At 41.8% G+C, this 57,671-nt stretch carries 46 protein-coding genes and 1 pseudogene (1 of these 47 running past the window's edge); 25 read left to right on the top strand and 22 right to left on the bottom strand.

The window, feature by feature from the left end:
- On the top strand, positions 1–1,067 hold the 3' portion of the coding sequence (locus tag ACM0OT_RS02110; RefSeq protein ID WP_414562325.1) for an Ig-like domain-containing protein. The gene continues 433 nt to the left of window position 1, outside the view; only the last 1,067 of its 1,500 coding nucleotides appear in the window; its start codon lies off the left edge, out of view; its stop codon occupies positions 1,065–1,067.
- 441 nt (positions 1,068–1,508) lie between these two features.
- Entirely contained in the window at positions 1,509–3,092 is a 1,584-nt protein-coding gene (locus tag ACM0OT_RS02105) for a hypothetical protein (protein WP_414562323.1), read from the top strand.
- Positions 3,093–3,143: 51 nt separating this feature from the next.
- Here ACM0OT_RS02105 and ACM0OT_RS02100 read toward each other — a convergent pair whose 3' ends face one another.
- Positions 3,144–5,261, bottom strand: coding sequence for an NAD(P)/FAD-dependent oxidoreductase (locus ACM0OT_RS02100; RefSeq protein ID WP_414562841.1), 2,118 nt, complete (start codon positions 5,259–5,261; stop codon positions 3,144–3,146).
- Positions 5,262–5,425: 164 nt separating this feature from the next.
- On the opposite strand from ACM0OT_RS02100, the gene ACM0OT_RS02095 reads away from it, so the two are divergent.
- Positions 5,426–5,659, top strand: coding sequence for a hypothetical protein (locus ACM0OT_RS02095; RefSeq protein ID WP_414544211.1), 234 nt, complete (start codon positions 5,426–5,428; stop codon positions 5,657–5,659).
- A 116-nt stretch (positions 5,660–5,775) separates the two neighbouring features.
- On the opposite strand, the gene cimA is transcribed toward ACM0OT_RS02095, so the two are convergent.
- Entirely contained in the window at positions 5,776–7,410 is a 1,635-nt protein-coding gene (gene cimA, locus ACM0OT_RS02090; protein WP_414562321.1) for a citramalate synthase, read from the bottom strand.
- Between the two features lie 75 nt (positions 7,411–7,485).
- Between cimA and ACM0OT_RS02085 the strand changes: the two genes are divergently transcribed.
- The 5 genes from ACM0OT_RS02085 (at position 7,486) to ACM0OT_RS02065 (ending at position 13,140) form a co-directional block, all read left to right on the top strand.
- Positions 7,486–7,824, top strand: a complete 339-nt coding sequence (locus ACM0OT_RS02085) for a 2Fe-2S iron-sulfur cluster-binding protein (protein ID WP_414562319.1) — start codon at positions 7,486–7,488, stop codon at positions 7,822–7,824.
- Positions 7,825–7,847: 23 nt separating this feature from the next.
- The gene (locus tag ACM0OT_RS02080; protein ID WP_414562318.1) at positions 7,848–8,237 is read left to right on the top strand and encodes a hypothetical protein; all 390 of its coding nucleotides are present in this window, start codon (positions 7,848–7,850) and stop codon (positions 8,235–8,237) included.
- Between the two features lie 90 nt (positions 8,238–8,327).
- Positions 8,328–10,310: a glycine oxidase ThiO gene (gene thiO / locus ACM0OT_RS02075; RefSeq protein WP_414562317.1), complete on the top strand. Its 1,983-nt coding sequence runs from the start codon at positions 8,328–8,330 to the stop codon at positions 10,308–10,310.
- A gap of 189 nt (positions 10,311–10,499) precedes the next feature.
- Positions 10,500–10,679 carry a photosystem II assembly protein Psb34 gene (psb34, locus tag ACM0OT_RS02070; RefSeq protein WP_414544216.1) on the top strand — a complete coding sequence of 60 codons (180 nt, stop codon included), beginning with the start codon at positions 10,500–10,502 and terminating at the stop codon, positions 10,677–10,679.
- 247 nt (positions 10,680–10,926) lie between these two features.
- A complete protein-coding gene (locus tag ACM0OT_RS02065) occupies positions 10,927–13,140 on the top strand; it encodes a tetratricopeptide repeat protein (RefSeq protein WP_414562315.1) in 2,214 nt (737 codons plus the stop codon).
- Between the two features lie 39 nt (positions 13,141–13,179).
- Here ACM0OT_RS02065 and dacB read toward each other — a convergent pair whose 3' ends face one another.
- A complete protein-coding gene (gene dacB / locus ACM0OT_RS02060) occupies positions 13,180–14,649 on the bottom strand; it encodes a D-alanyl-D-alanine carboxypeptidase/D-alanyl-D-alanine-endopeptidase (protein ID WP_414562314.1) in 1,470 nt (489 codons plus the stop codon).
- A 155-nt stretch (positions 14,650–14,804) separates the two neighbouring features.
- Between dacB and cobJ the strand changes: the two genes are divergently transcribed.
- Positions 14,805–16,529: a precorrin-3B C(17)-methyltransferase gene (gene cobJ, locus ACM0OT_RS02055; protein WP_414562312.1), complete on the top strand. Its 1,725-nt coding sequence runs from the start codon at positions 14,805–14,807 to the stop codon at positions 16,527–16,529.
- A gap of 40 nt (positions 16,530–16,569) precedes the next feature.
- Here cobJ and ACM0OT_RS02050 read toward each other — a convergent pair whose 3' ends face one another.
- Positions 16,570–17,640, bottom strand: coding sequence for a response regulator (locus tag ACM0OT_RS02050; protein ID WP_414562310.1), 1,071 nt, complete (start codon positions 17,638–17,640; stop codon positions 16,570–16,572).
- Between the two features lie 1,124 nt (positions 17,641–18,764).
- On the opposite strand from ACM0OT_RS02050, the gene ACM0OT_RS02045 reads away from it, so the two are divergent.
- Positions 18,765–19,439, top strand: coding sequence for a Uma2 family endonuclease (locus tag ACM0OT_RS02045; protein WP_414562308.1), 675 nt, complete (start codon positions 18,765–18,767; stop codon positions 19,437–19,439).
- Positions 19,433–20,371, top strand: a complete 939-nt coding sequence (locus ACM0OT_RS02040) for an RluA family pseudouridine synthase (protein ID WP_414562839.1) — start codon at positions 19,433–19,435, stop codon at positions 20,369–20,371. Before ACM0OT_RS02045 ends, ACM0OT_RS02040 begins: the two co-directional genes overlap by 7 nt.
- 95 nt (positions 20,372–20,466) lie before the next feature.
- Here ACM0OT_RS02040 and tatC read toward each other — a convergent pair whose 3' ends face one another.
- The 4 genes from tatC to ACM0OT_RS02020 all read right to left on the bottom strand — a co-directional run bounded on the left by tatC (position 20,467) and on the right by ACM0OT_RS02020 (position 24,266).
- Positions 20,467–21,261, bottom strand: a complete 795-nt coding sequence (tatC, locus tag ACM0OT_RS02035; protein ID WP_414546002.1) for a twin-arginine translocase subunit TatC — start codon at positions 21,259–21,261, stop codon at positions 20,467–20,469.
- A 111-nt stretch (positions 21,262–21,372) separates the two neighbouring features.
- Positions 21,373–21,984: a 2OG-Fe(II) oxygenase gene (locus ACM0OT_RS02030; protein ID WP_414546001.1), complete on the bottom strand. Its 612-nt coding sequence runs from the start codon at positions 21,982–21,984 to the stop codon at positions 21,373–21,375.
- Positions 21,985–22,032: 48 nt separating this feature from the next.
- A complete protein-coding gene (locus tag ACM0OT_RS02025; protein WP_414562306.1) occupies positions 22,033–22,896 on the bottom strand; it encodes a fructosamine kinase family protein in 864 nt (287 codons plus the stop codon).
- A 98-nt stretch (positions 22,897–22,994) separates the two neighbouring features.
- Positions 22,995–24,266: a M16 family metallopeptidase gene (locus ACM0OT_RS02020; protein ID WP_414562304.1), complete on the bottom strand. Its 1,272-nt coding sequence runs from the start codon at positions 24,264–24,266 to the stop codon at positions 22,995–22,997.
- 946 nt (positions 24,267–25,212) lie between these two features.
- Here ACM0OT_RS02020 and ACM0OT_RS02015 point away from each other — a divergent pair.
- From ACM0OT_RS02015 to ACM0OT_RS02005, 3 genes are all read left to right on the top strand, one after another.
- Positions 25,213–25,881 carry a hypothetical protein gene (locus ACM0OT_RS02015; RefSeq protein ID WP_414562302.1) on the top strand — a complete coding sequence of 223 codons (669 nt, stop codon included), beginning with the start codon at positions 25,213–25,215 and terminating at the stop codon, positions 25,879–25,881.
- A gap of 177 nt (positions 25,882–26,058) precedes the next feature.
- The gene (gene crtD, locus ACM0OT_RS02010) at positions 26,059–27,588 is read left to right on the top strand and encodes a C-3',4' desaturase CrtD (RefSeq protein WP_414562300.1); all 1,530 of its coding nucleotides are present in this window, start codon (positions 26,059–26,061) and stop codon (positions 27,586–27,588) included.
- 126 nt (positions 27,589–27,714) lie between these two features.
- Positions 27,715–28,083: a Dethiobiotin synthetase gene (locus ACM0OT_RS02005; RefSeq protein ID WP_414562298.1), complete on the top strand. Its 369-nt coding sequence runs from the start codon at positions 27,715–27,717 to the stop codon at positions 28,081–28,083.
- 60 nt (positions 28,084–28,143) lie between these two features.
- On the opposite strand, the gene ACM0OT_RS02000 is transcribed toward ACM0OT_RS02005, so the two are convergent.
- Positions 28,144–28,755, bottom strand: a complete 612-nt coding sequence (locus tag ACM0OT_RS02000) for a hypothetical protein (protein WP_414562296.1) — start codon at positions 28,753–28,755, stop codon at positions 28,144–28,146.
- A 482-nt stretch (positions 28,756–29,237) separates the two neighbouring features.
- Here ACM0OT_RS02000 and ACM0OT_RS01995 point away from each other — a divergent pair, with 482 nt between their 5' ends.
- The 5 genes from ACM0OT_RS01995 to ACM0OT_RS01975 all read left to right on the top strand — a co-directional run bounded on the left by ACM0OT_RS01995 (position 29,238) and on the right by ACM0OT_RS01975 (position 38,135).
- Positions 29,238–30,005 carry a DUF2993 domain-containing protein gene (locus ACM0OT_RS01995; RefSeq protein ID WP_414562295.1) on the top strand — a complete coding sequence of 256 codons (768 nt, stop codon included), beginning with the start codon at positions 29,238–29,240 and terminating at the stop codon, positions 30,003–30,005.
- 62 nt (positions 30,006–30,067) lie between these two features.
- Positions 30,068–31,777 carry a beta-carotene ketolase CrtO gene (gene crtO, locus ACM0OT_RS01990; RefSeq protein ID WP_414562293.1) on the top strand — a complete coding sequence of 570 codons (1,710 nt, stop codon included), beginning with the start codon at positions 30,068–30,070 and terminating at the stop codon, positions 31,775–31,777.
- A gap of 388 nt (positions 31,778–32,165) precedes the next feature.
- The gene (locus ACM0OT_RS01985) at positions 32,166–32,366 is read left to right on the top strand and encodes a hypothetical protein (protein ID WP_414562291.1); all 201 of its coding nucleotides are present in this window, start codon (positions 32,166–32,168) and stop codon (positions 32,364–32,366) included.
- A gap of 575 nt (positions 32,367–32,941) precedes the next feature.
- Positions 32,942–33,769, top strand: a complete 828-nt coding sequence (locus tag ACM0OT_RS01980) for a carbohydrate ABC transporter permease (protein WP_414562289.1) — start codon at positions 32,942–32,944, stop codon at positions 33,767–33,769.
- Between the two features lie 145 nt (positions 33,770–33,914).
- On the top strand, positions 33,915–38,135 hold the full coding sequence (locus ACM0OT_RS01975; RefSeq protein ID WP_414562287.1) for a chemotaxis protein CheB: 4,221 nt from the start codon (positions 33,915–33,917) through the stop codon (positions 38,133–38,135).
- A 43-nt stretch (positions 38,136–38,178) separates the two neighbouring features.
- On the opposite strand, the gene ACM0OT_RS01970 is transcribed toward ACM0OT_RS01975, so the two are convergent.
- The 12 genes from ACM0OT_RS01970 to rppA form a co-directional block, all read right to left on the bottom strand.
- The gene (locus ACM0OT_RS01970; protein ID WP_414562285.1) at positions 38,179–38,694 is read right to left on the bottom strand and encodes a Fur family transcriptional regulator; all 516 of its coding nucleotides are present in this window, start codon (positions 38,692–38,694) and stop codon (positions 38,179–38,181) included.
- Between the two features lie 320 nt (positions 38,695–39,014).
- Positions 39,015–40,376: a metallophosphoesterase family protein gene (locus ACM0OT_RS01965; RefSeq protein ID WP_414562283.1), complete on the bottom strand. Its 1,362-nt coding sequence runs from the start codon at positions 40,374–40,376 to the stop codon at positions 39,015–39,017.
- Positions 40,377–40,390: 14 nt separating this feature from the next.
- Complete coding sequence (locus ACM0OT_RS01960; RefSeq protein WP_414562282.1) at positions 40,391–40,930, bottom strand: fibronectin type III domain-containing protein; 540 nt, start codon at positions 40,928–40,930, stop codon at positions 40,391–40,393.
- A gap of 130 nt (positions 40,931–41,060) precedes the next feature.
- Positions 41,061–42,464 (bottom strand): glycoside hydrolase 100 family protein, encoded by a 1,404-nt coding sequence (locus ACM0OT_RS01955; RefSeq protein ID WP_414562280.1) that lies wholly within the window; start codon positions 42,462–42,464, stop codon positions 41,061–41,063.
- Positions 42,465–42,560: 96 nt separating this feature from the next.
- Positions 42,561–43,850, bottom strand: coding sequence for a phospholipase D-like domain-containing protein (locus tag ACM0OT_RS01950; protein ID WP_414562278.1), 1,290 nt, complete (start codon positions 43,848–43,850; stop codon positions 42,561–42,563).
- A 100-nt stretch (positions 43,851–43,950) separates the two neighbouring features.
- Positions 43,951–44,760, bottom strand: a complete 810-nt coding sequence (locus tag ACM0OT_RS01945; protein WP_414562276.1) for a glucose 1-dehydrogenase — start codon at positions 44,758–44,760, stop codon at positions 43,951–43,953.
- Positions 44,761–44,855: 95 nt separating this feature from the next.
- The gene (locus ACM0OT_RS01940; RefSeq protein ID WP_414562274.1) at positions 44,856–45,497 is read right to left on the bottom strand and encodes an SAM-dependent methyltransferase; all 642 of its coding nucleotides are present in this window, start codon (positions 45,495–45,497) and stop codon (positions 44,856–44,858) included.
- Positions 45,498–45,584: 87 nt separating this feature from the next.
- Positions 45,585–46,940 carry an APC family permease gene (locus ACM0OT_RS01935; protein WP_414562273.1) on the bottom strand — a complete coding sequence of 452 codons (1,356 nt, stop codon included), beginning with the start codon at positions 46,938–46,940 and terminating at the stop codon, positions 45,585–45,587.
- An 81-nt stretch (positions 46,941–47,021) separates the two neighbouring features.
- Positions 47,022–47,204, bottom strand: a complete 183-nt coding sequence (locus tag ACM0OT_RS01930; RefSeq protein WP_414562272.1) for a hypothetical protein — start codon at positions 47,202–47,204, stop codon at positions 47,022–47,024.
- A 365-nt stretch (positions 47,205–47,569) separates the two neighbouring features.
- Positions 47,570–48,937, bottom strand: coding sequence for a magnesium transporter (mgtE, locus tag ACM0OT_RS01925; protein ID WP_414562270.1), 1,368 nt, complete (start codon positions 48,935–48,937; stop codon positions 47,570–47,572).
- A gap of 178 nt (positions 48,938–49,115) precedes the next feature.
- Positions 49,116–50,399 carry a sensor histidine kinase gene (locus ACM0OT_RS01920; RefSeq protein ID WP_414562269.1) on the bottom strand — a complete coding sequence of 428 codons (1,284 nt, stop codon included), beginning with the start codon at positions 50,397–50,399 and terminating at the stop codon, positions 49,116–49,118.
- 57 nt (positions 50,400–50,456) lie between these two features.
- Positions 50,457–51,131 carry a two-component system response regulator RppA gene (gene rppA / locus ACM0OT_RS01915; RefSeq protein WP_414545627.1) on the bottom strand — a complete coding sequence of 225 codons (675 nt, stop codon included), beginning with the start codon at positions 51,129–51,131 and terminating at the stop codon, positions 50,457–50,459.
- A gap of 329 nt (positions 51,132–51,460) precedes the next feature.
- On the opposite strand from rppA, the gene ACM0OT_RS01910 reads away from it, so the two are divergent.
- Positions 51,461–51,844, top strand: a complete 384-nt coding sequence (locus tag ACM0OT_RS01910) for a hypothetical protein (protein WP_414562268.1) — start codon at positions 51,461–51,463, stop codon at positions 51,842–51,844.
- A gap of 6 nt (positions 51,845–51,850) precedes the next feature.
- Here the strand turns inward: ACM0OT_RS01910 and ACM0OT_RS01905 are convergent, their stop codons facing one another.
- Positions 51,851–52,279, bottom strand: coding sequence for a hypothetical protein (locus tag ACM0OT_RS01905; RefSeq protein ID WP_414562266.1), 429 nt, complete (start codon positions 52,277–52,279; stop codon positions 51,851–51,853).
- A 197-nt stretch (positions 52,280–52,476) separates the two neighbouring features.
- On the opposite strand from ACM0OT_RS01905, the gene ACM0OT_RS01900 reads away from it, so the two are divergent.
- The 5 genes and pseudogenes from ACM0OT_RS01900 to ACM0OT_RS01880 all read left to right on the top strand — a co-directional run.
- Positions 52,477–53,448, top strand: a complete 972-nt coding sequence (locus ACM0OT_RS01900; protein WP_414562264.1) for a CobW family GTP-binding protein — start codon at positions 52,477–52,479, stop codon at positions 53,446–53,448.
- A 137-nt stretch (positions 53,449–53,585) separates the two neighbouring features.
- The gene (locus ACM0OT_RS01895) at positions 53,586–54,647 is read left to right on the top strand and encodes a WD40 repeat domain-containing protein (RefSeq protein ID WP_414562262.1); all 1,062 of its coding nucleotides are present in this window, start codon (positions 53,586–53,588) and stop codon (positions 54,645–54,647) included.
- 108 nt (positions 54,648–54,755) lie between these two features.
- Positions 54,756–55,028, top strand: a complete 273-nt coding sequence (locus ACM0OT_RS01890) for a hypothetical protein (protein ID WP_414562261.1) — start codon at positions 54,756–54,758, stop codon at positions 55,026–55,028.
- A 243-nt stretch (positions 55,029–55,271) separates the two neighbouring features.
- The gene (locus ACM0OT_RS01885; protein ID WP_414562836.1) at positions 55,272–56,261 is read left to right on the top strand and encodes a metal ABC transporter solute-binding protein, Zn/Mn family; all 990 of its coding nucleotides are present in this window, start codon (positions 55,272–55,274) and stop codon (positions 56,259–56,261) included.
- 394 nt (positions 56,262–56,655) lie between these two features.
- Positions 56,656–57,639: pseudogene (locus tag ACM0OT_RS01880) on the top strand (RNA-guided endonuclease InsQ/TnpB family protein); the annotation flags it as partial.
- Between the last annotated feature and the right edge of the window lie 32 nt (positions 57,640–57,671).

Genomic DNA, 57,671 nt, shown 5'->3' with positions numbered 1-57,671 from the left:
CCGATGCCGAAAACCGTGGACAGTTAGTTCTCTACAACCTCACAGAAGAAAACAAAAAGGTCATCACCCCCAAAGACCTGATTGTCATGGACTTTAAACCATTTCCTAATGGGGAAAAAATTTTATTTTCGGCTCGTACTTCTAATAATCAAGATTTACTATCGGCGCAGTTATATACAGTGACAACAGGTATTGCCGCCCAACCCGAAACACCAGCCGAACCAGCAGGTAAAATTGACTTAATTTTAGATAACAAAAACTATCAAAACCTCAAATTTGATTTATCGCCAGATGGGGAAACAATTGTAGTTCAGCGAGGGAATAGAAAAAATCCCGGCGATTTTGGCTTATGGTTTATGCCCACCACTAGCAACAATTCTCGAGAAAGACCTACCCCGCAACAGCTAAAAAGCCAACCAGGGGGAGACTTCATGATTACCCCTGATAGTAAAGCCGTAGCAGTAGCCCAAGGTCAAGGAGCTGCCATCCTCCCACTACAAAAGGATGCTGACGAACCTCTAGATTTTCTCCCGCAATTTGGACTAGTGCAGGCTTTCTCTAAAGATGGCTCCCAAGCCGCAATGGTGAAATTTAATACAGATTACACCAGAGATTTATTTTTGGTGACCAACCAAGGCGTTCAGAAACCCCTATTAAAAACCACAGGCTCAATTCTCAACTGTCAATTTGATCCGGCTTCACCAACACTGTATTGCTTACTGACACAGCTCATCCCCACAGAAGAATATGTAGAACAGCCCTATTTAGTAGCAATAGATGTCAACACTGGAGAACAAAAACCACTGCTGTTACTACCAATTGACCAGCGAAATGTGCAAATGAGTTTAGCACCAGATGGTTTGGGTTTGTTATTTGACCAAGTGGTACCACAAACAAATCCCGATATACCCTTAACTACAGACCAATTAAAAACCGAAGATGGAGAGGCGATCGCCACTAGTAGCTTATGGTTAATGCCTTTATTACCCATCACCGATGACACCTCCAGCGCCATCAAACCAGAAAAACTGCCGTTAGTTGGTTTCCATCCCCGTTGGTTACCTTGACAACAGGGTGTAGAGAAAATACATTTTCCTGATTAACTGAATTAAATATTAACTATCTGGAAAAGTCTAGGATTTGCTAAATTAGATACATTGCTATTATTGCTTTAGCATGTGAATTTATCTCAGGAAGCTACTACCAACTAACTGTTTAACAAAGCCGAGCCAGATAAAAAACTTTCTTGGCATCTGTAGAAAAATCCGTACATTGGTAGCATTTGAACTATAACCCCCCATTATTCCTCAGGTTGACGGCGGATAAGCTCATAATGTTATAACGGCATCAGGCCTCAATCAAAAAAGAGGAGAATTAAGCTGATGATTGACTACCTCATGCAGGGAGAGAGTTTAACTTGGCTTATAGAATAAACCCTGATCTGACGCAATTGATAAGTATTACTAACCTAGCACTGCTGAACATTCTAAGTGGGTGGGTCAAGAGTGATGAATGAATCTGACACCTCAAACAACCGGGCTGTAATGGAATCCCTAAATTCTGATAATTCGCTACAACCGGAGCAGCCTAGCTGTCCCTTTTACTCAGTTGTGCCTCCTGACAACATGGTAAACAATCAATTGCCACTCCTCCAGCTGGCAGCAGAGCAATCACCAGATACACAAAATTCTCATTCGCCAAAAGATACGACTCAGCAGGATTGGGTTGTGGAACCTAATAAAGAACAACAAATACTTATTGATACTGAATTTCAGAAATTACTGACATTAAACGAAGAATTGCGTGCTGCGAATAATGAGTTGTATGAGCAGGTAGAACATCTCAAAGACAACCTAGCCGAATCGGAAAAAGCCTTGCAGTGGCAGAAACGGCGCTCTAGTGTTGCTGAATCTATGCTCAACCAACAAACGCAAGAACTGGCCGCAGCCCAAGCCCAAATTAAATCCCTCTTTCAAGAATTAGAAACGGCTGTACAAACCGTTCAACGCCAAGAGAACTTTATTGAGACTTATAAAACACAACTTCAAATTAGTCAACAGCGTCTTGCCCAATTAGAGCGAGAATGCGCGCTACTGCAAACTAACTATAACGAACAGTCTCAGCAGGCATTGCAATCAGAAAATACTTGTCGCGAACTCCGTAGTAGGTTAATGCGACAACAACGCCAGACCTTACAATTCAAAGCGGCTTTGGAAAAATGCCTAGAAACTCCCGCTCCCGGTGACTCTTCAGACGAAACAGCATCTAATTCTCAGGGAACAACCAACCACCAAACAAGATTTTCCAGAAAAGCGCGGTCTTTGTTTCCTAACGTGCAGCCCATTAGACCTTGGTCAGCCGAACCAGAATCTTTCATTGATAAAATCGATTATCCTGGGAGTGAATCTGCAAAATCCCCTTCATATACCAGTCATAATCCTCCTCCTACTAATCCATCATCTCCTTGGAACTGGCCAGTTAAGGAAGATACACACCAGCCCCCACCATCGGCGACTGCTTCCGAAATTGATGATTTTTTCACAAAACCAGAAATTCCTTCATCTGCTGGTTCATCAAACTTAGATCAGCAAATTGATAGTCTCATTCAAATGTTTTTCACTCCCCCATCTGTACCTGCATCGCCATCACCAACTCCCGAAAATGCAGACAGCAATCAAACTGACGAGCCTGTATGGGAGACTTGGGCGACAACCCTAGAAGATGATGAGCCATCTCAAACATTAGCTCAAGAAATGAATTCTGCGGCTGTAGAGGCAGAAGAAACACCTTTAGCAGAAAATAATTCACAAACTTCCTTGCATTCAGCGGTGAACGAGTCAAATTCTCATAGCTGGGATGACGACAGCTTATGTAGTGACGCCATAGATATAAACCCAGAAAACTATTTGTCAGAAATTTCACAATTGTCTGAAGTGGAATTCTCGTCTACTGATTTGTCCCAACAATTAGCTAACGACTACGCCAACGATAATCAATCACCCTCACCCGTAGTTTATCCTCAGCGTCCACCCAAGGGACGTAAGTCGTTGTCTTCGGTAGAACTGCCGAATTTTCGACCTAATAATCAGTAGAGGCTAGAGGCTAAATAAAAATTTACCTAGTCCCTAGTCTCTAGTCCCCAATTAATTGAGAATTCTCGCCTCAGATTTTTGCATAATGGTGTCTGAGTTAATTTGTGCTAAGGGATTTTGCGATCGCGGCTTACCTGTGGTGATAGCGTAGCTAATAACTAATAATCTTAACCACAATGCTGGATAGCGGTTTTCTAACCAAGGTTTGCTCCGCAGCAGGAAGCGGGGAAACCATCTACTCAGTAAAGTACTGACTAAGGAGTGAAAACCGAAATTGAAATAATTACCTAGCCATCTGACTAGATCCTTAAACCCAGCTAGTTCCCAAATCCATAACAGTAAAGCCGGATTTTTGCGCGCTGCTTTGAGGGCGAGGCGGTTAAAGGTAAACCAATCACATCTATCTTTAATAAAGTTATCTGCTACATGTGGGGGTTCGTCTGCTAATAGTCCAAAGAAGGTATTGAGCATGGAATTAATCCTTTGGGGAGGTAAAAATTTCCCAGTGGGTACCATCATTCCTTTGGAAAATAGCCATGTCACAGAGACGTTGCTTTGGTAGGCGCGAATGCGATTCAAATTGCGGAAACTCAGCAAATCATGTTTGAGAGCAGTATCTAAAAGTATTGTCAACCGTTCTAAGTTACGCACCAGAGAACCAAAACCAGTGAAGACAAGGGGCGACTGAAGAGATGCAGCATCACCGATGGCAATTAATCTATCAAAGGCCACCGTGCGATCGCTACTTCCCACACTAAAATGTCCCGGTATATAACCAAATGTAGGCTTTTTCCAAATTAATTTATCTAAATCACAGCGGCGATACTCTGGCAAAATCGTGAAAAAATCCTCGTACATTTCCAGTAAGGAACCGGGATTTTTGGCATTGACTTCGTGGTAATGAAATAAATAAATTGTCAGTTCTTGGTCTGCTGCGGGGAACAATTCCCAAATCAATTGTCGGCCCCGGGAAATATCGCCATGACTATAGAGAACATCTCCATATTGGGAATCCCAAACTCCTGGCTCAAATCCCCCTTCAACCACTGCACCTACTGTGGGACACACACTATCAAAGGCTCGACCACCATTTAATTGCCAAGCTATGGGGGAAGCTGTTCCCATTGCATCTACCAATAGTCGCCCACTAACTTGCTGCTCATTTTGACTAGGTAAATGCTTGACTTTAATTACAACTTGTGATTTATCTATATCAGCACGGATAAATTCTGTTTCATCCCAAATTTCACCACCAGCATCTCGGAGCTTTTGCCCACACATTTTCAGCCATTTATCAGAGTCTAAAGCTATATTCAACACCGTGGGTGTGTGTAGAATAGGCGATCGCAGTTTAGGGGGATTATTGCCATCAAAAAATTTGTTGAATCCATCTTTGTACTCTCGGACAATGACAGTTTCCAACTCGGCGGATGTCACCAAACCCAAATTAACTAAGCTTTGAAGTTCATCACGAGAAATATTCCATTCTCGATTCATCCGTCCAAAGGGCAGACGTTCAATCAGCAGTACTTTATAGCCTCTTTGAGCCATGACTGCCGCATGAATTACCCCTAATGCGCCGCCGATATAAATCAGGTCGTAGGTGGGGGATGTAGGCGCTGCGGTGGCTTCCCGTAAGGTAGGAGATGGTTGACTGTGTGAGAAAACTACCTGTCGGGGTTGCTGAGGATGACGCACACCTTCGCGCCATCTTTGTTCCCACCAGTAAGCACGCTGGAGGTCATATTCCCCCTTGGGCATTTTTTGGAAGTATTTGACAGTTAAGGGGTAATAAGGGGCTAGTGCCTCAAAAATAGATTGCTGAGAATCAATAGCTGGAGGTTCAGGATAGTTATGGGGAAACTGCTTTCTGATTTCAGTCCTCAGGTGTTGCAGGATTTGCCCTTCTGAGGGGAAAGGTTTTTCTGACCAGCGAAATGCTTTTATGTAGGTCGTTCGCTGCACTGACCAGACAAATACAGAAAGTTCACTAGGTAATTTTTCGGTAATTGCTGCGTCAGCATTTGTAGTTTCATTGGGTATTTTCAGGCGAAAGCCATCTGGGGTCAGTAATTTTTCCCCGATTCCTGGTTCAAAATCAGTTTGTAGCCAACTTAGTACAGCCGCCGTATCTGGAGTTGGAACTTCTAAATAGAGTATTTCTTTCATCATGTTTTGCTGACAAATCCAATAAATTTATTCACTAAGACAGATTTTAGAAAGTCATGAAGTACGCTAAACTCCGCCCTATTAGTTCAATAAAGATTGAGTAAAGAATTTTTAATAGTTTGTCAAAGTTTATTGTTCATTTTGAATTTTTTTAACACCACGACATGAATTATCCCATCCCAGACAGTCCCCAAGAAATTTTTGCCCTACAACAAAAGCCAGTTGATGAAGAAATAGTCGCCGCGGCGATCGCCGGAGTGATAAAACTAGTACGTTCACAGGGACAATCTTTAGAAGAATTAACTGCTCAAGTGCTAGCGGATGACCCTGTGTTAGACCAGCAACAACGGCGTTGGCTGAGTCAATTACTGACTCAATCATGGGAAGAGTTTTCTTGAGGGGCTAGGGAGCAGGGAGCAGGGAGCAGGGGGAAAGACTTTCGGTGATTACCAACATCTTTGTTTTTTATTCCCCTCATCTTCCCTCTCTCTCCCATTCCCCAGTTCCCCCAGATCTATCTCGAACTCTCCACGGCTACCGCTGCTTGAGCATGTAATAACAACCCATATTCCAAGCCTTCTACCACTGCTTGATAAGAAGCTGCCAAGATGTTGGAGGAGACTCCCACAGTTGTCCAACGTTGAGAACCATTTCCTGATTCCACTAGTACGCGGGTTTTGGCTGCTGTACCTGCATGTCCGTCGAGAATCCGCACTTTGTAATCTGTTAACTCAAAGGTGGCAATTTGCGGGTAAAAGTTGACTAAAGCTTTGCGTAAGGCTGCATCTAAAGCGGCGACTGGGCCGTTTCCTTCTGCTGCTTCTAAAATATTTTTGCCACTCACCCCTACTTTCACAGTGGCTAAGGCATTATTTGTTTCTTTACCTTCCACTAAATCACAATGTACTTGGAAGCCTTTAACTTCAAAAAACTGCTGACGACCACCTAAAGCCTCGTACATTAACAGGGCAAAACTGGCCTCTGCTGCCTCAAATTGATATCCTTCACTTTCTAATTCTTTGAGGCGGTGCAAAATCTGTCTAGCGGCTGGTGTCTGTTTATCTAGTTCTATACCAAAAGTACGAGCTTTAGCTAACACATTACTTAGTCCAGATTGTTCGGAAATGACAATGCGGCGACGGTTACCGACTTGTTCTGGTTGAATGTGTTCGTATGTCAGGGGATTCCGTTCTACGGCTGAGACGTGGATACCACCTTTATGAGCAAAAGCCGAACGTCCTACAAAGGGTGCATGTTCATCAGGGGCCAGATTTACCACCTCACTCACGAAACGACTAGCTTCTGTAAGTTGATTTAGCTGGTGTTCTGTGATACAACTGTAACCAAGTTTAAGTTGTAAATTGGGAACTAATGAACAAAGGTTAGCATTACCACAACGTTCACCATAGCCATTAATTGTCCCTTGTACCATTTTTGCCCCTGCCATGACCGCAGCTAAAGCATTAGCCACAGCGGTATCAGAATCATTATGAGTGTGAATACCAATTTGGGGAATTTGTTGTTGGCCATTGACTAATGACACATGACTAATGACCGATTCCACGACTTGACTAACTTCATGGGGTAAAGTACCACCATTTGTATCACAGAGGACTAGCCATTCAGCACCAGATGCCATCGCCGCGTCTAATGTCTGTAAAGCATAATCCGGATTGTGCTTGTAGCCATCAAACCAGTGTTCAGCATCGTAAATTACCCGCCGTCCTTGAGAACGCAAATACTCAACAGTATCACGGATCATTGCCAGATTTTCTGCTAGAGTCGTCTTCAGACCTTCTGTAACATGTAAATCCCAAGATTTGCCAAAAACTGTCACCCAGCGAGTACCCGCAGTCAAAATAGCCTGTAGCATCGGCTCATCTGCGGCATGAGTGTTGGGGCGACGAGTTGAACAAAATGTCACAATTTCTGCTTGTTTGAGCGGATCTTCTTGCAGTTGCCAGAAGAACTGAACATCCTTAGGATTGGCACCAGGCCAACCACCTTCGATGAAGGGAATCCCTAGTTGGTCAAGTCTACGGGCAATGCGTAACTTATCTTCTATAGAAACTGATAGCCCCTCGCGCTGAGTGCCATCCCGTAGCGTGGTGTCATAAAGCCAAAGTTGAGGTGAAGGGTGTGTGGTCATAAGACTAAGACTTGTGAGACAACTTTGAAGGCAATGTGCCAATATACAACAAAAAGCCAGTTTGATAATGAAAATATGCCCAAAGTACTAGCTCAAGGGAAGACAATTGAGTGTGTTCGTGGAGCTAATTTACGGGTAATTTTGCTGCAAAATGGTATTGACCTCTACAATGGCGGTGCTAAGGTAATAAACTGTCGGGGAATTGGCAGTTGTGGTACCTGTGCAGTCAAGGTAGAAGGTGAGGTGTCGGCTGCGAATTGGCGTGACAAAACACGACGCTCGCTTCCTCCTCATTCTCCTACAACAGACTTACGTTTAGCTTGTCAAACAGAGGTGCTAGGTGATGTGAAAGTGACAAAATTCGCAGAATTTTGGGGACAAGGTTCTCGAATAGTATGGACACCAGAAGGTTAGGTTAAAAAAAGGAGAAAAACAAGATGGGTAGATGGACACCACTAATTCTGATGGCCGGAGGCATGGCAATTTTAATGGGGACACTCCTAGGCATTAATTTTCCTATGGGTGGACAACAAACTGCCAGCAATAATGCTCCCGGCGGTAGAACTTCCAGAGTCTTGCCGGCGAATATTAATGTTAATAGTTCTGCACCTAGCAGGAGTACAAATGGCACGGCCACTCCAGGTAGAGGCGGCGTTGCTCAAGATAGTTTTTCTGCTCCTGATAACAGAAGCAGTGTCGCTCAAAGTAATGATTCGTTCTCAACCCCTGGAACGACAACAGGTACCAGAACTACCACCGCGCAAACCACCACGACACCAAGCAGTACAGCAAATCAAAACAGAGAACCTATCCGGGCTTTATGGTAAACCGGGATAGTTTTAAGTTGCTAGTCGTTAGTTATGAGTTATGCGTTATTAGTTATGTACTAATGATAAATAGCTAATGATAAATGACTAATGACTAGTGACGTTTTAATTATTGGTGGCGGCGTTATTGGTTTAGCGATCGCCATTGAACTAAAATTGCGCGGGACAAATGTCACCGTGCTTTGCCGTGATTTTCAGGCTGCCGCTACCCACGCTGCTGCTGGGATGTTAGCACCAGATGCCGAAAATATTCCCGATGCAGCCATGGGTGTTTTGTGCAGGCGATCGCGTGCCTTATATCCAGACTGGACAAGCAAACTTGAAGATTTAACAGGTTTAAATACTGGTTATTGGCCTTGTGGGATATTAACACCGATTTATCAAGAACAAGAAAGCAAGATAATTTCTGCTCCATCTCCTCATTCCCCGGCATATTGGTTAGATGAAGTCGCAATTCATCAATATCAGCCAGGATTAGCAAAAGAAGTAGTTGGTGGCTGGTGGTATCCCGAAGATGCACAAGTTGATAATCGTGCTTTAGCTCAGGTACTGCGGACAGCCGCCGAGTCTTTGGGGGTGGAACTTAAAGATGGTATTACAGGAGAAGGATTTTTACAACAACAGGGAGAAGTAGCTGGTGTCCAAACCAACATAGGGGTAATGCGTGCTGCCCACTATGTTTTAGCTACAGGTGCCTGGTCAAATCAGTTACTACCATTGCCCGTAAATCCGCGTAAGGGACAAATGTTGCGTGTAGGGGTACCAGAAGTTTCATCTGAGTTGCCTTTAAGGCGGGTTTTATTTGGGGAAAATATTTACATCGTACCGAGGCGCGATCGCTCGATCATCATTGGGGCAACTAGCGAAGATGTGGGCTTCACGCCCGACAATACCCCCGCAGGGATGCACACTTTACTCCAACAAGCCATTAGTTTATATCCCCAATTAGAAAATTATCCCATTCAAGAATTCTGGTGGGGATTTCGCCCAGCTACCCCCGATGAGTTACCCATTCTTGGCCCTAGCCACTGTCAAAATTTAACATTGGCTACCGGGCATTACCGCAATGGCATATTATTAGCACCTGTTACTGCCGCCTTGATTGCTGATAGCATCTGCGAACAAAAATTTGACCCGATTTTATCTCACTTCCAAGTTTCGCGCTTTCATACCAAGCCATCTACCAAAAACTCCATGCTGACTCACTCCGCCAACTTTGCCAACGGACACCGTTCTGCAATCTTGCCACTCATTGACGACTCACCGCTGACTATTGCTGGTAAAACCTTTCAATCCCGCTTAATGACGGGAACAGGCAAATATCGCAGTATTGCCGAAATGCAGCAAAGTATTCTTGCCAGTGGTTGCGAGATTGTCACTGTCGCAGTGCGGCGGGTGCAAACAAAAGCAGCTGGACAGGTTCGCGGAGCGTCTGCCTTAGCAGAAGGTTTAGCCGAAGCCTTAGATTGGACAAAAATTTGGATGTTGCCCAATACAGCTGGCTGTGCAACCGCAGAAGAAGCGATTCGCGTGGCTCGTTTGGGGCGAGAAATGGCAAAACTATTGGGACAAGAAGATAATAATTTTGTCAAATTAGAAGTAATACCAGACCCGAAATATTTACTTCCCGATCCTATTGGCACACTACAAGCCGCCGAACAGCTAGTAAAAGAAGGTTTTGCCGTATTGCCTTACATCAATGCCGACCCCATGTTAGCTAAACGATTAGAAGATGTTGGTTGTGCGACAGTCATGCCTTTAGCATCACCCATTGGTTCCGGACAGGGACTAAAAACAACAGCCAATATTCAAATCATCATTGAAAATGCTGGTATACCAGTGGTAGTAGATGCGGGAATTGGTTCACCATCAGAAGCAGCCCAAGCAATGGAATTAGGTGCAGATGCCTTATTAATTAATAGTGCGATCGCCCTGGCCCAAAACCCCCCAGCAATGGCTCAGGCAATGAATTTGGCCGCAGTAGCTGGTCGTTTAGCATATCTAGCCGGCAGGATGCCCTTGAAAACTTACGCTAGCGCTAGTTCTCCACTGACTGGAACGATTACTAGTTAGGGAGTGGGAAGAGGACAAGGGGGGAAGCATTTGGGCTATTAACAAAATCTTTTTTTCTCCTCTTTCTCCTCTTCCTTATCTCCCCAATCCCCAGCCCCTAATGTAACGATTTGTCTCTCAGTAAGCGAGCAGAATATAGGGTTTATGTAACATAAATTCAATTAAAGAAGATAGTGAAGGAATTAATTCATGCCCTATACAAACGAAGAAGGCGGACTTCTGAACAATTTTGCCAAGGAACCAAAAGTTTACCAAGCAGAACCTCCTACAAACGAGCAAAAGCGTAACTACATTTTCTTAGGGCTGGCTGGTGCAGGTTTAGTTGCTGGCTTAATTTTTGTTGCCTTCTCTGTTTCTCATGTCAGTTAGACATAAACTGTTTAATAAAATTTAATTTTTTAGCTAGAAAGGTTCCCTGATTAGTAGGAGCCTTGTTTTTTGTTTTTTGCTAGAATCATAAAAGAAAAATATTAAGTATAAATATATACTTAAACATTGTTAAAACCTCAAAGAATGGATTCATCCTTAGCAAATTAACTGTCATAATTAAGTTTTTCGTCTACCGGAATACATCTTGTAAAGTTTATGTGTAGTATGTTTTGGCTATTTAGCCGCCATGAGCGTGAATGATACTCCACACTCCAATAATTTTACTTGGAACAGACAAGTATATCACCGTCTGAAACTTTGCCTCAGTCTGGGCTTACGACGACAGTTGTTTTTGGCAGTAAGTGATGATTTACACTTGAGAAATCAAGTAGCTGCTCGTTTGCATTCTACTTTGGCTTATCCAGTTGGGCAGGTGCTATATCAGCCTGTCGATGGGTATGAAACTAGCACTCCTGCTTATCCGCGATTGGTGACCTTAAGGTTAAATTTAAGTGATCCTAATCCCATAGAGCAAATAAATCAGTGGTTGGCTAACTATCCACCACCAATTGTTGGTGCATCTAAAGATACACCTGGAAGACCTTTACCGATACCGTCATTTCAAATTGTCGGTGTTGAGCAACTTACTAAGCAAACGGTAGCAGTACAGCGTTTGTTTTTACACTATTTGCGTTTAAGTGATCAGACTTTTTCTAGTCAAGAATCCGGTCGGTTTCTAGATTCTAGTGTGCTGCTGTGGGTATCACGGCCTTGGTTATCAGCTATTCAGCAGTCGGTACCACAGTTTTGGCGTTGGCGGACTGGTGTGTTTGTTTTTGCTGGAGAACCTACACCCACGACACAAAATCAAGGCTATCCAGAACGTGCTGCTAGTTCTAGAAGTTTGGATTTAGGAAATGAGCAATCTTTTGTGGATGAATCAGTTCTGGAAGCAGAAATGAGAAATGTCTCTGCAACAGACTTCAAATTTGGAGATGATTTTGATTTCACTGAGAAAACACCAGGTCATTCTCTAGAGAAACAGCAAGAAGTTGTGGCTGTGAATGAAGAATTATTGCAGGCTAGACCAAAGACAGAGAAATCAACGGGTAATCAATCTAGTAGAAATAATAGCCCATCAATATCGTCGTTGTCTTATATTAGCAAGGAGCTAACCGAGCTAGTAATAGCAACGTTGAATACCAAGATTTCTCAAGATGAAGATAATTGGCAACCGCAGCAAGTTCTATTAGAGATTGAAGAATTACATGCACAAAAAGCTTCTAAAGAGGATTTGGCAGCAGCGTATCATCACTTAGGTAATTTATATCGCCTCCGGGTTGAACAAGGGCAGTCAACTTTAGAAAACTTGATGGTAGCAATTCTCGCTTATCAAGAGGCGATCGCCTACGATGAAGCATCACCCCAACTACCAGATATTTTAAATGACTTGGGTACACTTTATTGGATGTTGTCCCGCATACCGCACAATGCGGCAGATGGGCCAACTTACATACAGCAGGGAATAGAATTTTATCAGTTGGCTTTAAATATCATCTCTGCCCAAGAACAATCAGAAACTTATGCACGGGTGCAAAATAATCTAGGGACAGCTTACGGCGATTTAGCTCGGTTTGCTAACCCATCTGAAAACTGGCAAAAGGCAGTCTCAGCTTACAGTGAGGCGCTGCGCTATCGGACTGTGGAAATGGAACCCTTAAAGTATGCAGCTTGCCAAAATAATTTAGGTACTGCTTATTGGCATTTAGCACAATACGAACAACCAGTAGAGCATTTGCAGCAGGCGATCGCAGCATACAGTCAAGCGTTGGCGCACTACAACCCCGAACAGGAACCGCTCAAATATGGCATGATTCAAAACAATATCGGCACTGCCTACTGGAATTTAGCACAATATGAACAGCCATCTGAACATCTGCAACTAGCTATTAATGTTTATTGTGAAGCTTTAAAATATCGTACAGCTGCTCATGTTCCTAGTGCTTGTGCGGCTACACAAAATAATCTTGGTACCGCCTACTGGCATTTAGCCAATTTATCCCAAACAACTAAAGAAGCACGGCAAAAGTTACTAAAATTGTCCATTATCGCTTATGACGAAGCCATTGCACTGGCTCATTCACTAAGTGGGACACCTTTAAGCTTTGATTTGTTTGCTACTCACAATAACTTGGGTTTAGCTCATTATCAGCTAGTAACAGATAGTTCTTTTATTGGGAACAAAGCTACTAGTTCACAACACCTAGAAGCAGCATTAAAGAATCATTTACAAGCTTTAAACGGATTGAGTCAACAACCAGAGGCTTATCAAACAACTTTTACTTATGTGGTGAAAACAATTCGTGCTTTCCACAGCGAATTAGGCATTCAAGGACAAAATCTTGCTTTATCTAAAGTTCCTGGTCATTTGTTACCGGAAATTTTACCAAAGTTAGGGTAGTTTTGATGAAACCCACATTCCGCACCCAATTCTCAAAATTTAACAACGCTGCAACTGTGTTAATAAAAATACAATTTCATCCATTGCTTGGCGCACAACACTAGCAGGCTGTTGAGAGTGATTCACAACCATACTAAAAGCTAATGGCTCATAATTAGGCGCATTCACGTATCCAGATAAAGAAACTACACCCGTCATTGTGCCTGTTTTTGCTTGCACATTGCCAACAGCAGACGTGTCAAGCAAGCGATTTTTTAAAGTACCACTCACACCAGCAACCGGGAGGGAAGCACGAAAAATTTCTGCTTGTGGTGATTTTGCCATCGCCTGTAAAGTTTGCACCAAAGCTTCTGGACTAATGAGGTTTTTGCGAGATAAACCAGAACCATCTACTATTATGTAACTTGTGGGATCAACTCCTAATTGAGTTAAAGTTTTCTTGACCACTTCCAAGCCTGCATCAGCAGTAGTTTGATTATTTTTTATTGGTTGTTTAATAGCTAAAGCTCTCAGTAAAGCTTCCGCATACAAATTATTACTATTAACATTTGTCTCCACTAACAACTCAGATAATGGTGGTGACTCAACTGCTGCTAATTCCCGTTCATTCTGACCACCAGTACCATTAGATGTTTGTCCTACAGTAATTCCTGCCCTTACCAAAGTCTGACGGAAGTGACGCAAGAAATTTTGCACAGGATCAAAAACAGCTATAGCTCTAATATTAGGTGTGGAATTTACAGCCATCTGCCCTTGAATTTGCAAGACTGGCCCTTTTAAGTCACGGCTGACTGCAACGAAACCTGGTTCATCTTTTTGCGTCGTGACAGAATTGTTTTCCACTCGCCATTGATATGCTTCAAAGGGTTCATTCCACCTGATTTGTAATGGGTTCCCTACTGTTTGAGGTCTAATACTTAATAAGGAAGCGTTTTCATTCACAATTAAACTATTGACTGGTGCGCCATAGTAAGCTACTAAATCTTCCCATTCCCAACTAGGATGAACAATTTCTCCTTGAAAATAACTATCATCGGCAATCAACTGGTTAACTTGACTTATACCCTGCTGGCGTAACTGCTGGGCTAATACTTGCAGTTGCGGAACCTTTAAACTGGGATCTCCCCTACCGACTACACGCAAAACACCATCACCATCTTGATAAACAGAGGTGCGGATACGAAAATTTCCCCCCAATTGTTCTAATGCTGCGGCTGTTGTCAATAACTTAGTTGTGGAAGCTGGAGTAAAGTATTTTTGAGCATCTCGATTGTAAAGAACCTGCTCAGAATCCAGGTTTTTTACTAAAATCCCCCAACGCACTCGATTAAATTGAGGGCTATTAGTGACAGCATCCACCGCTGACTGTAGTTGTGCGGGACAAATTCTCTTTGTGGTGGTAGATGGAGTGACTTGTGTTGGTATTTGTGCTTTAGCTACTTGTTGAGTAACACCTATTTGGGTACTGATAAAGAGAAATAACAAGCTCAGGGTAATTTTGGTAGACATCACTCAAGTTACGTTTTTTATTGACTCAAACATGATTTAGTATGGTTATCCCACAAATATTTAGACTTTTAGCACCAGATAATCTGTGTTTATCTGTATCCATCTGTGGTTTCATTTGAAAGGATATCAACTTTTGCAAAATATTTATTTCCAGGATGACCAAGATTGCACCTGCCGTTATAGTACTGGGTGAAAATAGTGTGCCAGTAGCCCGAAAAATTATTAATGTCCTGCCAGGGGCAACATTATACGGTTTGGCAGGTCGCACGTCTAATGTTGATGTCAGCTTCACAAATTTTGGCGAAACATTGCGGGAGTTGTTCGCAGAGGGGACACCGTTAATTGGTATTTGTGCTGCCGGCATTCTCATCAGAACTTTAGCACCAATGCTTTCAGATAAAAAACAGGAACCCCCATTATTAGCTGTAGCCGAAGATGGTAGTACTGTAGTTCCGCTTTTGGGTGGACTTAACGGCGTGAATGATTTGGCGCGACGCATTGCTGAGGTGTTGGATGTTCAACCTGCAATTACTACCACAGGTGATATTCGTTTCCGCACAACGTTATTATCTCCGCCTCCTGGATATCATTTAGCTAACCCAGACGATGCCAAGAAGTTTATCTCAGATTTATTAGCTGGCGCACAGGTAAAACTAGAAGGTACAGCACCTTGGTTGAGTAATAGTCAACTACCCATAGACCCCAACGGTAATTTAACCATCCAGGTTACAGAACACTTAGTAACTCCGGCACCTAATCGCCTAGTTTATCATCCAGCCACTATTGCGATTGCGATCTCTGAAACCTCTATGACTGTAGACACAATACAACAGCTATTAGCCGATGCCAATCTCGCCGCAGCATCAGTAGCCGGAATTTTCGCCCCAATCACCATAGCCGCAGATGCCAGCATCCAAGCCATTGCTAACGCCTTCAACGTTCCTATTCGTTTTTTTACCCCAAATCAACTAGAAAACCTGATTTCACAAGGTTACAGTCCCGCCCAAGCTATAGCGATAAAAGCCACCTCCTCATCTCCCGACCAATCAATCTCCTCATTTCCCCACCTAGCGATCGCCATTGCTTCTACACCCATCGACCCCAGCACCATCGGTCAACCAAGAGGGCGGTTAGCAATTATTGGCACTGGGCCTGGTGATTCTAAGTGGATGTCTCCAGAGGTAAAAGAAATACTCAAATCGGTAACTGATTTAGTGGGTTACAAAACATACATTAATTTAATTGGTTCTCTGGCTGATGGTAAACAACGGCATGAGTCAGATAACCGTGAAGAAATCGCTAGGGCCACGATGGCGCTAGATTTGGCAGCATCAGGGCGATATGTAGCTGTAGTGTCATCTGGTGACCCGGGGATATATGCAATGGCGGCGGCTGTATTTGAGGTATGCGATCGCCACCCTAAACCCGAATGGGAAAGTATTGATATTCACGTTGCACCGGGTATCTCGGCCATGCAAGCGGCGGCGGCGGCCATTGGCGCACCATTGGGACACGACTTCTGCGCGATTTCTCTGTCTGATATCTTGAAACCTTGGTCAATTATCGAACAACGAATTGTGGCGGCGGCTCAAGCTGATTTTGCGATCGCTTTTTATAATCCTGTTTCTCAAGAGCGCACTTGGCAACTGACAGAAGCCAGAAATATTTTATTGCAGTATAGAACACCAGATACCCCGGTAGTGCTAGCACGCAATCTCGGTAGACCAGGACAAATGGTGCAAGTGATCAAACTTCAAGAATTAACACCAGATGTAGCGGATATGCGGACAGTTATTTTAGTTGGTTCCAGCCAAACTCGCACAATTCAGCGTAGGGACGGTAGCATTTCAGTTTATACACCCAGGCGATACACTACATAAAAGACTTCCTAAAAACTCAGGACTTACGTACCATAACAAATTATTCAATGTGTTGAAAGATTATTTTTAATAAATCTCCTTGGGAAAAAGGCTTGGCTAAAAAACCTGAAGCTCTAACTAACTTTGCTCTCACTCTATCTAACAGTCCTGTCTTAGCAGTCACCATAATCACGGGGGTATTTTTGAAAGATGAATGCTTACGTAGCAACGCACAAAGTTCATAACCATCTAAATTAGGCATATCAACATCTAATAAAATTATGTCTGGTTTTGTGCCGAGAATTTGCATTAAAGCATTTAATGAATTAGTAACTCCAATAACAGAAAATATCTGATCATCTAGAAAATTTTTGATGGTATTGATTATTGTAGGACTGTCATCAATACAGAAGATTGTATAAAGTTTTTTTTCAACAGATGGTTGAATCTGCTGACCGTTATAATTATTAGTATTAATATTATTACTTGATGTGCCATGAGAGTGGGTTGCTTTCTTCCCTTCACTCACTCTAGGCGATTTTTTAGCCGTTGATGGCTGATATTGTGGCTGATTTACATGTGGTGATGTCTCAGGATAAGGTCTATCGCGCCCATAGTTTTGACACTGTTCAACTAGTAAGCGGAGATTTAGATGACAGTATTTTGGCATATCATCCAAAAAGCTATCTGGAATAAATTCAAAACTTCCCTCTTCCAAGCGTAGAAATGACTCTAGTACTTCTAGCGCCAACTTCTCTATCAGTATTGCTGCTTGAGCCGGACTAATATATTTTTGACTGACTAACCAGCAAATTGCCAAATAATCTGGGTTTGGTATTGTCTGATTTTCAATCCCAGTTTCAAATATCGCCTGCAACTGTTCATGAATCCCTTGAGGGAGAGTTGCTATTTGCTGACTTAAGCTTTGCAAGTTTCTGTAAAGCGGCTCAAACATTTTCTCGGAGTAACAGGCATAAATTAACTTACCCTCTTCGATATATATTGACCAAGAACCTGATGTGCTAAATACTTGCAAACAGCCCGTCACAGTCTTGCTGGTGATTTTTTTCAACAGAGATATGGGCTGGAGTTTTTGGAAAAATCTATATCTACTAATGGGAAGTGTCTTCATCGGCACAGATTTGAGTTACAATTAACATCCGCAGGCAAAAATGGTGAATAACCTTCGGGGAATTCACAGTGAAATTTTTCAAGAGAGTGTTCAGATAAATATAGCGGTCACATTTGAGTTAGTACAGAGATTCTTCACCCCTAACTCCTAATTTCCCAATATCTGGTAAGCTATAGTTCATCAATCTACAATTCACCGTGGTAGACCCAGAAATGCTGTTGCCAAATTGCCAGATGACCCAACTTGTTGCCAAAAACAGTATTTCAAAATAAATTCGATCTACTATGTCTTTCACTAATCTAGTTAATTCAACAGTAACCCAAGTGCTAGACATAGACTATTGGCTCTAGCCCATCAGTAGCAAATAAAAGACCAATCTACGTATTATTGAGTAGATATTGCCGATAATTAGCGCTTAAAGGGTCGCTATGTTTGGGCAAAGTGTCATCTTTTACACTAAATATAGTTCCAGATCCACTGTTTACCGCAGTGTGAGATTGTAGAGTTTCTCCCTAGTCAGGCTTTGGTAAAATCAACGCTTGCACCGCATAATTGGTGAATTTACGCCAAAAGAAAACTACCTGATAATTTACACTACACGATGGTTTGTAGTGAAATGCAACATTACTCAACTCAGCAGAAGGCAATCACTTTATAGGCACTGGAAAGCATGATTCGGATTAAGCGGTGATCAATCCTTTTGCCATTGTGAAATGTTACAACCAAAAATTTATAGCCAAATTCCAAAAATAGAGTACATACAACAAAAATAGCTTTTGCAGCTAAATGATCAATAGTAAGTAAATTACTTACTAGTTTTTAGGTTACTATATTTTTCCCATAAAAGTAAAACAAACAGTATAAATATAATGATGAATAAGTAAAGAAAATATAAATGACAATATGACAATAATTTTAAATTTTCTTTCCGGAAAGGCAAGTTTTACAAGGCTTACCGTACTTGTACGTAATTAGGAAAAAATAAAAATCATGGTCTGTTCTCCAACTTCTTAATATTAATTATGCATAGAAGAAGACGTATTTATAATCAAAGTAAAGCATTTAGTTATTTATGTGACAATGTTAAAATTAACAGTGCCACCCGTTAAAAGAGAATCACTGCAATGGTTACCCAGCTAGCATCTTCTAACCAACAAGGCATCATCTACCCTGACAGCGATGGACAGCCAATGGCGGACAATACCAAGCAGTTTGAATTGATTGTATTGATTAAAAAAAACTTGGATTTGTTGTTTGCTAATGATCCTCATGTATTCGTTGCTGGCGACTTGCTGTGGTATCCCGTGGAGGGAAGCAACACGACCCGCAGAGCGCCTGATGCTATGGTAGTTTTTGGCAGACCAAAACAAAATCGAGGTTCCTATCTCCAATGGCGAGAAGATAATATTCCCCCGCAAGTGGTGTTTGAAATTCTCTCTCCTGGTAATAGTGTTAAGGAAATGATTGCCAAATACAAATTTTATGAGCGCTATGGAGTAGAAGAATACTACTTATATGACCCCGATACATCCGAGTTAAGCGGTTGGTTACGTTCCGGGAATGAATTAACCGAAATTCCGGAAATGTCTGGTTGGGTAAGTCCCCGTTTAGGTATCCGTTTTGAATTGTCAGATGGGGAACTTCTGATTTATCGTCCTAATGGACAGAGGTTTCTCAGTTATGAAGAACTAGACCAGCAACGAGAACAAGAACGTCAACGGGCGGAACAAGCAGAAGCAGAATTACAAGCTCTTCGTGCTTTACTACAAGAACGAGGAATTAATCCAGAGCAATTGTGACCGAATTTATTTTACAACTTGAAGATACAGGCGCACGCCTTGACCGCTATCTTGCCCAAGAATTACCCGATTTATCGCGTTCTCGCATTCAACAGTTAATTGAACAGGGTAACGTCCAACTTAATGGTAAAGTCTGCACAACCAAAAAAATTAATGTCAAAGCAGGCGATCGCATCATCCTAGAAATCCCAGAAGTCCAACCTTTGGCACTGCAAGCCGAAGATATTCCCCTAGATATCCTCTACGAAGACGAACAGTTACTCGTTCTCAATAAACCTGCTGGCTTAGTTGTTCATCCTGCGCCGGGCCATCCTGATGGTACTTTGGTAAATGCTTTATTGGCACACTGTCCTCATCTCCCAGGAATTGGCGGAGTCCAACGACCAGGAATTGTGCATCGATTAGATAAGGATACAACAGGGGCGATCGCTATTGCTAAAACCGATATTGCTTATCAAAGTCTGCAAGCGCAACTCCAGGCAAAAACCGCCCGGAGAGAATACTTAGGTGTGGTTTACGGTGCGCCAAAAACTGCCAGCGGTAGCGTAGATTTACCTATTGGCCGCCATCCCCAAGACCGCAAAAAAATGGCAGTTGTCCCCATAGAAAAAGGTGGACGTTCTGCTATCACCCATTGGCAAGTTCTAGAACGTTTGGGAAATTACACATTAATCCTCTTTCAATTAGAAACCGGACGGACTCATCAAATTCGCGTCCACAGTGCCAAAATTGGTCATCCTATTGTGGGCGACCCCATTTATAGTTCTGGTCATTCTGTGGGAGTAAACTTGCCAGGTCAAGCACTACATGCTTGGCGCTTGAAGTTACAGCATCCCATTTCTGAAGATTGGATTGAGGTGACAGCACCCCCTCCTCAAACATTGACGACTTTATTAGAAGTTCTGCGGCGACGAGTTGCTATCTCTTCTTAAGAAATTTTTGTGAGACAACCAAAACCCAAAATCTCCCGACCTTGTGCAAACCCAGCCTGAGCTAAATTGTTACAGTCGGGAGAATCTTAATTGTGTCATTTCCCTGTGAGCTTAACTAGACCAATACCACCGAAGTAAAGTCCTAATACTGCACCTGCTAAAAGACTTTGGGTTAGGGGGTCAGTAGAAGGCGTGAGGACAGCACCTAGCACAACTGCGCCGATAATCACATAACGCCAGCCGGCAATCATTTTTTCCGATGAAACAATTCCCAAATTACCAAGCAACAATTGGATGATGGGAATTTGAAATGCTAGGCCAGTGCTAAATAACAGCAGCAGCACAAATTCAAAATATTTGTCAATTGACCACAGTTGTTCGACAACATCTGTACCATAACTAATGAAAAAATTTAAAGCTGCTGGAATCAGAAGCAAGTAAGCAAATATTAAACCAGCAGCAAACAAGATACTAGAACCGAAAACCACAGGCCCTAACAAGCGGCGTTCACGGCGAGTTAGTCCTGGGAGAATGAATTGGATAATTTGATAAAGAATAAAGGGACTCGAAAGTACCAAGCCACTATAGCCTGCTACTTTGATAGAAACAAAGAAATATTCTCCAGGAGCAAGTTGCAGAAATTTTACACCCTGGGCTGGGACTTCTAGTAGCTGGACAATTGGTTTGACAGCGATGAAACAGCCCACAACAAATATGACAACAGCAATCAGAGAATAAAAAATCCGCTGTCGCAATTCTTCTAGGTGGTCGAAAAGAGACATTTCGACTTCATCTGGCAACTCACTGAGAGGATCTAGTTCTGAGTTGTCGTAGTCCTCCTGGTCAATGTCAGGACTAGTTACAGCGTTTACATCTTGTGAGGGTGTCATTAGTCAGCTCAACAGGCAACATTTGTTAACTATTTTATCTTTTTGCTGGTAAGACCCCAAGTGTATTGCAGTTTGAGCCTAGAATCCCCGAACTCAATTTGAGGGAGGATGTCAATTGCGTTTTTTTACGGTGGAGTGAGCAATTCTTGACTCAATGGTAAACTCTGGTATCTCTGCCAGTTCGGCTTCACTCAAACTATATTGTTCACAAACTAAGCTCAAACGATTTCCTAGTGTTTTTACTGCATTAACTGAGTGCGTTAAATCACCTTGGAAGTAAAGCAAAGTATTTACCTGTGGTTTAATTTGTCCCAGTTGGCGTTTGTGCGACTTGAGTACCAGTTCTCCGCCCTCCATATTCTCTGGTAAGCGCACATAAAGGACACTGACAAACATAGGTGGTTCGATGGTTTTGCAGTAGGAACGCAAGGAGCGATCTATATGAGGATCGACACGGGAACCTTCCTGAAGTTGTAAGGGATTAAGGTAAAAAGCATTACAACTTGGTTGGAGAGCTAAATCTAGATATGGCTTGAAGTAAGGGAATTTGTGTTCTACTGTGGGGATGTGCGATCGCTTGAAGACAACAGAAAAGCCTTTAGTCCCGACAAAATCACGGTTGAGGTTATTGACAGCAAAGTAAGGACAAGCCTGGATTTCTCCCCACAAGTTGTTCAGGTAGTCGCCGGGGAAGGCGTTGAGTTGTTGTTGATAGTGTTTCACTGGGGATGTGAGAGAAATATATGATAAGTTGTTAATTACAGTGGAAATTCATCGCAAAATTTGGTCAATCATCCGGTTAGCTTGGGAAGCATAACCACCACCAAATAAATTGAAGTGATTGAGTATGTGATACAAGTTATACAGTGTTTTTCTTTGCTCATAACCTGCATCTAAAGCAAACACCTCGTTATAACCTTGGTAAAACCCAGCGGGAAACCCACCAAATAATTCTGTCATGGCGATATCTACTTCTCTATCGCCAAAATAAGTTGCAGGATCAAATATCACAGGTTCTCCCGCAACAGTACACCCAGCATTCCCACCCCACAAATCACCATGCACTAAGGATGGTTGCACGTCATGACCGGCTAGTAATTCAGGAATAGCCGCCAGTAATTTATCTTGTTTGGGAAAACTACCCCCTCGTCGTCTGGCTAACTGAAATTGATAACTCAGGCGATGTTGTGCATAAAATTCTCCCCAGTCTGCTGTCCAGGTATTAATTTGGGGTGTGGAACCAATTGTATTGTTAATTTTCCAACCAAAACCTTTGCTGCTAGTAGCTTTGTGCATCGCCGCTAGTTGACGTCCCATTTCTGGGGAAGATTTGCTATTACTACCTCCCATTTCTAGCCATTCCAAGACGATATAGCCAGAATTACCAGATGTACCCCAGCAAATCGCTTTGGGAACACGAATGCTATTTGTCGCTAGCATTTCTTCTAAGCCCAGCGCCTCAGCTTCAAACATCGCCACTTGAGATGCTTGATTGAGCTTGACAAAATAAGTCTGCTCACCATCAGAGATAGCATAACCTTGGTTAATACACCCACCACTGACACTACGCTTGTGCTGAGTTTGAAATTTTTCGCCAGTTACTTGGCTGATATGAGTATCAATTTCAGTCCACATCTTTAAATTGGGAGTAGGGAATAGGGAGTAGGGAAAGTCAGGCTAACTTTTTACACCCTGCACCTCTGCTTCTTATCCCCTACTCACCACTCCCTAATTTAATATGGTTTCAGCACAACTACACCATAAGCTTCTGGACATAGGTACTGATTTGCAGCTAAGAGTAAATCTGTTGCTTCTTGACTTTGAATATGATTTGGGTAGTTAAATGCAGGTTCTAAGTCTCCAATCATCGATTGATAGTAACCATATAAACCAGCGCGATCGCCTGGGGTTTCGTTACCAAATATAAATCTGTTGGCTACCCGTCGCCGCACACGCGCAATTTCTTTTTCTGAGATTAACTCTGTTTGTAGTGTCCGGATATGTTGGGTGATCGCTTCTTCGACGGCTGATAAATTTTCTACTTCACATTTAGCGGAAATATAAAATGTCCCTTGCAGTAGATTACTCATATTGCTCACAGCAATGGAAGTGACTAATCCCCGTTCTTCGCGCAAATCCCGCACAAATCTTGATGTGCGTCCATGTCCTAAAATTCCTGCTAAAACATCTAAACCATAAATATCATCTAATTGCCCCAACCCTGGAACCCTCCACACCATAACTATCCGTGCTTGCTGAAGACTTTCATCAATAAATTCTCGCCGGACAATTTCTGTAAACGCAGGTTCAGGATTAACCTCTACCTGGTGACTGTTAACTGTTAATTGTTGACTATTAAAACCTTCAGCCACAGTTGCAATTAATTCTTCCACAGGTAAATTACCCACAGCTACCGCCGTAATTGACTGGGGTTGATACCAATTAGCATGAAAATCACGCATTTGTTGAGCTTTGAGTTGGGAAATTACCTCTTCTGGCCCCAACACCGCACGGCGATAAGGTAACTTTTCAAACGCTGTCTCCATCGCTCTTCTAAATGTCCGCCGCCGGGGATTATCCTCAGAACGTCGAATTTCTTCTAAAACTACTAAACGTTCCCGTTCAAAGGCATCATCAGGAATACTGGGATTAAATACTACATCTATTTGTAGTGGCGCTAGCTCGGCAAAATCCTTGGGAGCAGTGGTTATATAGTAATGAGTATAGTCTTGGCTAGTGGCAGCATTAGTAACAGCACCCCGCTCTTCAATTTGACGTTCAAATTCACCGCTAGCTAATCGCTCTGTTCCTTTAAAAATCATATGCTCTAAAAAGTGAGCCATCCCGTTAATAGCATCAGATTCTACCGCCGAGCCAACATTGATCCACAAGCTGAGATTCACAGCTTCCACTGGCATTTGCTCCGCTACTATGGTTAAACCATTAGGTAATTTGTGTAGCGTTGGAGCATTAATCCGCGGAAATTTTAGTAAGGTTGAGGCCATGGGTAGTAGGGAGTAAAAAGCTTTGTTACTCTTTCATCTTATCTACCAATTCCAACAGCATCTTGATCTGGTTAACTACAGGAATTGAGAGTTTGTTTAAGATAATTATCAACGCATATTTTTGTATAAAAAAGCACGATAGCATTTGTCTATTTATCTATTATTTTACGTAATTTTGATAAAGAAGGCAGCATTTATGAAAAATTACGTAAAGCAAGACATGAAAATCTTGATTCTTTTTGATATGTATGCAACCATAATCATTAATTAAACTTTACTTAATCTTAGCTTAACTTAAAGGCTTCGCTGAATCAGTGTCTAGTATAATTCTGGTTAAACAAGCAACATTTAATTAAAAAAATAATTTGTTTACCCAAACTAATGTTTGAGATATTTTCTAGTGTTAATTAAGTTTATATTTATCAACATTTTAGTCAGTCTGTGTAATTTGATAATTTTTCATCAAGGTAAAATCATGCCAATTTAAACAAGCAAACTTTTTATTATTTCCAGGATTGTTCACAACTTTCCTGATGATCGATGATTTATTTTTGCTTCATGGAAATATTTTTCATCAATTAGGTATTTCCGAAAAGTTAGTTTATCTATTTTACATGTTAGGTTGCTTATTTCTTGCTGTAAAAACCAGGGAATTTTTCAAGAAACTGAAGTTGTAATTTTATTAGCTAGCATTTTTATTTAACTGTATCTTAATCTAAAGCTTTGCTAAATTTCAGCTTCTAGTATCACTGTGGTTCACCAAGCAACAGTTAAGTTAACAAAAATAATCTTTTTAACCTCAATCATTAGTTTTTGAGTTAATTCTTATCTATTTATCAGGTATTTTAGTCAGTCTGTGTAATTTAGTAATGTTCCATCAAGGTAAAAATATGCCTATTTAAACAAATTTTTTGGATACATAAAGAAAATAAATTTGGAGATGATCATGATAAAAAATTTAATTCCTTCTAGCCAAACAAATTTCCCAGAGCAACTTAAAATTGTTATTTTCACATTTTTAGCAACTGTTATACCATTTAGTTTAATTGTTCTAATTTTTAAATCAGTGGTAAATGATACGATGGATTTGTTAACAAGAGATCCATTATCAATTACTAATGCACCTTTCTACACAGGTTTTTTTTCAAATATTGGTATATTATTGTGGTGTTCTTGTGCGGCAATTTGTCTGTTGAGTTATGCAGTAGTAAAACAAAATAATCGCTATAGGGAATCATCTAAGTTTTTATTATCTTCAGGATTGTTCACAACTTTCATAATGCTCGACGATTTATTCTTATTGCATGATGAAGTTTTTCCTCAAATGGGTATTCCCGAAAATTTAATTTATCTATTTTATGCATTAATTACTATATTTTTTGCGGTAAAAACCAGGAAATTTGTCAAAAAAACTGAGTTTGTTATTTTATCTGCTGCTGTAGGATTTTTGGCATTCTCACTGCTGCTTGATGCAATCTCTCGTAACGAATTTAATAATAAACTAGAAGATATATCAAAACTAATAGGTATTAGTCTTTGGCTTATTTATTTTACAAGGTTATGTCTGCGAGAACTACGTAGCATAGTTCGTTTATCCTCTGCTAATGAAAAATAGAAGCCATCGGCTAGCACTGCTGCGTGGAAGCCAAAAGGCTTTTATTTGGAAATTTTCAACAGCCCAAAAACTTAAGTTCAAGAGTGCTGAGTAGAGTTTCGTTTCCTCATTTCTGACTCAGCTTTTTTTTGGTAAGATTATGAGTAGTAATGTTAAGAATTGTAAAATTTATTATTAATGTCCAATATTTCTACTCACAAAACCAAACCCCGTGTTGCTGTCATCGGTGCGGGGATAGGCGGACTGACGGCTGCGGCGTTGTTAGCCCATCGGGGTTACAGCGTTTTAGTTCTTGACCAAGCCCTGGTTCCGGGGGGTTGTGCTTCTACATTTAAACGCCGCGGATTTACCTTTGATGTCGGTGCAACTCAGGTAGCAGGATTAGAACCAGGGGGGATTCATCACCGCATATTCTCAGAATTAGCCATAGATTTACCTGAAGCCACACCTTGTGACCCGGCTTGTGCGGTGTATTTACCTGGGGAAAGTACACCGATTAATGTTTGGCGTGACCCCAAGAAATGGCGAGAGGAACGCCAACGCCAATTTCCCGGTAGTGAACCGTTTTGGCAAATGATGGCGGTGTTATTTGAGGCTAGTTGGCAATTCCAAGGACGTGATCCGGTGCTACCACCGCGTAATTTATGGGATTTGTGGCAGCTGACTCAGGCGGTGCGCCCCAGTACATTAATTACTGTACCTTACACCTTATTTACAGTTGGCGATGCTTTAAAATTTTACGGACTAGGTAATGATTATCGCCTGAGGACGTTTTTAGATTTGCAATTAAAACTGTATTCCCAAGTTAACGCCGAAGAAACAGCATTACTTTACGCTGCAACGGCGTTGAGTGTCTCACAATTACCCCAAGGGTTATTTCACCTCCAAGGTAGTATGCAAGTACTAAGCGATCGCCTGGTTGCATCCTTAGAACAAGATGGCGGTAAGTTATTCATGCGCCACACTGTAGAACAGATCAAAGTAGAAAAAAACAAAGCCCATGCTGTGGTTATCCAAAATCAGCAAACAGGGGAAGTCTCGACAGAAGTTGTAGATCATATAGTTGCTAACGTCACAGTGCAGAACTTAGTGCAACTATTGGGCGAAAAAGCACCATCTGGGTATAAAAATCGTGTGGAAAAATTACCCCAAGCATCGGGTGCATTTGTAGTGTATTTGGGTGTAGATGCCAGCGCCATACCATTGGATTGTCCACCACACCTACAATTTATGTATAATGCCAATGGCCCCATAGGCGAGAATAATTCTTTGTTTGTTTCCGTTAGCCATCCGGGAGATGGACGCGCACCAGAGGGGAAGGCGACAATTATTGCTTCAACCTTTGTCGATCCTGTCCCGTGGTGGTCTACCGACAATTATCAAAGACTCAAACAGAAGTATACAGAAGATGCGATCGCTCGTCTTTCACAATATTTTTATTTAAAACCAGAAACCATCATTCATATAGAAGCCGCCACACCCCGGAGCTTTGCTCATTACACAGCCCGCGATCGCGGTATCGTCGGCGGTATAGGTCAAAGAATACCCACCTTTGGCCCCTTTGGCTTTGCCAATCGTACACCCATCAAGCATTTGTGGTTAGTGGGTGACTCTACCCACCCAGGAGAAGGTACCGCTGGAGTCAGTTATTCAGCATTAACAGTTGTCAGACAAATAGAAGCAGAATCTTCGCACATATATAAATGAGTATATTCTTCTAGTCCCTAGCCTCTAACCTCTAACCTCTAACCGAAAAACACTGTAAGTGACATCCTCATAGTAATTTGGATGTAGGTACTCTTGCTGTGCTATCAACTAAGATAAGCTGGATACATGAATTACGAAACAGCTCGCAAACTCCTCGTAGCCCAGACATTAACAACTGAGGAAAACCCAGATGCTTTATTAATGCGAATGAAACTGGGAAAACCACCAGTACCCGGTCAGATAACTTCGATTTTGTTAGCGTTGAAGGTGGTGTTTGAATCTATAAAAAATGCACCTAATCTCGATCGAGAATTAGCTTTTGCTCTTTATCAGCTAGGTGTCAAGGCGCAACAGATATTTGTTGCTGGGCGCAAAGCAGGAGTTGATTGGCCACCTCTATTGAAGGAAGATTTACTCAGAATTTCTTTAGCTACAGAAAGCATCTTTTCTGGTGTTTGGCAAACCCCTTCTCCTATGGGATTAGGAGGATTATAAGGTGAATTGGCGACTTGCCGCAGGCTGGGTTCAGCCGAACCCACAGCAAACGCCAACTATTTAACGAGTTCGCAATTCAGATTCCAACTTATCAAGGTCAGCTTTGAGTAAAACCGTCATCTGACCTGTGAAAGCTTTACCTCCTTGGGGTTGGGCAATTTCCAGCCAATAGACATAGCGATCGCCTACACGTAATTCCCCTCGTAAAGCTTCCCTAATAGGCGTTCTAGCCATACGAGCCGAGTTAATGGCACTCTGGTTAGGATATTCGTATACTATTTGAGCGCGATTAAAGTCTTGATAGATATCCAAGCCATAAATCACCCGCAAAGATTCCTGGAGACGCTGAAAAGTCATACCGTTAATGGCATCATACATTGTCAAGCGTTCATTGCGAATCCGGCTCCGGTCTTGAGTTAATGCCACCCTACCCGGAGGTAACACAGATGCTTGAAAAGTGAATCGTTGAGCAGCAGTATCACTTTTTTGGATAAACAATTTCTCGCCAGGTCTAGGGCGGAGTGTAGGATGTGCTTTAATCCAGGTAGTTACTTCTTCTGTACTGTAGCCTGGTAACGCATCAGCTTTGGAGTCAAACAATATTCCCACGCACAGCCAGGGAACTAGAGAAAAAGGCAAAATCAAACGATTAAATAGAGATTTTTTGAGCATGTTCCTATTGGGGACTTACATGGAAATTTCCCCATTCGGGGGTAACCATAGTTTTCCCGTTTTCCCGGAAGATTATTTCATCGGGTAACAAGCACTTTTTAACCATTAAGGCGTATAAAAAATTTTCAACTAGTTATGTATATACCGCAATCACCTTACATAAAATACCGGAACGTAGGATTTTTCGGTTCTTATCAGCAATTAAGCAAAATATATCAACGTCAAATTTAGAATTTTCGTAATCACGTATTTCTACTTATAATAAACATTTATTTTGCTCGATATCATGAAAAATTAATGTTTTGTAGCCTGCTAATTACAGTCTGGTTTCTGAGACCGCGCTATACAAAATTGCAAAAATTGGAACTATTGGTTATTTTATTTTGAATCTACTCATATTTGCATATATCTTCCTGTAGATACGCTCAAGAGTGTCCAGCGTTTAAATTAACCAGTAATAGGATGCAGTAAATTAATAATTCATGAGTGACAAACAAAACTTAGAAGAACAATTACTATCGCAAGAAGCTAAACGCAGGCTATCTCAAAAACTAGATGGATCTGAAAAAATTGATGTAGATATACAAACTGATATCTTGCAAATCGTTCAGGGACAAGCTGATGGGGTTTCCGTTGCAGGTCAAGGATTGGTAATCCAACCAAATATTCGCGTGCAAGAAATACAACTGGAAACAGATAGTATTGCGATCAATCCCTTAGGTGCTATTTTTGGTCAAATTGAACTAAATGAACCAGTTAATGCCATTGCTCGTATTGTACTCACCACAGCGGATATTAACCGCGCCTTGACTTCAGAATATACGCGCAGCTTGGCACAAAATTTTAACTTAGATATAGATGGCGAAATTATCAGTTTTGACCCGCAACACATTGAATTATTTTTACCTGGAAACGGCAGAATAGGATTGAATGCAAAACTATTAATAAAATTCCCAACAAATACTCACCTCTTAGGTGCAACAGTAATTCTTCACCCCAGAACAAATTCTCAACCTATAATGCTAGAAAGTGTCACCTGCACTGAAGGAGAGGGAATTTCTGTAGAACTAATTTTAGCATTCATCCAAAAAGTCAAAGAACTAGAAGATTTACCATATTTTAAGTGGGAAGATATAGCATTTAGAATCATCGATATGCAAGTTTTAGAGGCAAGTGTGATCCTTTTAATAGAAAGTAATGTCAAGCAAATATCGGAATCACAAATTGAAATAATTAACAATATTAAATAATTCTCAAATATGATATTAATATTAATTACAACCATTTACAATAGTATTAAATAATCTATTTATTGCAACTTCAAAATATGCAAGAGTACGATGTTGTCATTATTGGGGCGGGACATAACGGTCTAGTTTGCGCCGCTTATTTGCTAAAAGCTGGGTATAGTGTCCTGCTATTAGAAAAACGTTCAGTTCCCGGAGGTGCTGCTACTACTGAAGAATGTTTACCAGAAACTGCACCAGGGTTTAAATTTAATTTGTGTGCCATTGACCATGAATTTATTCATTTGGGACCCGTTGTTGAAGAATTAGAACTGGAAAAATACGGGTTAGAATATTTGTATTGTGACCCAGTTGTTTTTTGTCCTCATCCTGACGGCAAATATTTCTTAGCACATAAATCACTGGAAAAAACTTGTGCAGAAATTGCCCGTTATAGTGAAAGAGATGCTCAAAAATATGCAGAATTTACAGACTATTGGCAACGAGCTTTGGGTGCGATGATTCCCATGTTTAATGCACCACCAAAGTCAGTTGTAGATATTTTTGGCAATTATGATGTTAAAAAACTGAAAGATTTATATTCAGTCATTGGTTCCCCAAATAAAACCCTCGACTTTGTGCGTAACATGTTGACCAGCGCTGAAGATTTACTCAACGAGTGGTTTGATTCAGAATTTCTTAAAGCACCACTAGCAAGGCTAGCAGCAGAACTCGGTGCGCCACCGTCGCAAAAAACCATCGCCATTGGTGCAATTATGATGGCCATGCGTCATAACCCTGGTATGGCCAGACCCCGCGGTGGAACTGGCGCACTGGTACAAGCCTTGGTGAATTTGGTCACAAGTAAAGGTGGCGTAATTCTCACAGACCAGCATGTAGAAAAGGTCTTAATTGATGATGGTAAAGCAGCAGGTGTAAGAGTAGCTGGTGGTAGCGAATATCGTGCTAAGTACGGTGTAATTTCTAATATCGATGCCAAGCGGTTATTTTTGCAAATGACTGATAAAAGTGATATCGATGCAGCAGACCCAGATTTATGGGAAAGATTAGAACGCCGCATTGTTAATAATAATGAAACTATTCTCAAAATAGATTTAGCATTAGATGAACCTCTGCATTTTCCACACCACGAACACAAAGATGAATATCTTACTGGGTCTATTTTGATTGCCGATTCTGTTCTTCACGTTGAACAAGCCCATAGTAAATGTACCTTGGGTGAAATCCCCGATTCAGACCCGTCAATGTATGTGGTCATACCTAGCGCCCTTGATCCAAGTTTAGCCCCACCAGGCAAACATACCGTATGGATTGAGTTTTTTGCTCCTTATCAAATAGCGGGTGCAGAAGGCACAGGTTTAAAAGGTACGGGTTGGACAGATGAATTAAAAAACAAAGTTGCAGACAGGGTGATTGATAAATTAGCAGATTATTCCCCGAATGTAAAAACAGCAACTATCGCCCGTCGTGTAGAAAGTCCCGCCGAATTGGGAGAAAGATTAGGCGCATACAAAGGAAACTACTACCACGTTGATATGACATTAGATCAAATGGTGTTTTTCCGTCCTTTACCAGAATTAGCTAATTACAAAACACCAATTGAAAATCTATTTTTGACTGGTGCGGGGACACATCCAGGTGGTTCAATTTCCGGAATGCCAGGACGTAATTGTGCGCGTGTATTTTTGCAGGCTAAACATCCCATTGCTCAAGGTTTTAGAGATGCAAGGGATTCCATTAAATCAACTGTAGAGTCAGTATTTGGAATTAGTTAATTTAACTAATTTCGAGGAATTCTCAATGATAGGTGCAAAAATTTCCGAAGATCCCCCCAAATCCCGTCGGGGATGCGCCTTCGGCTGAGAAAAAGGGTGACTTTGATTCTAATTCCGCTTTTTTAAGGGGAGCCAGCGAGGTGGGCGGGTTTACCAGAATTAGTATTTTAGGGTGCGTTACGCTATCGCTAACGCACCCTACTGGACTGTTTCAGAAATCAAACCGGATTCCTATATATATCCAAAGTAATAAAATCTTTAAAAAAAACTATTACTTAAGGTAGAAAGAAAACATAGTCCAAGTGTGAGGTTTTTCTTGATTAGCTTATAGAGAATGAAAACGTACAAATAATTATGTATATATTTACCGAGTTGTTTTGATAATGCCATGATATTCACCATTGGTGACTACGTACTAAATCAACAAACAGGGCATTTAGGTAAAGTTATTGGTTACGGTCATAAAGTAATTAATAATATACAAATTGTAACTTTAAAAGTTTTAGTTGCCGAAACTGCCAACTCTGAAAAAAGAGAATTTATAGTAGAAGATAAAATTTCAGCCTGGAATCGGTGGTCTATCGTTTAAATTTTGACATCATGTATATTAAAAATATAGAGAGTTTTAGGTAATTTTGATTGATTATTAATTTTTAATTTTTTACATATATCAGCTAATTATTAATCATTTCACAACTAATTTATTTTAGATATTGTTTATGGTTCAAGATATCATTTTTTGTCTACAAGAAGCAGCTTTAAATTTGATACTTAAAAAGTATTCTGCTCCCCGTGAACCTGCCGAATGTTTCATCAATCCTCCCTGTGGTTGTGCTAATCCAGGGAAAGAGGTGAAGTGTGAAGACTGCCCTTATTTGGAAGCTTGCTTGTCTAATTTTAAGGTCAGTCAACCCCGGCATTTAAAAATACGCCAGTTCCCTTAAGAGGTAAGCCCAGGAAAAAAAGAGGACACTGGGGTGTAAAAGTGTGTATTAATATTAGTCGATGATCAGCGTTTAATCAGCGTTTAATTATTGAGGCGATCGCCCTACAGATGATCATCGAAAAGTATCGTGGCACAATTGCCGTTAACTCCATACTGCGTGCAGGTACAGGGTTTATTATTACCTTACCAGTCCTAGCTCAGAAAAATATTTAACGAAAATGCGAAATTCCCGGCTAAAAACTATCTTAATCTACGCTTTATTAGCTGCGATCGCCTTGTTGACATTATTTCCTTTACTGTGGCTCATCAGTACAGCCTTAAAATCGCCCACAGAAAATATTTTACAGTCACCACCGCAGTTATTACCTAGTGAACCCACACTGAATAACTTTGTGCGGGTTTGGCAATCTCTACCTTTTGCCCAGTACTTATATAACAGTACCTTAGTAGCAATATTGACAGTAGGCTTAAATTTATTCTTTTGTGCTTTAGCGGCTTACCCCTTAGCTAGATTGTCATTTGTCGGACGAGACTCGATTTTTATGGCCATTGTCGCCACGATTATGATTCCGTTTCAAATCGTGATGATTCCCTTGTATATTTTGACAGTCCAGCTAGGGTTGCGAAACACTTATCTTGGTATCATTTTTCCCAGTTTAGCCTCTGCTTTCGGCATTTTTTTACTGCGGCAAGCTTTTATGGGTGTACCCAAAGAATTAGAAGAAGCCGCCCGCATGGATGGCAGTTCTGAGTTAGGTTTATGGTGGTTTGTGATGATACCAGCAATTCGCCCGGCATTGGTAACCTTAGCTATTTTCGTCTTCATTGGTGCTTGGAGCGACTTTCTTTGGCCTTTAATTGTCATCCAAGATGAAAGCTTATATACCCTACCTTTGGGAGTAGCAAAATTGGCAGGTACATTTTCTCTAGATTGGCGTTTAGTAGCGGCTGGCTCGATAATTTCTATTGCTCCAGTACTGTTATTATTTTTATTTTTACAGCGCTACATTGTACCTACAGAAACTGGTAGCGGGGTCAAGGGTTAAAGAGAAATTGCCAGCTTATGAGGTTGTGGCAATATTAATAATTAGTGATGTTTCCACGCCTTTACGCGTAGATTTAATGTTAAAAATATAGTATGGAATATGTTAGAAAAAATTTCTACATCCTAGCATATTATTACTGAATATAATGAACTCTAACAATGCTGCTGATTCGTCATCATCCGATTCCATTGATATTCAGGCATCGACACAGAAGCAGCAAGATGCAAGCAATCAATTATTTCCTATCGTCGGCATTGCCGCATCGGCGGGGGGATTAGAAGCATTTACGCAGTTACTGAGTCACTTACCCATCGATACCGGGATGGCATTTGTACTGATTCAGCACTTAGATCCCAATCAAAAAAGTCTGCTGACTGAGATTCTGGCGAAAACAACCCAGATGCCAGTTCATGAAGTACAGAATGGGATGTCTGTAGAACCGAACCAGGTATATGTGATTCCGCCAAATACGAAGATGACTCTGGCCCAAGGATTGCTGCAACTCATTCCCCGTGAGAAAATTCAGGGTAAATATATGCCTGCCGATGCTTTTTTTACTTCCTTAGCGGACGAACTAGGAAACAAAGCCATCAGTGTAGTCTTATCTGGAAGCGATGGCGACGGCTCACAGGGTTCAGAAGCAATTAAAGCTGCCGGCGGCATTACCTTTGCTCAGAGTGAAGCCTCAGCACAATTTCGTGAAATGCCTAACGCTGCTGTTAGCACTGGTGATGTGGACTTCATCTTATCACCACAAAAAATTGCTGAGGAACTAGCTCATATTGCTCGCCATCCCAACGTTAAACGTCCAATTTCCTCACCAAAAGTGGAGCCACTCTCTGAAATTGAGGAGGCTTTGCCTGTAATTTTTGCTTTGCTTACTACTGCTACTGGGGTGGACTTTACCCACTACAAGCGAAATACCCTCAAGCGGCGAATTGCTCGGCGGATGGTGCTGTACAAGTTAGAAAGCCTGGAGGATTACATCCAATATCTCCAAAATCATCCAGATGAAGTGCAAGCACTGTACCACGAAATTTTAATCAGTGTCACCAGCTTTTTCCGTGATCCGGAAGCATATCAAGCTTTGCAGGAGCGAGTATTTCCAGTAATCACCAAAGGGAAGTCAGTTGATTTACCCATTCGCATCTGGGTGTCAGGTTGTGCAACTGGGGAGGAAGTTTACTCTATTGCCATTTGTCTACTGGAATTTTTGGAAAATGTACTTCCCAAACCTGCTATCCAAATTTTTGCTACAGACATTAACGAGACAGCAATTGAAAAAGCCCGCACAGGCATTTATAAGCACAGCCAAATAGTTGATATTTCGCCAGAACGACAAAAACGGTTTTTTAACCAAGTAGAAGGCGGTTATCAAATCAGCAAGTCAATTCGTGAACTTTGTGTCTTTGCTAAACAAAACTTAATCAGCGACCCGCCATTTTCCAATCTGGATTTAATAAGTTGTCGTAATGTGCTGATTTACTTAGAATCCTTTTTGCAAAAGCAGGTAATGCCGATTTTTCATTACAGTCTCAAGCCAACTGGATTTTTGATGTTAGGCATTGCAGAAAGTGCCGGAGAATTTTCCAACTTATTTACTTTGGTAGATAGAAAACACAATATTTATATCAAAAAATTAATACCTACTCCCCTTAACTTTAATTTTACGCCTAGCAACTATCCCGTAGCGAAATTAGCTCCTCACAAGTCCAAAAATCAGAAGCCTTGGAATATTGCTGACTTAAAAAATCAGGCTGACCAGATTGTTTTAAATCGCTATGCCCCAGTGAGCCTACTGATTAACGACAATATGGACATTTTGCAAATTCGAGGAGAAACCAGTCCTTATTTGAGACCAGCCCCTGGTGATCCTAGTTTTAATTTGTTCAAAATGGCACGAAAAGGACTACTAGAAGAGTTACGCACTGCCATTCATCAAGCGAAAAGACAGGATATTTCCGTCAAAAAAGAAGGAATACAGATCGAAGGAAACGACCCATCTAGAAAAGTTAATGTTGAGGTGATTCCATTCCAGCCTGACTCTATAGAAACTCGCTGCTGTATCGTCTTATTTGAGGATGTACCTGCCTCAACTCAACTAAGTCCAGTCACATCTAAAATTTTAGAACCAGCTGGTACAGAAGAAATACTCCAACTCCAAGAAGAACTGATAGCCACTAAACAAGAGTTGGTTGCTACTCAAGAATATTTGCAATTGATTACCCAGGAGAATGAAGGCACCACTCAACATCTCAAAGTAGCGAATGAAGAAATCCTCTCCAGCAATGAGGAACTACAAAGCACTAATGAAGAGTTGCAAACAGCTAAAGAAGAGATTCAAGCAACTAATGAAGAACTGCATACAACCAATCAAGAACTGTACAGTCGGAATTACGAATTACACCAGGTCAATAATGACCTCTTGAATTTGCTCAGTAGTGTGAATATCCCCATCCTCATACTGACCAACGATTTGCGGATTCGCCGCTTCACTCCTACAGCACAGCGCTTATTAAATCTGATTCCCACAGATGTGGGACGACTACTGAGCGATATCCGCTCCACCATTGACATACCTAATTTAGAGTCATTGCTCATAGAAGTGATTGACACCTTGACTGTCAAAGAACTAGAAGCACAAGACCAACAGGGGCATTGGTACAATCTGCGAATTCGACCTTACAGAACTACAGAAAATCAAATTGATGGCGTGGTGATGGTATTGATGGATATTGATGCCCTCAAACGCAGTACCAAGCAGCTGCAAGCAGCCCTTGATTATGCGGAAGCTGTGGTGGAAACTGTGCCAGAGCCTTTAGTAATTCTCAATTCTGACTTACGAGTCATCAAAAGCAATCGGGCTTTTTATCAAATGTTTCAGGTAACACCCGCCCAGACAGAACAGCAATTGATCTTTGAGCTAGGAAACGGTCAGTGGAACATTCCCGAACTGCGATCGCGCCTGGAAGAAATTTTCAGTGATAATACTCAAATTCAAGGTTTTGAAGTTTGCTGTGACTTTGAGAAAATTGGTCAAAAAACTATATTGCTCAATGGTTACAAAATCCTGGAACCAGGAAATCAGCAGATGATTCTGTTGGCGCTCCATGACATCACACAACAGCAGCAATTTGAGGTGGAACGGACACAGCTATTGGCTCAAGAGCAGTCAGCACGTCTGGAAGCAGAGGCATCTAATCGAACTAAGGATGAGTTTTTATCTATTCTCTCCCATGAACTCCGCAACCCCCTCCATGCCATTCTGGGATGGTCTCAGTTACTCCAGGAGCAAAAGCTTGATGCGGCTCAAATGAATCGGGCAATTGAGATGATCCAGCGCAGCGCCCGCGCCCAAAGCCAAATGATTGAAGATATCCTGGATGTGTCGCGGATTACAACTGGCAAACTCCGTCTGAATAGTTGTCTCATTGATCTCGCCCCTGTGATTGAGACAGCCCTGGAAGTCGTCCGATTATCGGCTGAGGCTAAAAATATTCAAATTGAATGCCAACTGCAACCAGCCATTGGGAAGGTGTTAGGGGATACGGATCGCTTGCAGCAGGTAATCTGGAATTTGCTTTCTAATGCCATCAAATTTACATCTGTTGGGGGACGTATTGCTGTCACACTACAGCAAGTTAACTCCCAAGCCCAGATTCAAGTTAGTGATACGGGTGTGGGTATCCCTGCTGACTTTCTGCCTTATGTTTTTGAGCGCTTCCGCCAGGTTGACAGCAGTAAAACTCGTACCAATCCAGGACTGGGGATAGGACTTTCCCTTGTCCGTTATCTAGTCGAACTTCACGGTGGTACAGTTTATGTAGAAAGTCCAGGTGAAGGACTAGGGACAACTATCATCGTTAGGCTACCACTGAACGCCAATATTGAAGCGCGTTCGTTGCCTAGTGATCCAGAGGTGATAGATTTTTCCGGGGAGATGAAACTATCCACTGATGAAATTCCCTCATTGGAGGGCTTGCATATATTAGTTGTAGATGACGAGGCCAATATCCGTGAGTTAATGGTGACTATACTGCAAACTTACGGGGCTGAAGTAACTGCTGCCAAATCTGCTGACGAAGCGTTCTCGACACTCACCAGCCAACCTGGGATGTATGATGTACTATTATCTGACCTGGGGATGTCGGGTCAAGATGGCTACAGTTTGATCCGGCGAGTGCGATCACTGAGTGCTGAGTCCGGGGGACAAATTCCCGCAGCAGCACTGACAGGGTACATTAGTAGCAGTGATCTTGAAAAGTCTAGGTTAGCAGGTTTTCAAATGCACATTGCTAAACCCATCGAGATAAACAAACTGGTATTCATGGTTGCCGACTTAGCTGGACGAACCAACAAAGATTAAAAATTTTGGCATATCTGCGTTAGCAATCAAGTTACACAAATTGTCATTCATCTATATCTAACGATTGATTTGCCCGAATTGCCCCAGAACATTGCCAATCACTAGGCATAATTGCCGGCCATCCCCGGCGTACCGCCTCCGGACAAATAGTATAAATTGTTAATTGACAGTCGATTAATTCCAATCCCGATTTTTCTACCTGTTTTGATGCTTGCTTGAGGATGGAATTGTTCTCAAATTCAATAGTCATATTACATTGGGCGCAAACCATATGATGATGGTGATGAGGAGAAGCAGTATTTAATTCGTAGTGCTTATGTATTTCTGCTAACTCTAACTCTCTGAGAATACCCATACGTGTCATTAACTTGAGAGTGCGATAAATGGTAGATAAGCTAATATTCTCGCCACGCTTATTCAGCAAGTCGAAGACATCTTCCGCACTCAAATGTTTACCCCGAGAGAGATTCTGAAACACTTGCAAAATGATTTCCCTCTGTGGAGTTAGTCTCCATCCTTTGGCATTTAGTTCGGCTTTTAATGAAGTCGTAGTATACATAGTCGCAATTAGTCTTTAACTCTCAGTGCTTATTGAGAATAATAGTCTTTATTTAGATATTTTTTCAATAAGCTTAGATCATTTTGGATATGAAATTGAGGATTTTTGAGGGAAAATTCCTTTGGGAATCTGGGTTATGTAATCTCTCTGTGATATTCAGTGTTGGCAAAAATTGTATAAGTTTATATGGAACTAAAAGCGAATGCCACTGCGGTAGTAGGGAAAATTCCTCAGAACACAGTGGCATTAATAAAATGTGGGTTCGAGAGAACCTAACCCTTTCCCTTGTAAGGTTGGGGTAAAAAATTTATCAAACTGGTTTAAACAACAGGCTTTGTTTTACTGCTTTTGGCAAATTTGATGGCGGCTGTACAAAATCCCCATGCCAACAACCCAAGAATGGATCTGTGTTCTGGAACTGGTTTGACGATTTGCCCATCGAAACCAGCTAGTAGGGTGATCTCATCACCATAAACACGGCGCTCGGTACGTACCAGATTGTAGTTTGAATCGAGGATAGGAAAGCTATATACTGGCGACAGTGTAATCTTGGCGTAAGCGCTTTCCCCTTCACCAACTCGTTCCACATTTACTTCCAGATGACCATAGTGTTTGCCGCCATCGACTAATTGCAAAGCACCTGCCATTTCCTGCCAAAATTCACCTGCGTTTTGGTCAGCAGTCCATTGGCTGAAACTGTTGTATTTCAGCAGGGGGTCACTCAAGCTGGAACCATCGCGTTTTTCACCACGTAAGCCGTCACCGGATACACCGACATCATAGTAATACACACCAATGCCGTCGCCGTTTTCATCCACGAAGCTACGCTCAAACATTTCGCTATGCCCAGATAATACAGCTAAAACACCGTATTGCTCGAACATACTCTGATATTGGCGCATGGGTGTACCACCTTGACCCGTGGATAATTCATGGTTCATTGGTTGTCCATGTTCACCACTGCTGTAGGGTGCGTGATGGAACTGTACGAAGATGATTTGACCTTGGTTCCGGGCATCCTCTAATTGTGCTTCTGCCCAGTTCCACTGGGGACTACCGGGGTTAAAGTCGGCCAGATCAGTGCCGCCAGCCGCCTCATACTGTTCACGGGTGTAGTTTTCTTGGGTATCGGTACCAGGGCCAGTGTAATCGCGCCCGCTGATTTTGGGTGATTGTTCTTCACCACCATAGTTACTCCGGCGATCGCTTGGTTCACCGTTAGAACTGTCTAGGGTGATGATGGTAATGGGGCCATAGTCGATGCGATAGTAGTTGTCTTGATGTTCTGGTGTCCCGTTGTCAGGGGCATCAAAATATACATGATACTTGTCACGGCCAAACTTCGGGCCAAAACGCCCATCAGGGTCAGTGCCATAACCGCCATTGAGTGCGCCAAAATTTTCCCAATTACCCAAGGCGGGAAGTAATGGATAGCGGGAAAGTCCACTGTCAAATTCGCCGGCATTGTGGCGAAAAAATTCATCCCAACCAGGTTGATAGCCACCGCCTTGGACTAAATCGCCGGGCATAACTAAAAAGTCTGGTTGACGGCTGTTGACTATTTCTAAGTTGTGTTTGTAACCTTCGGTTTCTGTCAACGCATAACGTAGGGTTTGTGACCCACCACTACCTGCTGTACCGAAGGTGTTAGCCCATTGACTATCGCTCAGTTCTGGGCGCATGGCCGAGTTATCTGCTAAAGCGCCCGGTTGCCATTCACGGTAGTAGAGCGTCCAGCCGGCTCGGTTTCGCTGTCGGCCATGGCCATAAAACGGATGCTAGTCCAGTCGTCTTTACTGGGAGCAGTTTTAAAGTTGGAATTAAAAACGCTTGACCCTTGGGTGACTGTATATTCGTAAGTTGTTCCCGCCTGTAGTCCCCGCACATCCACAGTATGTTTATAGTTGTTGTCACTCAGTAACCAAGAGCCTGGGGTGAGTCCAGAAATATTTTGGTTTTTCTCGGCAGTGGTGTAGGCAAGTTCTGGCTGGAAATTAGGAACACTAGTAAATGTCAGGGGATTGTTCAGACCAGGCCCAGTTATTGTCAGGGTACCAGCCGTATCTTTTTCAGTGAACCAAGTAAAATACATGCCATCTGTGGATGGTCGCTGTAGGTAGGGATTAACGCGAAAAGTCCCTGCCGTGGATGGCGAGGCGATCGCCGCAATTAATCCCGCCGCAAGTGTGAAGGCGATGGCAACTTGTGTAAACTGAGTCTTTTGTGGACTGTGCATTGGTCTAACTCCGATTGGTATCCTGGTAGTTCAGCTGGGCACTGACAGTTATTTACTGCTTACAGTACGATTGTGAAGACCAGGTTAAATGCACAATACTTCCGGTTTAAGAATTGAATCAGCCGACAATCTACAGCCGACAACCTGGACTATCACTAATTTCATCAAAAGTGATCAGTTTTAAATGCTCAGGGTTATCAATAAACTGTTTTGCTGCTATAAATCCTGCAATACTCCAAGTTTGATAAAGCCGTGCTTCTTTGCCAATGAGACGACCATTTTTTCCATCGTAATATTCTGGGTATTTATCCTGAATCAACCGCTGTTTAGCCACGGCGATCGCTTGTTGAGCTAGTTCTACTCGACCTGTTTTTTCGGCGGCGGCGGCAAATAACCACAGGAGGACGGGCCAGTTACCGCCGTTGTGATATGACCAAGCCCTATTTTTCGGGTCACATCCGGTAATCATGCGCCACTCTTCATGTTCTAAGGCGGGATAGCAGATTTTTACTGGCATCTGACCGATTAAATCTTCCCAGCGATTAGCAAATAAATTCATGATGCTTTGAGATTCTGCTTCGCTGGCTAACGAAGACAAAATAGCCATGAGATTTCCCAGAGCAAAAAAACGAAAGTCCATGCGTCCTGGGCCCAAATTACCTGCTAAATATCCGCCATCTTCGGGTAACCATTCAGTTAACCAATGGGGAATGGCTTCTGCGTAAATATTGAATTTGTTGGCGACTTCTTTGCCAAATTCTTCACCTTTATAGCGATAAATTTCGCTTAATCGCTGGAAGTCTATCCAGTAATAATTGCGGACGTGATACTTCAAAGCACCCAAGCGGCTATTCACCTTATTGATATATTCTTCGCCATTGCCTTCTGGGAGCAATAATTCTCTAGCCGCAATCATGGAGGCGTAAAATAATACTTGAATCTCTAGTGGATGTTCGTAGACTCCCATGCGCCGATCGATCATAAACGCGCCATCGGGAACCAACATGGTGGGGTACATGGAAAACCGATGCACCAAACAAAGATCCAAAATCAACTTAATTCCAGCTTGAAAGTCTGGTTGACGCGCCAGTTCTACATCACCTGTAGCTTTTTCGTAAGCCCGCAGGAGGATTAGCCACCACATACAAGAATCAATGGGCGGGACACGAGCGATCGCATGTTCCCCAAAATCAGCAACTAAAATTTCTTCATCACCATCATGCACTACTTTAAAACTGGCAGGCATTAATCCTTCCCCTGGTTCAAAGCAGTCCATGTATTTCTCATGGCTTTGCATTTTTAGGGTTTCTACTAAGAAATTGCGGACAATTTCTGGTTTTCCTTCCATGAGAAACACCAAAGCTGAAGACACAAAATCTCGGAAGAAGCATTGGTCATAATTTAGTGTATTTAATTCTGGATCATGGGCTGCTACTGTGCCAACCGGTTTTCCTTGGTAATAAAATATGGAGTCTTCTAGCAGTTTCCAGGCTTCTGGATCTAGTTGATAATATTTGTTGGTGGATGGAGCCATTGTTTAAGTATTCAGAATTCAATATCTGAGGTAGGAAGTGGGAAGTTGCGAATTAGTAAATTATATTTTTGAAGGCGATTTTTATCGCAAATACTGTCACAATAAAGGTTTAAATAGTAATCCTAAACGTCCCCTAATTCGTTCGGTAACAGAACGCTTTTTCCAGTGTAAATGAGTAATATAACGGCTATTCATCAGCGCATTTTCAAAAAAGCTATCAACTTTGTTGATGAGTTCCGGTATGTTAGTGGAAACGTTTAATTCATCATTATGAATATAACTGCGTGGATCAACATTTGCGCTACCAGCACTCACCCAATGATGATCAATTAAAATGACTTTGGCATGATTCATACTAGGTTGATATTCGCAAATTTGCACTCCAACTTGTAGAAGTTTGTCATATAATTCGCGGGAGGCAAAATACGTTAGGGGTTTATCATTTTTTCTTCCCATTGTTAAAATACGCACATCTACGCCCTTTTTTCTGGCTTTCATCAATATATTACGTGTATTAACATCGGGCAAAAAATAAGGGCTACTAATCCAAATCCGCTCTCTAGCTGCCAGCAGGCTGACTTGAAACAGCATCTTCATTGTTGATTCATTTAGCTGAGAAGTACTATCTTTAATATACAGAGTTGTTTCTGATTCTGGCTGTGACTGAATTAGGTCTTGTCCCAAATCTACAGTTCCACCAACATAGGCCCAATTCTGCATAAACTGGCCTTCCAGAATACTGGCAATTTCACCAGAATAACTAATTTCCATATCTAACCAGGGAGCTTCATGGGCTGCGCTCAACCTGAGTCCATCGCCAATGTCAGGATCACCATCCCATTGATCAGAAACTCCTGCACCACCTAACATTGCTTGTTGACTGTCCAACAATAACAATTTGCGGTGGGTACGAGAATTATATTCTAGAGGCGATCGCCAATTAAATTTTCGGAAAAACTGGACTTGTACACCTGCTTTTCTTAATCTTTGCCAGTACTTATCTTTAATGGCTTTTGTGCCATAGTCATCTACTAAAATTTGTACTTTTACTCCTGCTTGGGCACGTTCAATTAAAGCGGTGGCAAAATCATCAGCACGGCGACCAGGGGTCATGTAATATGTTTCAAAGCGAATTGTACGTTTAGCATTACGAATTGCCTCAAGTCTAGCCGCATAAATATCATCTGGCCCCACCCAAAATCCGGTTAATTGTCCATTGGTGGTGACAGCATTAGTTAATCCGACTAATAACAAAGGAAACCGAGGATCTTCCACGCTGGGAACATTGATGATTTTATACTCAACTTCTTCTCGGAAAGATCCCCGCAGGTATAAAAGGACTAAAACGAGCATTAATAAAAAGATAATGCTACCGCCAATATACATAGAATTTTATTTGTTTTCTGAGTTCATTTTGTGTATTCTTGTGTAGTTTAAATTGACACAGTGTAGGCAGTTAAACATTGTCTGTGCTGAAAACTGTTACTTAAGCTGACCAATTTTCTCGGAAGTCGGCATACAAAGTCAATCCACCATCAACAAATAAAGTTTGACCAGTAATATAGGCGGCATCATCGGATGCTAAAAAAGCAACAGCTGCTGCCATTTCCTCGCTAGTGCCAGCACGATTCATGGGAATATGACTTTCTACACTAGCCTTTTTTTCTGGGTCATTGATCCAAGCATCATTTATCGGTGTAACTGTAGCACCAGGGGCTACACCATTTACGCGGATATTTTGCTTGGCATATTCTAAAGCTAGGGTTTTGGTGAGGTTTTCCATCCCGCCTTTACTAATAGAATAGCTGAGATAACTTGGTCTGGGAATAATTTCGTGGACACTAGATATATTAATGATTGTCCCGGGAATGTTTTGGAATAGGAGGTGTTTAATAGTTTCACGGGCACAAATAAAAGCACCCCGGAGATTAACATTCAGCACCTTATCGAAGTCTGCGGTAGTTACTTCATGAGATGGGCATTCTGTTTGAATCCCTGCATTGTTAATCAAAATATCTAAACTACCAAATGAATCAACTACACTGTTGACCATATCCACAATATCTGACTCTTCGGAGACATCGCCTTTTACCAACAGCGACTTGACACCACAATTATCTATATCTCCACAGGCCTTTTTCAAAGCCATTTCTTCAGTTTCTTCACCAGGTTCAGGGCTGCTGCGATAATTAATAGCGATATTACAACCTTCTTGGGCCAATTTGATAGCGATCGCCTGGCCAATACCTGAGGTTGCACCTGTAATTAAAGCGTTTTTTCCTTTTAATCCTTTCATATTCTTTACTAGAACGATTGGGGATTGGGGACTGGGAGAGGGGGAAGTATTTTTGATCTTGTCCCTTACTCCCTACTCCCTACTCTCTATAATAGTTATTGCAAATTGGCTGGTACTTCTTCAGGTACGACCCAATAATAAACTGTCCGGCCATCCACATTTAATGTTTGCTCTGGTTGCCACTCACCCATGTCGAAAGCGTGGGAAACAATGCGAGTTCCGGGTTTGAGTTGCTGCAATAGTTGAGGGCGGAGTTTCAGGTTGATATCGGGTAGTAAATAAAGTGTTACTACTGTGGCTTCACTAAAGTCAGATTTGAATAAGTCTTGTTGAACAAATTGTACGCGATCGCTCACTCCTGCTTGTTCAGCATTTTGATTAGCTTCTGCTATTCGTTCGGGGTCAATATCTACACCTACGCCTCTAGTACCGAACTTTTGGGCAGCCGTTACGACGATTCGTCCGTCACCACTACCCAAGTCGTACAGGACATCGTTTTCGTTAACCTTTGCCACTTCTAACATGGCATCTACTACTGACTGTGGTGTGGGTACATAAGGCACATCACCAGGGCGTTCTTGAGGTTGAGTTGTAGCAGGGGTTTCAGTTTGTCCAGCCAAAGTAGGAGGTTCTGTTCCTGCTTCAAAGTCCCGTTGTTGTGTTGTGCATCCTGCAACTCCCAGGCTTGTCAAACTAACTCCTGTAGCCAATAAAAACAGGATTTTTTTAAAGTTCATGATTTTTGTCCTTTGTCGAAAGCGTGTAATTTTCAGTGATCAGTTTTGGGAAGAGGCTAGAAGCTAGGAAGTTTTTTCTCCAAGTCCTTATCTCCCTTGACGGCGGCGATTCCAAAACAACAGGGGAATCCCGGCTACTACAACTAAAACGCCTACAAGTGCGCCCACACCGGTATAAGCCATGCTGGAATAAAGTAAGTAGCCGCAAACAGCACAAAATAGTAATGGAGTTAAAGGATAAAACGGTACCCGAAATGGTCGCAGGATGTGTGGTTCCCGCATTCGCAGGATGAACAGCGATACCCCTGATAACAGGAAGAAAAACCAAAATACAGGTGCGGTATAATCCACCATTGTTTCAAATCCACCACGGGTGATTGTACCTAATACAACTAGTGCTAGGGCGATCGCTAGTTGTAATAAGTAGGCTCTGGTGGGTGTGCTGCGTTTTTGCCAGCGTCCCATAAAGCTAAACAACGAAAAATCTTGACCGAGTGCATAATTAGTACGTGCGCCTGTCAAGATTGTGGCGTTGGTAGCTCCTAAAGTACAGACAGCAATCAGTAGGCTGATAAACCAGGCTCCTGGTTCACCCCACAGAGAACGCATTAAATCTGCGGCTACTGCTTCTGAACTACCCATGTTGGCTAAACCTAGCCCCCGCAGGTAAGCGAAATTAATTAGCAGATAAATGGCGGTGATGATGCCAATACTCCAAAGTAGCGATCGCAGAATGTTGCGTTGCTTATTGTGTATTTCTGCTGAAATATACGCTGCTTCATTCCAGCCCCCGTAAGATAGCAGCACAAACACCATTGCTAATCCCCAATTTCCAGAGGTTGCAGGCTCTGTAGGTACTGTGGTGTTAGGAACAGCAGTGATTCCCAAAAGTACTACTAGTAATAAACCCAGAATTTTCGCCAAAGTCAGTAAGTTTTGCACCCACTTACCTTGTTGCAAACCGAGAATATTTAAAGCAGTTAAGCAGGCGATCGCTATTGCTGCATAAACAGAAGATGAAAAAGTCCCAAAGCGCCATATCTGAGAAGCATAATCGCCAAAAACAAATGCCAACAGCACAATGGAACCTGTTTGAATTACAGTCATTCGTGCCCAGGCAAATAAAAAGGCGACTTCTCGCCCGAATGATCGCTTAAGGTAATAATAGACACCCCCCACATTGGGATAAGCCGTCGCTAACTCTGCATAGCACAGCGCTCCCACTAGAGATACGATGCCACCAGTCAGCCACAATAGCAGTACATTTATATTACTGCCTGCTTGAGCTGCCACTAGAGCGGGTGTTTGAAAAATACCTGCCCCGATGACTATACCGACAATCACTGCTATGGCATCTGGTAATGTCAACAGTGGTTTAGGTTCTGCTGTCGCTTCAGTTTTTGCTCCTAACTCAAATGAATTGTAGTTTTCCTGGCTACTCACATTAATACCTCATAAGTGTTGAGTGCTGAGTGAAAAATCTTCCTCGGTATACTCAAGACTTTCAGAACTCACGACTCAGCACTACTGTTTGGGCCGTGAGACTCGGTGGGGGCCACCAACCCCAGAAGGTGGCGGCCCTTCAATGCTTTCTACTCTTGCGGCTATGGTGATGTCTTGAGGGGTTTGCAAGTCCACAATCCTGGTTTTTGATGCCAAAACTAATTTAGGAATTGACAGCACAGGTATTGTGGCTGCTATGGTCACAATTGTCAACTTTATTTAGTAGGTATGACTAAATGATCAACTGAACTTTTCGAGGATTCATCTTATTTCCTCACACTTTGTGAATGTGAATAAATTGGAGCAAATAAGCAAAAGTATTAAGGAGTAAGCAATTCCTCCCATATTTTTATTATTAACAATAAATGTGACCAAAAAGTGACAGCAGCGCATTAGAAAAATAAAATATATATATGATTAATGGCTTTTTATTTAATAGCATAAATCTTTTTTTCGTCTGTCTTATGCATGATTTTACCAGCCAGCCAATCTATCTTCAGGCAGTTTTCCAAAGATGTGTTTTGGTTAATTATTTCCTATTTAATGGGATATGATGCGCCACAACTTGATTACAATTGTAAAATCCATCTAGCCAGGTTGAGATAAATTAAAACTCCCAACACATCAACAGCCGTGGTAATGAATGGTGCTGACATTAGAGCAGGATCTAGCCCAAATTTACGGAACAAAAATGGCAAAGCGGAACCAGATACTGAAGCTAGGACGCATATAGAAACTAAACTAATACCGACGGTGATTGCTACGCCCCAGTCTCCTTGGAGGAAAAAGGCCCAAACTACTACGACTGTACCTAACATTGCTCCTAACAAGACACCTGCGATCGCTTCTCCTCTGATTACGCTCAAGGCTTCTTGAGGACGGACATCTTCTGTGTTCAAACCCCGAATGACAACGGTGGAAGACTGCGCTCCGACGTTACCACCTGTGCCAATTAACAAGGGTATAAAAGCAGTTAAGGCAACTACCTTTTCTAAAATATCTTCTTGGTTGGTAATCACCGCCGCCGTAGCACTATTAGTGACCAATAGAATTAGTAGCCAGACTACGCGCTTACGGGCAACAGTAAATAAGTTAGTTTGAAAATAATTATCACCACCGGATTCTAGTCCCCCTAAAGTATAGATATCTTCAGTGGTTTCTTGTTCTAAAATATCTAGGACATCATCTACTGTGACAATCCCTACAAGCCGTTGCTCTGTATCTACGACAGGAATTGCTACAAAGTCGTAGTGCTGAATTGTCCGGGCAACTTCTTCTTGGTCTGTACCTGTGTTCACAAATACCACATCACGGGTCATGATGCTGCCAATAGTTTGTTCTGGTTGCGCGACAATCAAATCTCGGAGTGAAAGAATGCCAGTCAAACGACGAGCATCATCAGTCACATAAATGTAATAAATAGTTTCTCTTAAGTTAGCTAAAGAACGAATTTGGACTAATGCCTGAGTCACTGTGATATTTTCTTTGAGTGACAAATACTCAGGAGTCATAATTCGCCCAGCTGTATTAGGTGCGTAACCTAACAGCAAAGCAGTTGCATTTCGTTCCACCGGACTGAGTTGTTGTAATAGTCGCCGGACAACTTTGGCAGGTAATTCATCAAATAGGCGAGCGCGATCGTCAGGCGACATGCGATCAACAATTTCCTGCACATCCTGACGCTTAAAATCTTCTAGTAGCGTCTGCTGCACACTGGGATCGAGGTATTCAAACACCTCAATCGCTTCTTCTTTAGACAACAACCGAAAGGCGATCGCTTGGGTAGCTTCTGGTAAACCTTCTATGGCTTCAGCAATATCTGCGAACTGGACAGGAACTAACAAAGCTTTAGCGCCTTGAAAGTTTTTTTGTTCGAGTAATACTTGCAGCTGCTCGCGTACTAACTCCTGTATCTCTTGTCGGGATCTGCTTTGCATAGGTGAACTGGAGGGTAGCTAATTCAGGCAGTGTATTTGAGCTTTGATTTGCTCCCATTTGATTGGAACTATGGCCAAGTATAAACAACAAATGCAATTGTCAGATCAATGACCTTGGGCAATTTTGTACCCAGCCTGGAGATATTGGTGCAGTTATGGGGAGAATGTCAAGCTACTATCACGTTAATGGCAATTCAATTTGAAACAAAGAACCTTGTCCCAGTTCACTGCGAACACTGAGATGACCGTCATGGGCGGCGACAATTTGTTGAGCGATCGCCAATCCTAAGCCAAAACCACCGGCAGAACGTGTGCGTTGCTTATCCACCCGATAAAACCGCTCAAATATATGCGGTAAATCTTCGGCAGGAATGCCAATACCGTTATCTTCTACTTGAATTACTACCTGACCATACTCAGTAAATAAACGTAACTCTACCTTCCCGCCCTGAGGAGTATATTTACAAGCGTTACTCAAGAGATTCATGACTGCTTGACGTAGGAGATCAGGATCTGCGTCCATCATAATTGAGTGTTTTGGTAAATCACTCTTTATATGTAAATGCTGGGCAGCAGCTTTGATAGTTTGGGAGTCTAATAATTCCTCTAGCAAATCACTCAAATCAACATATCTTAAAGATTCTGGAACTAAACAACCCCCCCGACGTGCTAGAAATAGCAGGTTACCAATGAGAGTATTCATTGATTTGGCAACTTCTACAGTTTTTTCTAAACGCAGATGCTTGGTAGCACCATCATCAATGGGAGCTAGCAAGCCCACCTGAGCATTACTGAGGATTGCTGCTAAAGGGGCGCGTAATTCATGAGAAGCGTTAGCGGTGAAGCGCTGGAGTTGTTGGTAACTATGGCGAATTGGTAGCATCGCCAGTCCCCCTAAGAACCATCCCGCAAGGCTTGTCAAGCCTAAAGCGATTAATACTGTGAATACCAACAACAGCAGAAATCTTCTTAAAGTCTCTTGAGCGCGGGTCATCGGTAATGCCATTTGCAGATAGCCGATTACCTGGCCATTATGCTGCACTGGAAGGGTGATTTGACGTAGCCAGATAACTGTTGATGATGAAGAATCCTGATCATTGCTAAGTTTAATTGTCTGAAATTCAAAAGTTTCCTTTAATTTTTCCGGTGGAATTGGCCCAAAGAACCGCTTCAGTTGTCCTTTAGCATCGTACCAACGTGCGTAAACAACTTCACTATCTGGAGGGGGTGGGTTATTGCCTAGCAGTGGGACATTACCCAGAAAAACTTGTTCCTGTCCCTGATGTGGTTTGTACTTGACATTTCCTGTAATCACCCTAGCTTTTTTGTAGAGGAGTGAATCTATAATCTCTAGCTGTTGCAGCGATTCCTGATAGTACAGCGTGCCGGCAAACATGATCAAAATACCTCCCATCGATAAAGTAAACCAACGGGCTAAATTGCGACGGCTACGGTTGAACATCTGTTTGGGTTATTGATCAATGGTCATTGGTTATCCCTACATTTTGCTTGTTCTTTCCTACTCTTTGGGATTAATCCGATAACCCATACCATAAACTGTTTCAATCCAATCAGCAGCATCGACTAATTGCAAACGTTGTCTAAGACGGCGGACTAGTGTTGTTGTGGCGTTACTTTCTGGTTCGCTACCCCATTCCCATAATGCTTGTTCTATTTGATTACGACTGACAACTTGATGTGGGTGATGCATGAGGTATTCTAATAGCTGAAACTCACGGGTGGATAACTCTACAGATGCCTGTCCTTTTGTAACTGTGAGATTAGAAGTATGTAGTTTTAAGTCAGCAAGTTGCAGAATATCTCCTTGCCATTGGGGCGATCGCCTGCCTAATGCCCTTACTCGTGCGAGTAACTCAAATAAATCTGTGGGTTTGACCAGGTAATCATCAGCACCTGCATCTAAACCTGTCACTTTATCTAGAGTGGTATCTTTGGCAGTCAGCATCAATATGGGTGATTGTTTTCCTGCTTGTCGATACTGACGGCACAAATCCAATCCGCTAATTTCTGGTAACATCCAGTCCAGAATCAGTAAATCATAATCTCTTTGGCTAATCACCCACTGAGCGATCTCGCCATCTTCTACCCCGTCTACAATATGTCCAGCTTGTGACAACGCTGTTTGCAAGGGTTCTAATTGTTCTAAATCGTCTTCTACTAAAAGTATTCGCATCGCCACAAGTTTTGCTCTTACTTCTTTAATAGGGTAGAAAAAACAACTCAATCTGTCTTCCTCCAGTAGTAGGATTTTTAACAGTCTGGAGAGTGAGTATTTTTGCTGACATACGCAAAGTTCACGTAATTACGTCATGACGTTAGCGTTAGCCTTTTCAAAGGGGTACGATAGCCACGTAGTCGCCTACAACTCTGGTATTGCTAGAGCCTCCGGCACGTTACGAGAATCCTACACGGAGCCTGTTTTGGTCAAAATGACAAATTTTGCTGGCGTAAGTCCTGTTTTTGAGGCAACTTGGTATTAACTACTGATTGAGGATCATAGTTATGTTTCTACGTCGTTGGCTAAAACCCTTAAATTTTCTAGGGTGGGAATTTTGGCTTCCTTTACCTGTTTTGGGTATTGTCTTTTGGTCTAGTGGTAACCTAGTTGTAGAAAAGGTGTTGAGCCGACCTTACAATACAGTAAATAAACTTCAGACTGATACCCGACCAGAATTTCATTTATCTATACATTTATTAATGATTCGAGCGGAAATTGATCGCCATCGAGGAATTAGTGAAGTGATAGTTAAAACTACAGACTCTAATACCCGAAATTTTCAAGTTCCGGTGACAGATATCAGCTTATTAGAGACTGCGATCGCTCAAGAATTAGGTATGTCAATTGATCACGTCAGGAAAATCGTGCGCTATCAAATCAATGAGTAATTATGCTTAAAATCTGCTGCTAGGGAAAAGCAGAATGTCTATCATTTCCCCTGTAATTAAACCAAACACAGCAAGGATAGTTAAAACCCAAAAAGAATCCAATTTATTGAAGCCAGCAAAACGCATTTCTAAGTCAGCTAAAAATGTAGTCGCTATGGGTATGAGAAAGAGACTGAAAAAAATTGACCAAGTTTCGACTAAAGCGATTGATAAACTTAAAAATAAAATTACAACTAAGATTCTCGAGCCAAATTGCACTAATCGCTCTAACCAAGCAATACTTTTGCGGACGATAGCTATGGCCAGGGTGACTACAAAAGCTCCCGCCAGCCAAATGATATGATGAGCGGCAAGATACCACCCCAAAAGAGCATAAGCTAACCAGAGTAGTACTAGGGGCATTACCGGAATCCTGTTAAAAAATCCCACATTCATTATTGTTTTTCCCCCGCTTGTCAAAGCTATAGAATGGGTATCTTAATTCTAATGAAAATATAGCGTTTCTCATTTTAGCTTAAACCTGTGAGATGATTTTTTCAAACATAATTACAGCTAATCCGCCACAAAAATATAAAAAGATTTATTATGGGTGGTAATGATGATCTAAATTGTGAAAAAAAGGCATATAGGCTATGTTGACTGAAGAATTAAATAATACAGTACCTGTTACGGTTTTGACTGGCTATCTAGGTGCAGGTAAAACAACTCTGCTTAACCACATTCTCACCTATGAACATGGCAAAAAAGTAGCTGTAATTGTTAATGAATTTGGAGAAGTAGGTATTGATAATCAACTAGTTATTGATGCAGACGAAGAAATTTTTGAAATGAATAACGGCTGTATTTGTTGTACAGTCCGGGGCGACTTAATTCGCATTGTGGGTAACTTAATGAAGCGGCGTGATAAGTTCGACCATTTAGTAATTGAAACCACGGGGTTAGCCGACCCGGCACCAGTAATTCAAACATTCTTTGTAGATGAAGACATGCAAAGCCTACTGTCTTTAGATGCAGTAGTAACTGTTGTTGATGCCAAGCATATCTGGCAGCATTGGGATGCAGATGAAGCTCAAGAACAAATTGCCTTTGCTGATGTGATTCTTTTAAATAAAACTGATTTGGTAACACCAGAACAGTTGAATGAATTAGAACAGAAGATTCGGGCCATGAACGCTATGGCTAAAATCTACCGTACCCAAAACTCCCAACTAGATATGGATGCTTTGTTGGGTGTGAAAGCCTTTGATTTAGAACGCGCTTTAGAAATTGATCCAAATTTTTTAGGTGAAGATACCCATGAACATGATGAAGCCGTTTATTCTGTAGCTTTGGTAGAAGCAGGCGAACTAGATGGGCAAAAATTAAACACGTGGCTATCTGAGTTATTGCGTACCCAAGGGCCAGATATATTTCGCATGAAAGGCATTTTAAATATTGCTGGAGAAGATAATCGATTTGTATTCCAAGGTGTACACATGATATTAGATGGCAGACCCGATCGCCCTTGGAAACCCAACGAAACCCGCAAAAATGAACTAGTATTCATCGGTCGCAATCTCGATGAAGCCCAATTGAAGCAGGATTTTCGCGCTTGTTTTGTGTGAGTTAAAGGCTAGAGGCTAGAAGCTAGGGGCTAGAGAGGAAGAAGCAGGAAAAACATTTGGGACTAGTCTTGCAATCTTTCTTCCTCATCCCCCCACTCCCTACTCCCCATTACCCACTCCCCACTCCCTATTTACCTATGAATCCCATAACTACTAAATCTAAAGAATTTACCGAACACTATTGCGGGACACTATCAGATTATGTAACCGCGATCGCCTGGTCGCCTGATGGTAAAACTCTAGCAGCGACTTCTGCGGCTGGGGAAGTTGTACTCTGGAATGATGGCGAACTTGTAACTTTACAAACTGGTAACGGTACATCAGTAGACTGTGTAGCCTTTTCCCCAGATGGCAAGTTTTTAGCCGTGGGTGGACAAGATGGACAAGTAAAAATTTGGCAGAATACTGAATTAATTGCCACATTAGAAAATTCCCCCGCATGGGTAGATAAACTAGCTTGGAGTCAAGCCAATAATCAACTCGCTTTTAGTTTGGGGCGTTACGTCCAAGTGTGGGATGCTGATACTCGTGAAGTTGTGGTTACCCTCAATTTTGATAACTCATCGGTATTAGGTATTGATTGGCGCAGAGATGGTCAATACCTAGCTATTGGTGGCTATAAAGGGGTGAAGATTTGGGATAGCCAAAACTGGGATCAGGAACCATATCTTTTAGATATGCAGAGTGTCAGTTTAGCGATGGCTTGGTCACCCGATGGCAAATTCCTGGCTTCTGGCAATATGGATCGCAGTGTGGCTGTGTTGGAATGGAATAACCCTGATCCTTGGGTAATGCGTGGTTTTCCAGGTAAAATTCGCAATTTAGCATGGTCAGAAGCGAAAACTCAACTAGGTGCGCCGATTTTGGCAACTTCCAGCGTTGAAGGGATTGTAGTGTGGGAAAAACTAGAAGACGAGGGTTTGGGTTGGGAAGCCAGAGTATTAACTAATCATGTGGATATTATCACTGCGATCGCCTTTGCACCCAATAGCTTTCTTCTCGCTTCCGCTGCTAGTGATGGCTGGCTATGTTTATGGAACAAAGCTAAACAAGTTTCCCAAGTTCTCACAGGCGTTTCCGCTGGTTATTCTAGCCTAGCTTGGCATCCCCAAGGTAAATTCCTCGCCGCAGGTGGCGACAAAGGTGAATTACTCATTTGGTCTAAAGTCACAAAAGGTCAAGGATTTGGGCGGAGTTAATCCCAATCACCATTGTCGGGAACCGCTATAAGTATACACAGTCATGAAGTTGAAGGTAGTCAATAAATTGGCTATGCTGTATCAGAAATAGTTATTTATTTGTGAATTATGAACATAGCCAAAATGATTTTACTGGCCTGTCCTGTATTTCTTGCTTCCATACTACTAGTAGCAAATCCAGCACATGCATCTAGCCTGAAATCTCCATCTCCTACACAAATGATTTCGGTAGCATCTACCCAAACAATTGACCAATTCACAGCAATACACGTAACCAAAAGATCCAATCCTATCATGGATCAACTTGGTTGTAGCTGTGCTACTTGTGTTCAGGCGAAATTCCAAATGCTACAAGGACATCTGCCATCTGTAGGCTTTTAATATACTTCAAAGTATGAATATTTTCAGGGCACAGCATAACTGTGTCCTTTGTTATATATATCAGTTTGTCGTGAGGACTTTAATCCTCAAAATAAGCTATATAAACATAGCAGTTTTTCGCAAATTAGCAAGGTACCGCTACAATTGCCTTAGATTCATTCGTATGAGCAATAAACCCCATAATCACCACATTCTTCACCTGAAAATGATAATTTTTGTTATACATCCTATTAGGAGTTGATGATGCCAAAAAAATCACCAGCAAATAATTTTTTACGTACCACATCAATCATCTTAGCAATTGGATTTATAGGTTGTGGAAATCAGGCAGCAAGCACTTCATTCACTCAAACCACCACAATAGTAGACGAGAATCTTCCTCGCGTCGTAGCAACTACTAGCGTACTTTGTGACTTAACCAGACAAGTTGCCGAAAATACAATTAACCTGGATTGCTTAGTTCCTGCGGGTACAGACCCCTACATTTATCAACCAAGACCCGATGACCGTCAAGTTCTGGAACAAGCTAATCTAATTCTCTACAGTGGCTACAATTTGGAACCAGAGTTGACGAAAATAATTCAAGAAACTCAAAATTCTGCACCTAAAATAGCCGTGGCGCAACTCGCGGTTTCTCAACCCCAACAATTTCAGACATCTGGTCAAAAAGTAACTAACCCTTATATTTGGCATGATGCCAAGAATACTATCAGAATGGTGGAGGTTATTAGCAACAATTTAGGAAAATTAGAACCAGACAGTGCCGCAATCTATAGTAGTAACGCCAAAGAAATCAACAATGAACTCACCCAACTAGATAGCTGGATAAAGTCAAGAATTGCTACTATTCCGTCTAATCAACGCCAATTAGTCACAACCAGTAATGTCCTGGGTTATTACACCACAGCCTACGGAATTCCCTTGGCGGGAGGGTTAAACGTTGTCAATGGTGAGGAAAAAGTATCAGACGCCAGCGTCAACAATTGGGTTAAAGGTATTCAGAAAGCCCAAGTGCCAACAATTTTTGTAGAGACAACAATTGATCCCCAATTGATTCAACCTGCGGCTACAGAGGCAAATGTCAGAGTTTTCGGTAGAAAACTATATACCCATGACCTGGGAGAACCAGGAAGTGAGGCAGATACCTATCAGAAAATGATGCTTGCTAATACACGCACAATTGTAGAAGGATTGGGAGGAACTTACTTAATGTTTGCGCCCACAGTTCCTTAGTAAATTCACCCCAATGGCATCTTCGGATTGGGGATTAAAGAATACCCAAAACTTGTAGCGACTGTCTTAAAATATTGGGTTCATAAGATTGAAAAACAAAATCCAATCATGATCATTGATTATTAATCCAACACATTAGACTAGACGCAATACTACAAACATTCCAAGTATTTATCTAATCAAGCTAGAAGACTCCCATTACAATGCACCAGCATTTAGCGGGAGATGGCAGTTGCTCATGGGGGAAACCCCCAAGACCGCACTGCCTCATGAATAGCGGTTAAAAACGAAACACCCTGTTAGAAAATATTTCGTGTCACGAAATGAGTATAACAGGGTAGTTGAGTTTTTGACAAAATAATGGTACTGTACTTAACAGTAACCAAACAAAAGAATGATAGTCTACGAAGCAAAAGCAGAGATAACAAAAGAGCAGTTACTTAAGGTAAATGAAGCCTTAAGGACTGCTCTTTTTGTTAGAAATTCTTGCTTACGCTACTGGATAGATGGTCATGCAAAAACTGGTTACGACTTGAATAAATATACCAAGGTTCTGGCTGACAATCCTGAATTTCCGTGGGTAGAAAAACTTAACTCAACGGCAAGACAGGCAATGGCAGAAAGAACATGGTCAGCGATATCAAGGTTCTTTAGTAATTGCAAAAAGAAGATACCAGGAAAGAAAGGATTCCCCAGGTTTAGACGATTCCAAACTAGGCTATCTGTAGAGTATAAACAAAGTGGTTGGTCACTTTCAGAGTGTCGCCAATACATTACCTTTACAGATGGATTTGAGATTGGAAAAATCAAGCTTAGGGGAACCCGTGATCTGAATTACTATCAGATAAAACAGATAAAAAGAGTAAGAATAGTGCGTCGTGTAGATGGGATATACATCCAATTTTGCATCGACCATGAGCGAAAAGAAGAATTAACACCAACGAGTAAAACCATTGGTATTGATTTAGGACTCACCTCTTTCTACACTGATTCTGATGGTAAAAAGATAAATAATCCCAGGTATTTACGCAAATCTGAAAGAGCATTAAAAAAGGCACAACGAAGATTATCTCGTTGTGCCAAGAAATCTAAAAATCGTGCCAAAGCACGAATTAGATTAGGAAGAAAACACCTGAAAGTACAACGTCAGCGTCAAGATTGGTGCGTGAAATTAGCCCAATGCGTAGTGAAGTCGGCAGACATCGTGGCGTATGAGAACTTGCAGGTGAAGAATATGGTGAAAAATCACAAACTAGCGAAATCTATTTCAGATGCGAGTTGGAGTATTTTCACCCAATGGTTAGAGTATTTTGGCAAAGTATATGGCAGAACAATTGTTGCTGTGCCTCCACACAATACCAGGGTAAGCTCATCTAATTTGGTATAGAGTGAGCTTGACAAATTAGCCAA

This window comes from Anabaena sp. CCY 9613 (assembly GCF_963920895.1).
GTDB lineage: Bacteria > Cyanobacteriota > Cyanobacteriia > Cyanobacteriales > Nostocaceae > Cyanocohniella.
The sequence above is the reverse complement of the archived record's forward strand: the minus strand, read 5'-3'. Positions and strand labels throughout refer to the sequence as shown.

What these genes read in the sequence shown, in the direction of transcription:
- ACM0OT_RS02105 (WP_414562323.1), top strand. Translation starts at nt 1,509, where the DNA reads ATGAATGAATCTGACACCTCAAACAACCGGGCTGTAATGGAATCCCTA.
- ACM0OT_RS02100 (WP_414562841.1), bottom strand. Translation starts at nt 5,261, where the DNA reads ATGAAAGAAATACTCTATTTAGAAGTTCCAACTCCAGATACGGCGGCT.
- ACM0OT_RS02095 (WP_414544211.1), top strand. Translation starts at nt 5,426, where the DNA reads ATGAATTATCCCATCCCAGACAGTCCCCAAGAAATTTTTGCCCTACAA.
- cimA (WP_414562321.1), bottom strand. Translation starts at nt 7,410, where the DNA reads ATGACCACACACCCTTCACCTCAACTTTGGCTTTATGACACCACGCTA.
- ACM0OT_RS02085 (WP_414562319.1), top strand. Translation starts at nt 7,486, where the DNA reads ATGCCCAAAGTACTAGCTCAAGGGAAGACAATTGAGTGTGTTCGTGGA.
- ACM0OT_RS02080 (WP_414562318.1), top strand. Translation starts at nt 7,848, where the DNA reads ATGGGTAGATGGACACCACTAATTCTGATGGCCGGAGGCATGGCAATT.
- thiO (WP_414562317.1), top strand. Translation starts at nt 8,328, where the DNA reads ATGACTAGTGACGTTTTAATTATTGGTGGCGGCGTTATTGGTTTAGCG.
- psb34 (WP_414544216.1), top strand. Translation starts at nt 10,500, where the DNA reads ATGCCCTATACAAACGAAGAAGGCGGACTTCTGAACAATTTTGCCAAG.
- ACM0OT_RS02065 (WP_414562315.1), top strand. Translation starts at nt 10,927, where the DNA reads ATGAGCGTGAATGATACTCCACACTCCAATAATTTTACTTGGAACAGA.
- dacB (WP_414562314.1), bottom strand. Translation starts at nt 14,649, where the DNA reads ATGTCTACCAAAATTACCCTGAGCTTGTTATTTCTCTTTATCAGTACC.
- cobJ (WP_414562312.1), top strand. Translation starts at nt 14,805, where the DNA reads ATGACCAAGATTGCACCTGCCGTTATAGTACTGGGTGAAAATAGTGTG.
- ACM0OT_RS02050 (WP_414562310.1), bottom strand. Translation starts at nt 17,640, where the DNA reads ATGAAGACACTTCCCATTAGTAGATATAGATTTTTCCAAAAACTCCAG.
- ACM0OT_RS02045 (WP_414562308.1), top strand. Translation starts at nt 18,765, where the DNA reads ATGGTTACCCAGCTAGCATCTTCTAACCAACAAGGCATCATCTACCCT.
- tatC (WP_414546002.1), bottom strand. Translation starts at nt 21,261, where the DNA reads ATGACACCCTCACAAGATGTAAACGCTGTAACTAGTCCTGACATTGAC.
- ACM0OT_RS02025 (WP_414562306.1), bottom strand. Translation starts at nt 22,896, where the DNA reads ATGTGGACTGAAATTGATACTCATATCAGCCAAGTAACTGGCGAAAAA.
- ACM0OT_RS02020 (WP_414562304.1), bottom strand. Translation starts at nt 24,266, where the DNA reads ATGGCCTCAACCTTACTAAAATTTCCGCGGATTAATGCTCCAACGCTA.
- ACM0OT_RS02015 (WP_414562302.1), top strand. Translation starts at nt 25,213, where the DNA reads ATGATAAAAAATTTAATTCCTTCTAGCCAAACAAATTTCCCAGAGCAA.
- crtD (WP_414562300.1), top strand. Translation starts at nt 26,059, where the DNA reads ATGTCCAATATTTCTACTCACAAAACCAAACCCCGTGTTGCTGTCATC.
- ACM0OT_RS02005 (WP_414562298.1), top strand. Translation starts at nt 27,715, where the DNA reads ATGAATTACGAAACAGCTCGCAAACTCCTCGTAGCCCAGACATTAACA.
- ACM0OT_RS02000 (WP_414562296.1), bottom strand. Translation starts at nt 28,755, where the DNA reads ATGCTCAAAAAATCTCTATTTAATCGTTTGATTTTGCCTTTTTCTCTA.
- ACM0OT_RS01995 (WP_414562295.1), top strand. Translation starts at nt 29,238, where the DNA reads ATGAGTGACAAACAAAACTTAGAAGAACAATTACTATCGCAAGAAGCT.
- ACM0OT_RS01985 (WP_414562291.1), top strand. Translation starts at nt 32,166, where the DNA reads ATGATATTCACCATTGGTGACTACGTACTAAATCAACAAACAGGGCAT.
- ACM0OT_RS01980 (WP_414562289.1), top strand. Translation starts at nt 32,942, where the DNA reads ATGCGAAATTCCCGGCTAAAAACTATCTTAATCTACGCTTTATTAGCT.
- ACM0OT_RS01975 (WP_414562287.1), top strand. Translation starts at nt 33,915, where the DNA reads ATGAACTCTAACAATGCTGCTGATTCGTCATCATCCGATTCCATTGAT.
- ACM0OT_RS01970 (WP_414562285.1), bottom strand. Translation starts at nt 38,694, where the DNA reads ATGTATACTACGACTTCATTAAAAGCCGAACTAAATGCCAAAGGATGG.
- ACM0OT_RS01965 (WP_414562283.1), bottom strand. Translation starts at nt 40,376, where the DNA reads ATGCGCCCAGAACTGAGCGATAGTCAATGGGCTAACACCTTCGGTACA.
- ACM0OT_RS01960 (WP_414562282.1), bottom strand. Translation starts at nt 40,930, where the DNA reads ATGCACAGTCCACAAAAGACTCAGTTTACACAAGTTGCCATCGCCTTC.
- ACM0OT_RS01955 (WP_414562280.1), bottom strand. Translation starts at nt 42,464, where the DNA reads ATGGCTCCATCCACCAACAAATATTATCAACTAGATCCAGAAGCCTGG.
- ACM0OT_RS01950 (WP_414562278.1), bottom strand. Translation starts at nt 43,850, where the DNA reads ATGTATATTGGCGGTAGCATTATCTTTTTATTAATGCTCGTTTTAGTC.
- ACM0OT_RS01945 (WP_414562276.1), bottom strand. Translation starts at nt 44,760, where the DNA reads ATGAAAGGATTAAAAGGAAAAAACGCTTTAATTACAGGTGCAACCTCA.
- ACM0OT_RS01940 (WP_414562274.1), bottom strand. Translation starts at nt 45,497, where the DNA reads ATGAACTTTAAAAAAATCCTGTTTTTATTGGCTACAGGAGTTAGTTTG.
- mgtE (WP_414562270.1), bottom strand. Translation starts at nt 48,937, where the DNA reads ATGCAAAGCAGATCCCGACAAGAGATACAGGAGTTAGTACGCGAGCAG.
- ACM0OT_RS01920 (WP_414562269.1), bottom strand. Translation starts at nt 50,399, where the DNA reads ATGTTCAACCGTAGCCGTCGCAATTTAGCCCGTTGGTTTACTTTATCG.
- rppA (WP_414545627.1), bottom strand. Translation starts at nt 51,131, where the DNA reads ATGCGAATACTTTTAGTAGAAGACGATTTAGAACAATTAGAACCCTTG.
- ACM0OT_RS01910 (WP_414562268.1), top strand. Translation starts at nt 51,461, where the DNA reads ATGTTTCTACGTCGTTGGCTAAAACCCTTAAATTTTCTAGGGTGGGAA.
- ACM0OT_RS01905 (WP_414562266.1), bottom strand. Translation starts at nt 52,279, where the DNA reads ATGAATGTGGGATTTTTTAACAGGATTCCGGTAATGCCCCTAGTACTA.
- ACM0OT_RS01900 (WP_414562264.1), top strand. Translation starts at nt 52,477, where the DNA reads ATGTTGACTGAAGAATTAAATAATACAGTACCTGTTACGGTTTTGACT.
- ACM0OT_RS01895 (WP_414562262.1), top strand. Translation starts at nt 53,586, where the DNA reads ATGAATCCCATAACTACTAAATCTAAAGAATTTACCGAACACTATTGC.
- ACM0OT_RS01890 (WP_414562261.1), top strand. Translation starts at nt 54,756, where the DNA reads ATGAACATAGCCAAAATGATTTTACTGGCCTGTCCTGTATTTCTTGCT.
- ACM0OT_RS01885 (WP_414562836.1), top strand. Translation starts at nt 55,272, where the DNA reads ATGCCAAAAAAATCACCAGCAAATAATTTTTTACGTACCACATCAATC.